This is a genomic window from Micromonospora sp. WMMC264 (genome assembly GCF_027497275.1).
GTDB lineage: Bacteria > Actinomycetota > Actinomycetes > Mycobacteriales > Micromonosporaceae > Micromonospora > Micromonospora chalcea.
Genome location: NZ_CP114907.1, coordinates 3,140,083 through 3,197,753, shown reverse-complemented (window position 1 = coordinate 3,197,753; position 57,671 = coordinate 3,140,083). Strand labels below are relative to the sequence as shown.

Genomic DNA, 57,671 nt, shown 5'->3' with positions numbered 1-57,671 from the left:
GGCGTCGCACCCAGAGGCCGCGACGTGATGCGGCTGACGCTAGCCGGCATCCAACGCTGTGACGGAGGCCGGGACGACGTCGAACTGTTCCTCCGTACTCTCCGCTGGTTGGCGCGCTACGAGGACACGCACGACCCTGAGCCGGGTGAGACCACGGTGACCGTCAACCGGACCATGGTTTCCAAAGCTCTCCGCGTGCCTCTTCGTGACACCGGCCGACTTCGTCGGCTCTCCGAGATGCTCTACTGGGAGAGATGGGGTGGAGAGGGTAGCTGGCGAGCACCCGACGGCGACGATTGGAGCGTCAAGGTCGGTCGGGATGTCAGGCACTTCGCACGGGTGAAGAGCGTTGAGGACTTCGCGAAGGCGACGACAGGCTGGCTCGAACCTCCTTCGCCCCCGGCCATTGAGTTCCCCTCCGAGAAGCCCAACGCCACTCCTAACGAGCCGGGCAGCTACATCGATGAGCGGATCTTCGACCTCGTCAAGCAGGCCCAAGGAACGCGATGGGACACGACGAAGCTCCTCGAACTCCTACGAGAGCTCAACGACAACTACCGCGCCGGCAATGCGTACGCTGCACACGCACTGCTACGCGCCCTTCTGGACCACGTGCCACCGCTGTTCGGACAAGCGTCATTCGCCCAGGTCGCTAACAACCACCAGTGGGGCCGAACCGATAGCCGGTACGTCAGGCGTCTCGTAGCATTCCGCGACCAGGCCGACGATGCGATGCACCGGCAGATCAGTAAGCTGCCCTGCCTGCTGTCCATGGAGGACATGCCGGCCCGCGCTGCGGTCAACCGCTTGCTGGCAGGCTGTGCACATCAACTGGCCTGAGGTCGAGTCGAGGCCGCCCGGCAGCGCCGCGGCGACCAGCAGTGGAGGCTGCTGTTCTCCGGCATCGCGGCCGGCAACGGCCACGGCCACCCCATGTACCCGACGGAAGCCTCACGTGACGCCGCCGCCTTCACCTAGCCATACCGATACACGCTGGTCAGGGCCGAACGCTACGACGACGCTGACTTCTGCGGCCCCTGCGACGCGCCCCGCTGCTGTCATATGGAACGTTTCCAGCACTGGATACGGCACATGGCCCCGCGGCAACGGCGAAGCCTGGACCCCTTCGGATAGCCCGACGGCCTCTACCCACGGACGCGGCCAAGCTTGCCATGAACCGGCGACCGTTCGGTCGTCTTCGCGGTCGACCTTCGCGATTTCCCCGAAGGTCGCATCAGGGCTTCGGCCCGTCCAGCATTGTCAGACGGCGGTGAGACGATCGAACCGTGACGTTGATCGATGAGATTCGTAACCCGTCGTCCTCGTTGTCGACGTTCCTGCGTCACCGGCTGCCCGGACGAGAGCGCGTAGTGAACCGCTGGGCGCGAGAGCTGGCGTCGGCCGCACCGGTGCCGGCCCCCGTGACTCTCGATCCATCTGACCGCCCGCGACTGGGGGCGGCCTTCGAGATGCGGGTCGGCTTCGACCTGGCAGACGAGGCTCCGTATCCGGAGCTGCTGCCGATGCTGCCACCGGGGGAAGCGACGCGCGTCTTGACCGCAGCCGGACTTCACAAGGTCGACGTTCCACCGTCAGCCAACGAAGAGTTCAGCAGCTGGGGGAGACGTGCCCACTGGGATCCCCGTGAGGCGGGCAGGCAGCTGCACCGGGACGCGTGGAACCTGTCCGAGTTCGCCGGCTTGCTCCGTAGGACGCGCCAGCCCGACCGGCAGCAGTGGCAGGGCCTGTACCGCATCATGCAGGAGAAGGTATGGCCGAACGCCTTTCCCGCCAGCGTGGCCGAAGCGATGGCCGCTCTCTGGCACGCCTACCTCGACGATGGCCGTCAGGGGTTGGTGCGACTCGGGACCCCGCGTACGACCCAGCCTGTGTTCGACGATGCCTTCGCGGTCGGAGACCTCGTCCTCGGCGGCTGCCTAGTCGACATCAAGGTGTATGCCGATCCCGCACCGGGACTGCAGGAATTCATGGATCAGCTACTGGGTTACGTCCTGTCCGACTCAGCTGACTCCTTTGCGATCCGGTCGGTAGGGTTGTACCTCGGCTGGCACGCCCACCTGCTGACGGCTGAACTTCCCGAGATCATTGGCTGCGAGCCAAGGTGTTTGGTGCAATCGTTGATCGGGCTCCGCAGCGAATTCCGAACCACAATCCGCCATGAGGTGCAGCGCGCGCACTTCTTCAAGCACGGCACACCCCAGGAGGGTGGACTCGGCAATGCCGTAATGCTGTAACCGGCCGCGAAGGGAGCAGCAGCTCTGGTTGAACCTTCCTCCGGTGAAGCCCCGCCGGCCTGCTTTGAGCAGCCGGGATACCGCGAGCCGGACGGCGGCAACCGGCTGCTGAGAACGGACGATCTGGGTGGGTGGACCGTTCGGCACATCTGGTCGCGGCGTCGACCGCTGTGGTCGTAGCGGGGAAGGATTCGCCACCCGCTTCGGAGGTTTGTGCTACTGGTGCGTCGGAGCCTCCCGCTGGGCAAGCACCTCTTGATCACGATGCGCCAGTGGAATTCGACCTGGACAACTGGATACGCCGCGAGCGAGACGGCTGGTCGTCCGGGTGGACCGGTGAGTGGTCGTCGTCGCCGGTGCGGAACCGGGTCTCGGCGGCTCGACCTGTCCAAAATCCGACAGCCATTCCTAGCGGTGGCGCTCGATACGATGAGTGGCTGTGCTTCCGACGGCGGGTGAGGAGAGACCGTGGACGACGCCCTTGACGAGCTGGTGAAGTCTTCTGCGAACTTCGGGTACCTGGTCAAGCACGAGCCCGTGCTGGCGTTCGACGGGGCTAGCGCCGAGTCGTACATCTACACCGATCCTGATGCGGCGATGTTCAAGGCGCGGCGGTTCCTGGAGGCGTTGTCGAAGAAAGCCGTCTCTGTCTTCGGCGTCAGCTCTGAGGCGAAGCGGCTCTACGACCGCATCCTTGACCTGCAGAGGGCAGGTGCCATCGATAAAGACATCCAGCACCTGTGCGATCTGATCAGAAAGGCCGGCAACCAGGCGGTGCACGGGCACATGAGGGATGTGCAGGTCGCCCTACAGGTCGTGCGGCATTGCTTTGACCTTGGCCTGTGGCTGCACAACACGATCGTCGGCGCCCAGGAGACAAAGGTGTTCGTCCCGCCCCGGGCGCCTGACCTGGTGCCATCGCCGCGCGACGCGGACGGCCCGGCAGCCCTGCAAGAAATCCGGGGCATGCTGGCGACGTACGAGCGCCGTCTCGTGCTCCTCGAGTCGGAACGCGAGGGCAGCCCCGCACAACCTGCTAGCAGCCTCGCCCCGATTGCAGCGGCATCTATGAAGCGGCAGGCCTCGCTTGGTGAGGCCTTGCGGTCGGCAGAGGACCGGCTTGAGAGCCGGCGAAACGAACTGCACGCCCGGCTCGACCAGCGGGTCGGCGAGGAGATCGGTGCAGAGTCACGACATGACGAGCTTCGCCAGAACGCTCAAGCTGCGGCCGATCTACTGAGGGAGGAGGCTGAACGTCTCGACGGCATCGCTCAAGAGCTGGCGGAAAGCAAGGATGGCCCGGGAGACTCGATCTCCGTCCTCAACATTGCCGGTGATAACTCCAACAACTTCGTGGTCGGCAAGACCTACGGGAGCACGGTGAACACCACCTTCGGTCCGGGCTGGAGGCGCTGATGGCCATGGAACCGAGCGTGGCCGCCGTTGGCGGCGACAAGTCGAACAACATGGCCGTGGGGGTGCTTTACCACACCACTCTCATGAGCAGCGGGCGAGTGGGATGGCGGCTGGTTGACCAGATGCTGGTGACAAAGGCCAGGTTCACGTCCTACATCCCGGCCAAGCCGATGGATGAGTTCATCAAGGCTGAGGCAGCACTGGACGAGTACGGCCTCGCGATCCTGGAAAACCACCGGGGTACCGGGAAGGAGACCGATGCGATCCGGCTGCTGTCGGCCACCTCGCCGGTATCGAGGTCCGTGGTGGATGTATACGAACTGCTTCCGGACTGGGAAGGAGCGCCAAGCACTAGGGACTTCCCGCTGAGTTCTGATACGAGGCTCCTGCTCGACCTCAGCGACGTGACCGAAGAGATTCCGGAAGCCTTCGCGGATGAGCTCATGGCGTACGCGCGGAACCTGAGGGAGCTGAATTCACAGATTGTTGTCACTGTGGCCGACAAGGTGTGGCAGCGATGTCGGTCAAAGCTTCGCGGCCAAACCGCGACCATCCCTCGGCGCCGGGCAAGCTCAGTAATCCGCGCGCACTTGACTTTCCATGATCATCGGGAGGCGCTTGGCCTGCTAGAGCAGGATGCCGTCCGGGCGTTCGTCGCGGAGTTGGATGAAGGCCGAACAAGCCCGGACTATGCGGTGAAGGTGGCCGATCGGCTCCGGCTGGTGCGGACGGTGGCCGACATCGACCGGACGATTGGTGAGCTCCGCAAGTGGCGGCCATACATCGACCAACAACTCGACAGCAGGAAGCCCGATTGGGCCGACCGCCGGATGCTGTTGATTGCCGCGGCAGTGCTCAACGGATGTCCTTCGACCGCTGTCGCCGCCGCGTCCCGGGCATTGGCGACGGCGTTGGGGCACGAGAGCGTGCCGCTGTTCAAGGCGCTTGAGTCGGAGGGTTGGTCAAGGCGGCTGCGGGAGATCGGGGCGACCGTCGCCGACGACTGCACGTGGATCGACCGGGACAAACCCGGTGTCGACTACGCAATCTTCGAATGGCTATGGAACGAGCACCCAGAGCTCCGGGTACCGGTCCTAAAGTGGACCCGGGAGCTCGTCACCGACCCGAAGACGAAGAAGCATGCTCGTCGTGTCATCGGCGTCATTGCCTACGTTGCGGGCGAATGCCGCAGCGTTGATCTGCTGGAGGCGCTTTACGCGCAGCTGAAGAGCCCGCGAGCGGAGGCATACCGCGGGCTGGTAGAAGAGGCTGTCGAAGGCCTCCTCTTCCACCCGGCGGCCGCAGCGCTGACTCAGGAGCGGCTCTGGCGATGGGCGTACCGCGGTGATCGAGGTGCATTCCCTTCGCTTGCATTACTGTGCGGTGGCCGTCTAGGGCGAGAGCATCCGTTCGTAGCGCTGGCCCGGCTACGCCATCTGATAGCTCGCGCCGAGCTTCCGGAGCATCGCGCTGCGGTCGCCGCCGCCCTGCGAGGACTGGCTCGCGAGCCCCGACTGAGGCAACCGGTGCTGGCAAAGGTCGTGTCTTGGGCCGAAGACAACTTTGCTTCTGGCCTGATCATGCTGCTCGACGCGCGATGCGACGGCGGCGTGGCCGACCTGCTCGTTCGAGACGCCGGAGATAATGTGGCCGCGTTCGATCTCCTGGTGAGAGCATGGGATCTCCTGAGTTCCGACGATGACCAAGACCGAGTCGCCGAGCTCACGGCGGGCTGGAGCGTCGAGCGGGATCTGGGGCGTATCGATGCCCTCACACTGGCGCGCGTGTGGGAGCCCATCGTGCACAAGGTGTTTTCCGGATCGCCGGAGGCCGTGTTCATTTCGGCGATGACGCCCGAGACGAGGGCCGACACTTTGCAGTACGTGATGAGTCGGAGTGCGGCGCCACACGTCAACGGATTCGCCTTCGGTGCAGCGGCATTTCCGGTCGAGGAGACCCACCCGCGTGAGAACCTGCATCGAGACACCTGAGACCGATGGCGGGTCGAGTGCCCCAGCGAAAAAGACTGCCACATTCGTGAGAGAAGCGGGATCTTCTTGAGGCCAACAACGGCGCCGGGCGGGAACATCGCCCGCTCCTCTCGGCGCGGGTAGGTTCTGGGCGGCGGGGCCCCGGCGCGGCGGAACCTGTGTTTCGGCCCCCGTTTACCCCCCGAAAACCCGAGCTAGTGGTTGACAATCAGTGACAAACGTCGGCTGCCGAGCGGTCGTGTCGGTGCAGCTCAGCGCCCATCTCTGATAACCAACGGCAAGGCTGTGACCGCTACGGACCGTAACAAGGGGTCTTGACAACCAATAATAAGTCCTGAGGGGACTCGACAAGAGGCTGTCGTGGGTTCAAGTCCCTCGTGTTGGTGGTCTTTGCGGTCAGACGCCGGCGAGGGTGAGTAGTCGCTCCATCTCGGCCACGGGGAGCGTCGCCGCCGCAGCCGCCGCGTGCGCCACCCATTCGCTCGAATCCGCGAGCAAGACGCGACGCACGTGGACCGTTAGGTTCGGGTGGCCGGCGACTTCATGGCGAACCGTGCTGTCCGGGTCGGTGGCCAGACGTCCGGCCAACTCGACGGGCAGATCCGGATCTCGGGGTGCTAGGCATCGCATGCGCGGGTCCGGGTCGGTGGCGAAGCGGCGTAGGGTCTGCGGCGGGAAGGTGAACACGTCGGCCGGACGCCAGCGCGTCTTGTTGTCCGGCCCGAACTCACGGTCGATGCGTTCGGCTGTGGCTGGGTCCACCAGGTGCGGGGCGTGCGTGGCCATGCTGGTGCGTACGCCCCTGTCGTCGTCGTTGAGCAACCGGATCACCGCGTCGGCCGGCAGTGTTCGGCCGCGTGCAGCGGAGCGCCGGAAGCAGATGTATGGCGAGGACAGGTGCGGCAGTGGGTCTGCGGTGATCCAGTCCAGCCGAAGGTGCTGCAGCTCGGCGACGGCCATGTGGTCTTCGACCAGCTGCAACAGCGCAGTGTCGTCGAGTTCGTCGTCGAGCAGGTAGGCCAGCGGGCGGTCGCCCTGCTGGATCTGCGTATAGATCCGGTGGCGTACCGGCTCGGGTGTGTCCCGGCGGCTGAAGACACCCACGCGGACGTTCGCGCTGGGATCCTCGGCGAGCACGTCCCGTACTCCTGAGGGAAGCTGTGGGTGTTCGGCGACCTGCCGGCGAACATGGTGGTCGGGGTCACCAGCCAACCGTTTGGCCAGTTCCGGGGTCAGGTCTGCGTGGCGTACGGCTCCGGCGCGGGTGACCGGATCGGCAAGCAGTCCCGCCACGAGGTCGGGCGGCGGTACCGGATGCGGTAGCCGGGCGTAGTAGGTCGAGCAGGCAGCCGCACGAACCTCGTCGACGGAGTCGGTGAGCAGGAGCCGCCGGACCGGTCCGGGGGCCTGCGTCCACCACCGTGCGAGGGTGGCCCGGACCGGCGGGTCAGGGTCCGTGGCGAGCCGGGCGAGCAAATCGGCCGGTACGTCGTCGCGTTCGGCGAGGTGTCCCCGTACCAGCCTGTCCGGATCGTCGATGAGTCGCTCGTACAACTCGCGGGGCGCGCCACGGGCGCCGACAACCAGGGCAGCCCGGACGGCGGGATCGGCGTGGGCAGCCAGCCGCATCCGGACGGCGTTCGGCAACTGGCGGTTGAGCGCAAGCGAGTGCAGCAGCCAGTCATGACCCGAGGCGAGGACCTCCTCGATCATGTCCGGGGTCAGGTCGCGCTTGGCCACGTGGCCGAAACCGCGCCGGTAGCGCACCAGCCGGCGGACCAGCCCGGTCGGCAGCGCCGGGTTCTCGGCAAGACCGTCGAGCACCTTCGTCAGGTGGACCGGCGTTGGCTCGTCTTCAGCCATCCGCCGCCCCTTCCAGATCCGTTGCGCCCCGTAACGAGTCTCGCAGGTGCAGTACAGGCGGGACCGCCCCGGGCTCCGTGTCGTTTTCGTTGTCGAACCGTCCGCTGTGCCAGGTCCCCATGAAGCCTCCCAAGATCGGTTGCGCCGCATTTCCGCACCGGCCATCGACAGGACTCCACCGAACACGAAGGCGGCTATGGTGCCCGCATGGCGATCGACAGGTCGAGGCAGCGGCGGCCGGAGACGGCATCGTCCGACCTCGACGCGTACCTGAGTGAGTTCCGGGCGGGCGGCAATTCGATCGCTCGGGTCTTTCATGCCGTGTGTGCGGTGCGGCGGTCGGAGTTCGGCATGAAGTAACCCCTAATGGCCGGACACAGTGTCCGGTCGCAGGGGGTCACCTCAGTCCTCAAGACTGCGCGGTGCGACGCGCAGATGGGTTGTGCCCGTAACTCAGCCACCGTCATCCAATCCGATGGCGAGGTCGGGCGTACACCTGACACTCACTGGTCCGACAAGATGTCGATCTCTGCGGTGAGTCGCGCTGACATCACCGATGCGACCCTCGTGCCTGGCGCGAAGCCGACTGGCTCGCACGGGGTCCGCGACAAGCGGCGCACGGCGCTCCGTGATCGTTACGGACGAAGGCATGGCCACCCCAATCCTTACCAGGCTGGCAAATCGACAACTGGCGCCGCCCCGGACATGGTGGAGGATCGATCGACGACAGGTTACGGGTCATGAAGGCACGGTCACTTCTCTCCGTTACCACGGCAACGACCCTCCTTGCCGGCTGCGGCACCAGCGACGGCACGCCAACACCCCGGGAACCCATCTCGCAGGCCAGTTCGGGCGCGCCTGCCACAGAAACCCCGACCGCTGCGGACAGCTCGCCATCCCCGACTGAGGGCCAGGGAGCGGCTCGGCTGAAGATCGGCCAGACATTCGCCGGTGCTGGATGGAAAATCACCGTTTACTCCGCGAAATATGGCGGAAAGGCCGACTCTGAGCCCGACAAGGGCAAAGTGTGGGTGCCGGCCGATGTGAAGCTCTGCAACGTCACTACGGGGGAGAGCCTGCCAACGCCGAGTTGGAGTTCCTGGCAGCTCAAAACCACCGACGACCACCAACTGCAGCCCGCCGACATCACTCCCAAACCCCGGGAACCTGCCCTGCCCTACTCCGCCGCAGTCCTGCCAAAAGACTGCGTGCGTGGCTGGCTCACCTTCGAGCTGGATAAGGGAAGCAGGATCAAGGAGATCCGTCTCATCGAGGACCAACTGCTCGGCCCAGGGCCGACCGTAGCGATCTGGGGCTAAGGGGTCGGGCGACGGACAGCCAGGCGTGGACGGCCATGGACAAGGTGATGTGGGCGTACCAGGTTCGCCAGTCGCGGACCTGGTACTCGTCGAGGCTGGCTTCGTTCTTGGCCTCTTGGAAGCATTCCTCAATCGCCCACCGGGCCGTAGCGATGCGGCAAGCCAATCAGGCGGGTGCGGCGGAGCCGTAGTAGACGTAGCAGGCTATCTCGCCGGTGGTGATGCTGTGTCGGACGAGTAGCCAGTACCCGCGGCCGGGCCGCCAGCCGATCCGCTGCAGGCTCGGCGGCCTCGGACGCCGAGGCCGCGAAACTCCGATGACGTACACACCTTCCTCGACCGGGTCGCCGGCGACATGACCGCCCTTTACGGCGCCATTGCCGCCAGCCACCGGAAGACCGCCGTCATCAAGGACGCGCTGCGCCACTGGCACTCGGACCAGGCCGGCGACCGGGACGCCCGGGGACAGGAGTGGTGACCCAGCGGCACGTCATCCACCTGCTGATCGTAGCCAACGACCTGCCCACCGCGCAGCGCCTAGTCCGGGTGGTCGACCGCCGGTCTTGCCGCTGACTGAGACAGGCGGACCACGTTCTCTATATAGGACATCCAGAACCTGCGCTAATCGTTTTCGGTGACCCGCTGATGCCCAGTGACCGGCGCTGCCTGCTCCCTGCCGACCACGACGACCCCTTGCTCGCGACAGCTGCGCCGGTGAGCGGCTCTACGTCGGGCGTGGCATCGGGCGGCCGGCGGGCAGGTTCTGCTAGGCGGTGTCTTCAAAGGATCTTGGTGTCGGATGATGTAGCGCGTGGGTCGTCGCTACGAGTTGTCTGACGTCGAGTGGGAAGCGCTGTCGCGGTATCTGCCGTCGGCGCTGACCGGCGGGTGCTCAACGGGATCGTGTGGAAGATCCGGGCCGGGGCGGCGTGGCGGGATGTGCCTTCCCGCTACGGATCCTGGCAATCGATCTACACCCGTTTCCGCAGGTGGGCCCTGGACGGCACGTTCGAGCGGATGCTCGCTGGGGTCCAGGCCGACGCGGACGCGTCCGGGGACATCGATTGGCTGGTGTCGGTCGACTCCACGATCGTGCGAGCTCACCAGCACGCAGCCGGCGCTAAAGGGGGCGCCGGGAATCGGACGAACCACAAGATCACGCCCGCGGTCGAAGTCGAGGTGGACTGACCACCAAGATTCACCTCGCCTGCGACGGCCTCGGCCGGACCCTGGCGTTCGTGCTCTCTGGTGGCAACGTCAACGACTGCACCCGCTTCGCCCACGTCATGGCTGCCATCCGTGTCGAACGGGTAGGAACCGGCCGGCCACGGGTCCGCCCGGACCACGTCATCGCCGACAAGGGCTACAGCTCCAAGGCCATCCGGTCCGACCTGCGCCGACGAGGCATCGGACACACCATTCCCGAGCGCGCTGACCAGCGGGCCAACCGCCGCCGACGAGGCAGTCGGGGCGGCCGGCCGCCGGCCTTCGACAAGCAGCTCTACAAACGGCGCAACGTCGTCGAGCGCTGCTTCAACCGGCTCAAGCAGTGCCGCAGCGTCGCGACCCGTTACGACTGTGAGGATGATCGGGTGCCGCCCGGGGCTCGGGTCTGACCCGCGTTACGACCGGCCCTTTGGTGCCTTGAGTTTGATCTGTCGACTCGGGTCCCGGGTGGTGCTTGCTGCCGCCGGACCGGCGGGACGTGTCCCGATAGGGGCCTTGCCGCTAACAAGGCGCCTTCACAGTCCTGACCGCCCCTGCCGGCCCGGCGACGGCCATCCGTTCCCGAGCCATCAGGAGCCGAACAACCGTGACCAGCATGTCGCACCCGCCAGTGGCCCAACAGCATGACACCGCCGTAGAGATGGTCCTCGGCGTCGACACGCACAAGGACGTCCACGTCGCGGCGGCCGTCAACATCCACGGCGTTCTGCTCGACAGCCGTAGTTTCCCCACCACCGCCGAGGGCTACCAGGCGATGTTGGACTGGGCTCTGGCGCTCGGCCCGATTCGGCGAGCCGGGGTGGAGGGCACGCATTCCTACGGTGCGGCGTTGACTCGCCACCTACTGACCGCAGGAATCGGCGTCATCGAGGTCAACCAGCCGGACAAGGCCCACCGGCGTCGCCGCGGCAAGACCGACGCCATCGACGCCGAAGCGGCAGCTCGAGCGGTCCTTTCCGGAAGGGCTACCGCCCTCGCCAAGGCAGGCGACGGCCATGTCGAGCGGGTACGGCTCTTCAAGCTGGCCAAAGCCTCGGCCACCAAGTCGCGAGTGCAGGCGATCAACCAGCTCAAAGCCGTCCTCGTCGGCGCCGACCCGGCGCTGCGCGACTCGATGACCGGACTCAGCAACCCCAAGCTCATCCGCCGATGCGCCGACCTCGAGCCGGGCCAGCCAGACACCCCCGCAGCAGCCGCCGCCTACACCCTGCGCCTGCTGGCTCGCCGGATCATCGAACTCACCCGCGAAGTCGAGGACCTCAACCAGCGGATCACCGAGGCCATCAACGCCCACACACCCGAGCTGCTCCAGCGTTACGGCGTCGGCCCCGACACCGCAGCAGCTCTGCTCCTGGCCGCAGGCGACAACCCGCAACGGCTCACCAGCGAAGCGTCCTTCGCGGCCCTCTGCGGAGTCAGCCCGATCGAGATGTCCTCCGGCAAGACCCAGCGACGCCGGCTCAACCGCGGCGGCGACCGCCAAGCCAACTCAGCCCTCTACATGATCGTCATCGCGCGACTTCGCTGGGACCTGCGCACCCGCGCCTACATCGACCGACGCGTCAGCGAGGGCAAGACCAGACGCGAAGCGATCCGGTGTCTGAAACGCTACGTCGCGCGCGAGCTCTACGACCTCATCGCCCGGACACCTCAGCCCGCCAGCCGGACATCGACCGCTTGACATCCATAGGGGCATCAAGACCGCGACGTCGTACCAGGCCACCGTCACCATCGCCGCGCTACTGCAATGGTTGTAACTCTTTGAAGACACGGCCTAGCTCAACCCGTTGCCGAGACTACACACCCTCGTGTGGCCGAATGCTGGTGCTTCGTGGGACGGCGCAGGTGAGCATCTTCGGTAGTCTCACCAGCAAGCCGATCGATCTTGTGGGGAGCATCGTGGGGTTCCAGACGCCGCAATACAAGCTATCCAAGCTTCTGGACCAGGCTGGCATCGGGATCATTCAGCTACCGGACTTTCAGCGTGGATACAAGTGGGACGAGGAACGGATCCGATCCCTGCTCGTCACCGTCACACTCGGTCACCCGCTCGGCGTCCTCATGCTGCTGCAGACTGGCAACGACCAGGTGAGGTTCAAGCCGAAGGCCCTGGAGGGGACGGCGCCCGCGACCGGAAAGGCCGAGCCGGACCTACTCCTGCTCGACGGTCAGCAGCGGCTGACGTCGCTCTATCAGTCGCTGACCGGGACCGGGGTGGTCGACACCGAGGACGTCCGGAAGAAGCAGGTCAAGCGGCGGTTCTACATCGACATCGTGCGCGCGCTCGGGGATCCGGCTCGTCGGGATGACGCCGTGGTCGCGCTGCCTGGTGACGGCATCGAGCGGACCAACTTCGGTAAGGACATCAAGCTCGATGTGTCGACGCCGGAGAAGGAACGGGAGCAAGGCTACTTCCCGTTCCGCCTGGTGTACGACCAGCCGGGCCAGCTCGACTGGCTGTGGCAGTTCCCGGGTGCCACCGGGGATGCGGCCGAGCGAATCGCTCTCATTCAGCGTTTCCAGGCCGAGATCCTCACGCCGATGCAGAGCTACGAGATTCCTGCTATCGAGCTCGACAGACTTACGACCAAGGGCGCGGTTGCCACAGTCTTCGAAAAGGTGAACACCGGGGGTCTACCGCTCAACGTCTTCGAGCTGTTGACCGCGACGTTCGCCGGCGACGCAGCCTACTTCGCAGAGCACGGCGACGACTTCCGCCTCAACGACGACTGGCAACTCACCGAGCAGGTCATCGCTGCGCATCCGGTGCTGCAAGGAATCCGCAACACCGACTTCCTCCAAGCTGTCACCCTTCTCGTGACCGCAAACGGTACCTCCTTCACCTCCGCCCGCAAGGAGGACGTACTCCGCCTGGAGCTACGCCAGTACCTGCCGTGGGCCGAGAAGATCCGGGCGGCGCTTGTGTGGGTGGCGCAGTTCCTCAGGGACGAGCACATTCACCGGGCGCGCGATATCCCGTACCCGACCCAGCTGGTGCCGCTGGCCGTGATCCGGGTGATCCTCGGTGAGGACGCGGACGTGCACGGCGTCCGGAATCGGCTGCGCCAGTGGTTTTGGTGCGGGATCCTGGGTGAGCTCTACGGCGGCGCCACCGAGACCAGATTCGCCCGTGACGTCGACCAGGTTCCGGCCTGGGCCCGGGCAGCAGTGTCCGGTGACGCGGCGGAACTGCCGGTCACGGTGTCGGCAGCCACCTTCGCAGAGTCGCGGCTGCTCTCACTGCGCACTCGTCAGTCAGCCGCCTACAAGGGCCTGCATGCCCTCCTCATGGCCCGCGGAGCGAAGGACTGGCGCTTCAACCAGACCTTCGACCACACCCACTACGTGGCCCTCGATGTTGACATTCACCACGTCTTTCCTAAGAAGTGGTGCGACGACAACAAGATCGACCCGAACTTGCGCGAGAGCATCGTCAACAAGACGCCGTTGGCGGCGAAGACCAACCGCCTCATCGGGGGCGCATCGCCGGCGAGCTACGTTCCGAAACTGGAAGCAGCCGCCGGCATCACCACCGAAGAGTTAGACGGCATCATCGGCGCCCATCTGATCGACACGGCGGCCCTCCGAGCCGCCAACTTCCAGCGCTTCTTCCTCGCCCGCCGACGGGCGCTGCTCGAACTGGTGGAGCTGGCCATGGGCAAGCGGGCGCAGCGGGACGTCGATGCCGGGGAACTGAGTGGCGGCGACGAGGCTCCCGAGGCGTTCGCCCCAGAGCGCGAGGACCCCGAAACCAGCGACGAAGCCCCAAAGGACGAGACTGACTGAACGCTCAGACGCCAGGGGCAGCCCAGCGACGTTCACGCAACGAGCGAGGCAAGGACCGACGACTCGCTGCAAGGCCATCCATCTGCCGATTGCAGCCGACCTGCCTGCCGCGCAACGCCCAGCGTTGGCAGGGGGCCCGGCTGCTCGCCCTGCCGAAGATCGAACCCGGATCGCCGTCTCCACGCAGGACGATCAGAACTGGTGTGGTTGCGTTTCCGTGGGGCACTGATGCCCAGGGGGCGGCGCTGTCTGCTCCGCCCCGGGCACGATGGCCCCTGCGTCCGTCGCCTCTACAGGTGAGCGCTCGAGTGCTGGTCCTCGGCGACAGCGGCACTTGGCGACTGTTGACGTGCTCGCCTTTCCGCCTTCTGCGAGACCGTGATGGGTGACCGTCACAGCCAGATAGGAACCGCTGCGGTGCCCGCATCCCTCGATCGCCCTGTAGGCCGATTCAGGTCCAGCCGGCCACGCACTATAAGGGCTTTACGTTCACGCTGGTCGTGACGCATGCGACAACGGCATGGTAATGCTCGACGGAATTCCGATCAACGCCGCGCCCGACTACGACCAGGCGGATGGATGGTTGGTGACAGCCGAGGTTCGCGTTGCCACCGTCAACGAGTCCCGGCTCCAGGTGTCGAAGCGCCAGGCTGCGCTGTGCCGTGAGCCGGCTTTAGGCCGACGGCCAACATATGAGCCGCCGGCACTAGGAACAGTTGGCGGAGACCAGCCTTCGATCTAGCGAGGGGTGTTGCCCTGCCGTCGACGATGCGAGCATCACCTGATGCTGACCAATGGTGGACACCTGTTTGGCGCCTTTGGCATGTTCTGGAACGCCGATGAGGTCTCCTGGAGCCCCGGCTCAGGTCCGAGCGCCTGGCAGTTGCTCGGTCGCCAGTACCGGAACGCGGGGAGCATCCGCCTGTGCGATTTCCGGCGAGCCCGCGGTGTCTACATTCTCTTTGACGATTTCGGCCCAGTTTATGTCGGCTTGGCTCGCGGACGCGGGGGACTCGGAGGGCGCCTCAAGGACCACCGCTCAGATCATCTCGGTGGCACATGGTCTCGCTTCTGCTGGTTCCCTTCGACGACGTGATGGAGGGAGAGCTGGAGGGTTGGAAGGTCATGAACCATCGTGATCGTCCGGTCCCAAGCACGGACGAGACCGTTATCCGCGAAGTCGAGGCGCTCCTCATCACCGTGCTGGGTGCCCGCCGTCAAAACCAGATGAGGTTCCATGCGGCACAGCGGTGGCTGCAGGTGACCGAGAGCGAGGCAGCGACGATAGCGGAGCGGGGTGTTGTAGATCCCAAGGGGTTCACCTTCCGGCCGACGTACAGCTATTGACGCCCTCGTCAACCCATGTGACCGGCGCGTCCGGCTGCCGGCCTGGGATGCCAGCGGCCTATCGCTCAGTTGGACGTGGCGAACGGCCAACCTTGGCCCCCGTTTACCCCCCGAAAACCCGAGCCAAGTCTTGGCAAACCGGGGGAACCCCACGTCTTCGGGATACGCGCTGTCAGGTAGGCGTCAAATCGCTGGTTCAGAATCACGCCGATCCCGATGGTGGCCACATGGAGTCCGCAGCCGATTGCGCAAGCCACGGCTGGAGCATCGTCACCTCGGCCTCCACGAACTCACAGTTCGCCGGGGCTCTTGCCGGATTTGTCTTCACTGGCATCGTCGTGCTGTTCGCGATGCGTGGGGCCCGCTACACCCACACGCTGGCAGTCCTGGCCCCGACCTTCGTCATGCTGGGATTCGACAGCTACATCTTCAGCCACGTCACAGGCAGCGCAGGCGACGATCTATGTGCGCGTGTGTGGACAGACGGCATGTTCGCCAGCGGCATGCTTGGCGTCGGTGCCGCAGGCGTCGTGACGGGCGCATGCTGGCTGCTCGCAGCACACCTGGACAATCCCGAGCAGCCATCTGGCAGCAACACGGGCCAGGAGTCCGCAGCAGCAGAGGCCGGCAGCATTAATCTGCCGTGGCTAGCGGCCATCATCATGTACGGCGTCACGGTTGCCATCGTCCTTCTTTTGGCGATGACCGCCGACCACTACCTGCGCGTCGTCACGCGTGAGGACGACAGCGCATGGCTGCTGGCGATCTGGTCCGTGCCGGCCCTGGTCCTGATGGCCATGATCGTCCTTGCGCTCATTCGCCGCCGGCGTGGACAACTACCCGAATGGCGAGAGGGGAAGGGCAAGGTCTTCTGGCAGCGGTCCCTGCGTTTCGCGGTATACGGGATGCTCCTCTACGCGGTTATCACACCAGTTGTAGCTGGGCTCTTTGCAAGCGCTTCGGATGCCTGGTGGGGAAGCCCCGGGCCAGGGACGATAGTGCCGACCATCGGTATCGAACTCGTCGTGGCCTCGGTCCTGCTGGTAGCTCTCGTGCTCGCGGCACCACCCATGCCCGTGTCGCGAACTTCTACAGGACAGCAACCGTCGGCCGTCCCCACCCAGCCACCTCGTTCTCAGGCACCCGACCGGCCGCACCCATCGGGCCAACCTGCCTCGACAGCAGCAGGACCGGTGCTCGAAGATGAAGGTGCGGACGCGGTCCCTACGGAAGCGGGAAGCGGCTAGCGCTAGGCAGGGGCGGCTGATCAAATCGCGCACGAGTTTCGTGGTCAGGATGCGGAGTCGGCTAGCGCGGTGACCTCATGCTTCAAGGCGGTACGAAGGTTGTCCGCAGCGCTGTCGCTGATGACGGTGATGTTGGCCGCCGTGGCGCTTCCGCCGATGGTGACGAACCGCACCTTGGGATAGGTGGGCGCGGCGGCCACAACGGCGTCGATCTGGGCGGGGCCGGTGGCTATGACGAGGCCGCATTTGCTGCCGGCCAGCGACGCCACGTGGTTTCGGGCGTTGTCGACCGTTTGCGGGCCGTTGACCGCCAGGTACTGAACCTTGACGAGGCTGGAGACCGAGGCTTCCTGCATGGCGGCCCAGACCGGCTTGGCCGCATCGTCGCTGACGCCCGCGTGGTCGGTGAGCAGGCATGCGGTGGCGTTGAGGTATTCCCGCTGGCGGGGCTCGGGATCGGGCCACAGCATCCAGGTCGTTGCGACGGCTGCGAGGAAGAGGCCCAGTGCGGCCAAGGCGATCCGCCTCGGCCACCCGTCCGGCAGCAGCGCAGCCGGGCGCCGTCGGGATGACAGCTCCTGAAGCCGCCGTCGCCGGTTTGCTGCTGCGGGGCGCGGCCGTAAGCGGTTGGACACCGGCGCACGCTAAGGCACCTGAGGTTCGAAAACAAGATCTTGCGCCGACGTCATCGGCAGGCGAGACTTCCCGAGCTGTTTGATCATCTTCAATAGTGGAGGGCCCATGAGGCGCCGGATCGCTGTCGTCACCACGCTGGCGCTGGCGCTGTCGTTGGGTGTGCCGCAGGGAGCGGTGCCCGAGCAGGGCGGCTTTCCACTTCCGTCACTGTCGTCGTGGTTCCGGCAGTTGCCGGCATGGGCGGCCGTCACCGGCGTGCCGGTGCAGAAGTCGGCTGGTGGCGCCAAGAACCGCGACCACTACGTGTCGGCGGAGCAGACTCGGGCCGACGGCGGACAGGGCCGGGCGCCTGGTCGAGGGCGCGGCGCAGTCGACGCCGAGGTTCCCGCACCGGATCCGAAGAAGCCGTGGACGGCGCCGGTGCTGTCCGGCGAGAACAGCTTCAACGAGCAGACCAGTAAGCGGGTGCCGCAGCGGTCGAGCGCGCGGTACGACGAGTTCCAGAACGCTGACGGTTCGTTCACACGTCGGCTGTACGGAGCGCGGGTCAATTTCAAGGACAAGAGCGGCACCTACCAGCCGATCGACACGCAGCTGACCCGCCGGGACGGTCGGTGGGCGATGCGTGCCAACTCCATCGCGGTGGACCTGGCCCCCCGGGGTGCCGCGGATGCCTCCGATCCGTTGGCTTCGGTGACGACCGCGTCGGGTCATTCGTTGGCCTACGGGCTGGCCGGGGCGGCGGAGGTGCCGGCGATCGTTGACGGCTCCACGGCGACGTATCCGGAGATCCTGCCGTACACCGATGTCGAGCTGGACACCTTCGGTGACGGTCTCAAGGAGACCCTGATCCTCAAATCGCCGATGGCGGGTAACCAGTGGGTCTTCCCGCTTCGGCTGAAAGGGCTGACCCCGCAGCTGCGGGCTGACGGTTCGATCGCGTTGCTGAACGCGAGCGGCGATGTCGCGTTGCGGGTGCCGCAGGGCTACATGGAAGACTCCAACGTCCACCCCAGGTCCGGTGCGCCGGCCCAGTCGTCCGCTGTCGCCTACGAGCTGATCACGGTCGACGGTCAGCCGGCGCTGCGGGTGACGGCGGACGCGGCGTGGCTGGCCGACCCGGCTCGCCGGTATCCGGTGCGGGTCGATCCGTCGACGTGGGACACCATCGACACCGGTGACGTCTTCGTCGACAACGATTCGAGCACGACCAACCACAACACCAACGATCTACCGGTCGGGACCTGGAACAACGGGACGTCGGTCTCCCGCTCGTTCATTCACTTCGACGAGTTCGACAACGACGGGTTGGTGGGTACCCAGATCAGGGCTGCGAAGCTGTTCCTCTACCACACCTGGTCATGGAGCTGCGGCGACAACACCCCGTTCTTCGTGCGGCAGATTCACGAGCCGTGGACCGTCGATTCGCTGACCAACAACGCAGGCCTCGCCGCAGGTCCAACCTTCGGCACCGCGATCGGAACGTTGACGATCACGAACAACTCGCCGGCGTGCGGGAACACGTCGGGGGACCGCAGCGTAGGCAGATGGTGGTCGGTTCCGCTCGCGGTGACGACCTTCAACGCCTGGTCGACCCGGGACATCGGCAACAACGGCCTGGCGATCACCGCGTCGGAGACCAGCTCCACCGGCTTCAAGCGGTTCACCTCCGCCAACTACGGCGCGGCGTACAAGCCCTACCTGCAGCTGACCTACGACTACAACGAGTACCCTCAGGTCAACGAGCAGTATCCGGGCTACGGGCAGGCCACGCAGACCTTGACGCCGGAACTGCTGGCCGACGCGCACGACCCGGACAAGTTCCCGAAGTCCCTGCAGTACAAGTTCATCGTCTATGGCAGCGACGGTAAAACTCAGATCGCCACCTCGAACTGGCTTACCAAGAAGTCGTGGACCGTGCCTTCCGGCGTACTCAGCTGGGGTGAGTCGTACTACTGGACGGTGCAGGTCTCTGACGGCCTGCTCACCAACGCCGACGCCTTGACGAAGCACCTGCTGGTCACCCCAGTGCCACAGCCGTCGATCACCTCCGGGCTGTCGCAGAACTCGGGCCGCGGGTTCGACCCGAGCATCGGCAACTACACCACCGCGACCCGGGACGCGATGGTGAACACGGTCGGCCCACCGCTGGAAATCGTGCGGTCGTACAACAGCATCGACCCGCGCAGTGGTCACGCGTTCGGTGCCGGCTGGTCGACCATGGCCGACGCCCATGCGATTGAGCGGTACGCCAACGGGACCACCACCGTCAACACCGTCGTGGTGACCTACCCGAACGGCCGCCAGATGGCCTTCGGCCGCAACGGCAACGGCACGTTCTCGTCACCAGCCGGACGTACGACCACGCTCTCGACAGTCACCGGCGGCTACAAACTGGTGGAGAAGGACGGCACCAGCTACGAGTTACTGAGCTCCCAGGGCTCAGGCCGGTACGCGGTGACCAAGGTCAAGGATGTCTCCGGGCGAGCCCTGACGTTCACCTACACCAACGGCCGGATGACCAAGATGACCGCCGCGTCGGGACGGACCTTGACGCTGAACTGGGCCACCCCACCGGGAGCCAGCGCGCCGCACGTGGCATCGGTCAGCAGCGATCCCGTCACGGTCAACGGTCAAACCGCGCAGAACACGTGGACCTACAGCTATTCCGGCGACGCGCTGACCCAGGCCTGCCCGCCGACGTCCAGCACGCAGTGCCACACCTACAGCTACACCGGCGGCTCTCTCTACCAGACCGCGGTGAGCAACGCCCTGCCCCATTCCTACTGGCGGCTGACCGAGACCAGCGGCACGACCGCCGCGAGTTCCGTGCTGGAGAACGCCGGCGCCGACAACGGCGTCTACAGCAATGTGACCCTCGGGCAGCCCGGTCCGCTGGCGGCCTCAACGGCGACGGCGGCCGGTTTCAACGGCTCCTCGTCGCGGGTGTCGGTGCCGGCCAAGCTCGTCGGCGACGCCTCCGCGCAGGCGATCAGCATGTGGGTGAAGACCTCCGGCGGCGACGGTGTCCTTTACGGCCAGTCCTGGGAACCTGCCACGGCGAGCGCCGCCAAGGGGGCTTACAACCCGACGTTGTACATCGGCTCGAACGGGAAGCTCGTGGGCGGGTTCCCCACCGCGCCGACGCCGGGCACCGCCATCGGCAGTCTGCTCGCGTACGGGCAGGGGCAATGCCTGGAGGTGCCCGGGAACTCGTCGGCGAGCAATGTTGTGCTGGCGCTGGGCCCCTGCACCGGCGCGGCGAACCAGCAGTGGACCTGGACCGCGGACCGGGAGCTGCGCGTGACCAGCGGCGGCTCGGTCAAGTGCGCGGGCGTGTCCGGCGGCGCCACCGGTAACGGCGCGGACCTCGTGACCTGGGCCTGCACCGGCGCGGTCGACCAGAAGTGGGACGTGCGGGCCAACGGCCAAATCATCAACGACAACTCCTACAAGTGTCTGGACTCGGTGGGAGACGGAACGCAGAACGGCGCCGAGATGCAGATCTGGGCCTGCGGCCGGTTCAACCAGGCGGACCAGTCGTTCGTGGCGCGGACGCACAACCCGATGCAGTCACCGGCCACCGTCGCGGACAACCAGTGGCACCACGTGGTGCTGTCAGCATCGGGCAACAAGCAGCAGATGTTCGTCGACGGCGTCCAGGTGGCGCAGCAGACCGGCATCGCCGTCCAGGACATGAGCCCGGTCTACTCGTATGTCGGTACGGGGTTCCTCGGCGGCGGCTGGCCGAACCAGTCACGCGGCAGTACGGTCAGCAATCTCGGCACGGCGGACTATTTCACCGGGTCGGTGGCGGAGGTGGCGCTGTTCGACACGCCGGTCACCGAACAGATGGTCGGTGAAATCTACCGGGCCAGGACGCCGGTGACCCCTCTGACGGAGGTGCGGCGTCCGTCGGGCAACGCGACCGCGCAGGTCTCCTACGATGGCGTGACCGGCCGGGTCAGCCAGATGACCGACGGCAACGGTGGCGTGTGGCGTCCGCTCCCGGCGTCCGTGGCCGGCACCACGAAGATCTACGAGAGCGCAGTGCTGGGTGGCGTCCCGTCGAACTACTGGCGTTTGGCGGAGACCGGCACGGTCGACGCGGTCAATGAGATCAACGGAGACGTCGCCAGCTACAGCTCGGTCACGCTCGGCAGCGCGCCCGGGCCATTCGGGTCGTCTGCCCCGGCGGCATCCTTCAACGGCACATCCTCGTACCTGAGCTTGCCGGGCGCGGAGATCCCACCGGCGACCGCCGATGACCGTTCGATCGGGTTGTGGTTCAAGACCAGCAGCTCCGCCGGTGGCGTCCTGGCCGGATTCCAGACCAACGCGCTCGGGCAGAGCGGGGACGCCCAATGGCTTCCCGCGCTGTACGTCGGGGTCGACGGAAAGCTGCGCGGCACCTTCTGCTACTGCAATGGTGCCGGCGCGATGACCTCGACCACCACGGTCAACGACGGCAAGTGGCACTCGGCGGTGCTGACCCGCACGGCGACCGGGCAGGCCCTGTACCTCGACGGCAAACAGATCGCCACCAAGACGACGACATCGACGGAGACCCGCACCCTGGGCTACGGCTACATCGGCGCCGGAAAGATCAGCACCCATTGGCCGTCCACCCCGACGAACCTCAACGGCCACTTCAACGGACAGATCGCCGAGGTCGCGTTCTACCGCTCCTCACTCGACACCAAGCACGTCGAGACGCAGTTCAAGGCCCGGGACGCGGTGAAGGCCGCCGCCGTACCGGGAGTCACCTACACGGTGGTGCACCCGGACGACGCCCAAAGCAAGGACGTGCACGACCTGCAAGCCGGGCGCAAGGTCGCCGAGGTCGACACACGCGGCTTCGCAACCCGATTCGGCTACAGCAGCAAGGGCTACCTACGCACGGTCACCGATCCCAACGGCAACATGACGATCAACGAGCACGACGTGCGCGGCAACGTCGTCTCCACCACCACCTGCCAGGACCGGTCGGCGAACAAGTGCTCGACGAGCTATTCCACCTACTACCCGGATGCGACCACGCAGAGCCCTCCGGCGAACGTGCTCAACGACCGGTTGCTCGAGAAGCGGGAAGCAGGGTCGACTTCCGCGTCCGACAACACCTACCTGACCACCTACACATACGACCCCGTCACCGGCAACCGCACCGCCACGACCGACCCGCTGGGGCGCAGGACAACCGTCGTCTACACCGACGGCACCACCGTCGCGGCGTTCGGGGGCGGATTCGCTCCGCCCGGCCTGCCGTCAACGATCACCAAACCGGGCGGTGGCGTGGTGCGCATCGTCTACTACACCAACGGCGACATCGCCGAGGTGACCGACCCGGCAGGCCTGGTCACCCGGTACGAGTACGACCAGCTGGGGCGCACCACCAAGGAAATCGACATCGTCGGGGGCGTTCCCCGCTCAACGACCGCCTTCAAGCACGACGCGCTGGACCGGGTGGTCGAGCGGACGGATCCAGCGACCACCAACCAGGTCACCGGCGCGACGCACACACCGGTCACCACCGTCACCTACAACGAGGACGGTTTACCCGTATCGGAGACCGTGTCGGACAGCACCGGCGGGGACGCACCGCGAACCGTGACGTACGGCTACGACAGCCACGGGAGGCGGGTGACCGAGACCGACGCCAACGGTAAGACGCTGACCCTCGGCTACGACCCGTACGGCCGGGTGCACCGGCAGACCCACGCCGACGGCAGCATCCTGCGCACCGACTACGACGCCATCGGTAACGAACTCGCCGTCGTGGTGGAGAACTACACCGGAGACCCGAACGATCCCTCGCCGCCGGCAGACCTGATCGTCAAGTCGATGGCGTACGACCCGGCCGGCCGCCTGGCGTCGGTGACCGACGCGATGGGCTGGAGGACCGACTACACCTACACCGACAACAACCTGCTCGCCACGGTGACCCGGAGCGACCCCGGCACCGGCGCGTCGTTCACCCAGGAGAACAACAGCTACGACGCCGCCGGCAACCTGGTCTCGCAGATCACCAACAACGGGCTCACCAGGACCGATCGTACGTATGACGCGGCCGGCCGGGGCCTGACCGTGACTCTGAATCCGGGTGGACTCAACCGCACCACCACCCACACCTACTCGGCCAACGACGACGTGCTGTCCACGACCCTGACCCAGGGCGGCACCTTGGTCGGCGCCTCGGAGGCCCTGTACGACCCGCTAGGCCGGGTGCTGTCGAACACGACGTACACCGGCAACGCGGTAACGCCGGTCGGCCGGTGGATGCTTGACGAGACGACCGGCGGCAAGGCCGCCGACTCGACCGGCAACAACGCCGGCATGCTGCCGGCCAGCGGAGTCGGCTGGTCCACCGACCACGGCGGCTCGGCGCAGTTCGACGGCACCAGCGCCATCGAGACGGCGGGCCCGGCCGTGGACGCCACCGCGGGGTTCACCGTCGCGGCATGGGTCTACTTGACCGACGGCACCGCCAAGCACAAGGTCGTCGCCGCGCGGGGCGTGATGCAGGACGCCTTCTCGCTCGGCTTCGACGACGCCACCGTCGAGTGGCGGTTCAACATGAAGGACTCCGACACCACCAGTTCGCCGGGCAAGGCCGCCAAGACCTCAGCGGCCGGGCAGCTGAACACCTGGACTCACCTCGTAGGTACTTACGATCCCGCCTCCGGCACGATGAGCCTGTACGTCAACGGGGTGCTCAAGCACACCACCACCGCCACCACGACGTTCACACCCCGCAAGTCGATGCTCATCGGCGCCGGCACCTGGAACGGCGCCTTGGAGAACTTCTGGCAGGGCCGCGTTGACGACGTGCAGGTCTACTCGCGGCCGCTGAGCGGCAGCGAGGTGGGACAGGTGCGCTCCGGCGCCCTGCCGGCGGCGGACGCCCGGGTGATCCGCACGAGCTACACCCTGGACACCGACGGGTCGATCACGTCGACAACCAACCCGAACGGCGACACCACATACGTGACGAACGACGAGGTGGGCCGCGCCGTGGTCACCACCTCGCCAGCGGCAAGCACCGTGACGGGAGAGCAGGCGCCCGTCACCGCGGTGTCGACGGTTCGACTCGGCTACAACACCTTCGACGAGCTGACCGAACAGCAGGACCCCAACGGCAACGTGACAGTTGTCCGCTATGACGCCGCGGGCCAGCCGGTGGAGACACAACTGCCTGCCTACACCCCGCCGGGCTCGTCCACCCCGATCGTGGCCAAGACAACCAACGTCTACAACGCCGTCGGACAGGTGGTGTCCACCTCCGACCCCCTCGGCGCGGAGACCTCGATCGTCTACGACCAGCTCGGTCGCACCGCAAAGGTCACCGCACCCGACGGCGGCGTGAGCCGCTTCGAGTACAACCTCAACGGCGATCTGCTGTCACAGACCGACCCGACCGGGGCCAAGGGCACCGCCACATACGACTACCTGGGACGCACCGTCACCTCCACCGAGGTGGTGCGCCAGACCGGAAAGGCCCACACGACCACCTTCGGGTACGGGACCGGACCGTGGCCGACGTCGATCACCTCGCCGACCGGCGTGGTCACGACGCAGTCCTACAACACCGCCGGTGAGCAGATCAGCGTCACCGACGGGGCCAGCAACACCACGACCACCCAGTACGACGGCGCCGGCCGCCCGATCAGGGTCACCGCCCCCGACCAGACCTACCAGACCATGGCGTACGACCTGGCCGGGCGTGCGATCAACGCCAAGTCGTACTCGCCTGGCCCGACCAGCGCGGCGGCCGACGACGTGCTGTTGCGGACGGTGTCCAGCCAGTACGACGCCGCCGGCAACCTGGTAGCGGCCACCGACGCGCGGGGCACGACGAAGACGTTCGCCTTCGACGCGCTCGGACAGATGGTGTCCCAGACCGAGCCGATCAGCGGATCCGACCAGATCGTCTCGACGTTCGGCTACGACCTGGCCGGCCGGCAGACCCGGTTCACCGACGGCCGGGGCAACAAATTCATCACCACCTACAACCCGTGGGGCCTGGTCGAATCGCAGATCGAGCCCGCCACGACCGCCCATCCGGCACTCGCCGACCGCACATTCACCATGTCGTACGACGCGGCCGGCCAGCTGGTGCGACTGGACTCACCGGGCGGGGTGAGCGTCACCTCGGAGTACGACGACCTGGGCCGGCTGGTACGCAGCTCCGGCGCCGGCGCGCAGACGACGACGGTGGACCGCACGTTCGACTACGACGCGGCAGGCCGGATGACGTCGTTCGTCGGTTCAGCGGGCCAGACCACCGTCGAGTACGACGACCGCAGTCTGCCCGTGACCATCGGTGGGGTGTCGGGTGCCTCGTCCTACACCTACAACGGCGACGGGGCGCTGACCTCCCGCACGGACGCGGCCGGAACGACGTCGTACACCTATGACACGGCCGGCCGCCCCGCCACGGTGGTCAACCCGACCGCGGGGACGAACCTGACCTACGGGTACAACACCCTGTCGCAGGTGTCGTCGATCACGCACGGAACCGGCGGCAACGTCCGGTCGTTCAGCTACGACGAGCTGCACCGCATGACAGCCGACGAGCTGAAGACCAGCGCCGGCACCAGCATCGCCAAGATCCAGTACGGGTGGGACCTCAACGACAACGTCACCTCGAAGACGACCATCGGACTCACCGGCGCGGCAGCCAACACCTACACCTACGACCTGGCCGACCGGCTAATCGGCTGGAACAACGGCACGAACCCCGTGGTGTACGCGTACGACAAGTCCGGCAACCGTGTTCAAGCGGGCAGCAAGACGTTCACCTACGACGCGCGCAACCAGTTGCAGTCGTCGTCGGACGGGACGAGCTACGAGTACACGCCGCGGGGCACGCTCACACGCACCAGGTCTGGCGGCCAGGACACGACCACCGTCACCGACGCGTTCAACCAGGTGTGGTCGCAGGGCGCGCCTGGCGGTGCGGCCTCCACCTACACCTACGACGGCCTGGGCCGGCTCATCCAGCCGAACCTGACGTACACCGGTCTGAGTAACACGGTGGCCGGCGACGGCGGCGCGGTGTACGTGCGCGACGCCGCGGACGGGCTCGTAGGTGTCGCATCCGGCGGTACGCAGCGTTACGCCTGGACCGATCTGCACACCGACGTGGTGGGCGAGTTCACCGGGACGGGCACGGCCCTGACCGCGTCGGTCGCGTACGACCCCTGGGGCAAGGTCCTGTCCAGCACCGGGATGCTCGGCAAGCTCGGCTACCAGTCAGAGTGGACCGACCAGGGCACCGGCCGAGTCAACATGTGGGCGAGGTGGTACAACCCAGAAACCGGCGCTTTCGACACCCGCGACGATGTCACGCTCAACCCCACTCCCAGCTCCGGGGCGGCGAACAGGTTCGCGTACGCGGAGGCGGACCCGCTGGGCAACACCGATACCACCGGGCATGCGGTGGACGGCAAGTGCGGCCAATACGACTACGCGTGCGAGCTGAAGAAGTACGACGCCGCGATCGCCCAATACACCCGTGACCTCACGCAACACCAGCGAGACGTCAAGTTCGCCGGCGAGGAGATCGCCCGGCAGGAAGCCGACTACCAGCGGGCAGAGCGGGAGAGCCAAACCTCACTGTTCGACATCCTGCTCCAGGTCGGTGTCGGGATGCTCCTCGACATGATCGGCTGGACATCGCTGATGGGGTGCCTCGACGGAGGCGTCTGGGACTGCATCGACCTCGCCACCAACTTCCTCGGACCGATCAAGGCATTCAAGATCGGTAAGTCGCTGTTCCGGGCGGTCGACCGTGCCTTCAGCGGATACCGGATGTGGAAACGCATCGTCGAGGGCGCACGCACGATGATGCGCCGCGCCCAGGACCTGATGAATCAGGCCCGAAAGCACCTCAACGACCTCATGCAGAAGGTGCCCAAGAAACCCAAGCCTCCCAAGAAGAAGCCCAAGCCACCGGTCAAGCCGAAGCCCAAGCCGAAGCCCAAGCCGAAGCCGAAACCCAAGCCGTCCAAGCCGGCCACGCCGCCGAAGGCGAAGCAGGCGCCGAAGCGGCAGGAGAAGCCCGAACGGTCCTCGTCAAAGCAGAACCGGCCCGAGCACCAGCGTGATCGAGATCGTGTTCAGGACAACGAGCCGAAGGCCGCCGCATGCGCTGTGCACAGCTTCGACCCGGACACCCTGGTCCTGATGGCCGACGGCACCGCACGACCGATCGCTGAGGTCAACATCGGTGACACGGTAGCCACAACCGACCCCGCCACCGGTGAACACAGCGACCAGCAGGTGACCCTGCTACACGCCAACCGGGACACCGAGCTGACCGACGTGACCGTGTCGGCAAAGCCTGCGGACCAGGCGACGAGGTCCACCGGTGAGGGTGAAGGGGAACGCAGTACCCGCGGACCGACCGGATCGGTTCTGCACACCACCGCGCACCACCCCTTCTGGGACGCCACCACCGGCGACTGGATCGACGCTGCCGACCTGATCCCGGGCGAGTCGACCCTGGTCGGGCCCGAGGGACAGATCCAGTACGTCACCGACGTCCGCAACTTCACCGGCGCCAAGGTGATGCGGGACCTCACCGTCGCCGTCACCCACACGTACTATGTAATCGCCGGCAACACGTCAGTCCTCGTACACAACAACGACGGCTGTCTTGAGGTCACGGCCAATGAGAAGAGCTACTCCATTTCTCATGGCGAGAGTGGGAGTGGCGTCATCGCAGACCTGGACGACGATGGGATTCTCACGCTGATGATGCAGCGCAATCAGGGATCGCCGATCTCAGGCCGCGAAATGTTCGACCGCGTAATGGAACACTTTGGTGATCGTGTGAATGGAGTGCAGGGCTACTGGGTGTACGGCGACAACCTGGCGGCCTTTAACGCCGCGGTAAGAGGGGGGGATCCACTGCGCTCAGCCGCTCGTGGCACATGGACTGGCCGTCAAGCAGCGAGATATGGGTTTACGCGAGTGAAGATCCTGGTGGCTGACGAGAACCTGGACGGCTTCACGAGGGTCTCTGCAATGTTCAGGAGAGAACGAGGATAAGGTGGCCGAGCCCCAAGGTCGACTGAGCGAATTAGTAAATAAGATGCGAGGGGAAGGTGTAGACCCGCTAGGTGCCGTACTCCATCTGAAAGAAGAAGGGCTTGTGTCGCCTGGTCAAGAGTTTAGTGCGGCGTATGCCCTACGAATGGGATATGGACTTTCGGTAATCCAGCTGCATGAAGTTGTCGGATGGCTGAAAGGCGAGCGCGTTCTGGAGGACCTGAGAAAGGCGCTGTGCGCCAGTGGCGAGTAACTCTCTTCCGCGATGAATTCGGATTGGTGCTCCGCTGAGAGTGGTTGCGGTGTCCGATGGTTTGCCATGGTGTATCAGGTTTTCAGTCACGGCTGTGGTCAAATCGCCGGTCCGTAGGATATGCGTATGAGGCGCTCGCCGGCCATAGCGCGGAGGCAAGCGATGAGGCCTTGGCCGTGGCGGCGGCGATGTGTCTATATCGAATCAGCCCCATTTTCGGCGGGGGTGACAGCGATCTCGACCTGGCTGCTCTGGAAAGAGTCGATAAATGGGGGTCGACCCATTTTTTGGAAACTGTCCGGAATGTATTTGACGGGTTGCGTGACGGTCGGGGCGATGACATCGACGAGGAAGAGCCCGAAGCTGTAGCCGAACTTCAGCGCATGGCAGCTGCAGTGGTGCGGGGCTTGTTTGCCGAGGAATCGAGTATTGCGGAGCTGGCCGATCTCGTCTCGACAGTGAGTCTCGATATCGGTCAGGAGTTCGATGGTCGTATCAGCGAGGTGGATGAGGAGTCCGGGCCGAGATTCTTCCCCGCCAGGAACTTTCCTGATCTCACGCCTCTGGAGGCTGCGGAGATCGTTGATCAGATCGAAGTGTTGGTGAATCTCTCCGCTGGGCAGCCCGCGAACAGTCGGAGGGTGCTGGAGATCGCGAAGAATGGTCGCAAACGAAACGGCGAAATCCTTGAAACGATTCGGCGGCGGAAGGCTAGTTGAATCAGCGCGGGTAAGGCCCGATGGCATGCGGCGGCGGGCCGCGACCTAGAGCTCCTAACGAAATGATGAGCCATTTTCATCGTGATCAAGGGGCCTGAGCAGGTAGGCAGGGGCGTGTCGATGCTCCAGATAGGACGAAGCTCCCGGTAGGACAGCAGTCGACCAAGACGCACTGCCCAGCACAGGAGCTTCGTTGCTGACCTATCCTGCCAGCATCCCGCTGTCCACGCGTAGCCTGACCCGCCTGACCGAGCTGATCCGTGGTCGGCGCCGCACGCTCGGCGGCCGCTGGCGCCGGCTGCCTGCGCAGCAGCAGGCGCTGATGGCTCTGGCCCACCTGCGCAACGGCGACACCCTCACCCGGCTGGCCGCCGGCTTCGCCGTGTCGGTGGCCACCGTATGGCGCTACCTGCGCGAGGCCGTCGACCTGCTCGCCGGCTGCGCCGACGACCTCACCGCGGCGATGCGTCGAGTCACCCGGTTGGCGTACGCGATCCTCGACGGCACGCTGATCCCGATCGACCGGGTCGCCGACCAGCGGCCCTACTACTCCGGCAAGCACAAGCGACACGGCGTGAACGTGCAGGTCCTGGCCGACCCGGCCGGGCGGCTGGTCTGGGCCTCACCCGCCCTGCCCGGCGCCGTCCACGACCTGACCGCCGCCCGCACGCACGGCCTGATCGACGCCCTGACCAGCACCAACGTGCTGACCTTCGCGGACAAGGGCTATCAAGGCGCCCGCGGCGCCATCTGGACCCCGTTCAAACGCCGCCGCACCCGACTGTCCCGCCGGCAGAAGTCCGTCAACCGGCACCACGCCAAGATCCGAGCCCTCGGCGAACGCGCCGTCTCCACGCTCAAGACGTGGAAGATCCTGACCAAACTCCGCTGCTGCCCACGCCGCGCCACCCCAATCGTCCAGGCCATCCTCGTCCTCCAAGCCGCCGAGGAGGCCCGCTACCCACGATGAAAATGGCTCAATGTTGGGCGTGTCCTCGGGACGTGAGGATCGTTCTGTCTGAACGTGAGGAGGGGTGAGCAGCCGCCGTGGATCGTCTCGGACGAACTCTGGGCCGAGGTCGCACCGCTGCTGCCACCCCGCCCGGCCCGACGTCATCGGTTCCCGGGCCGCAAGCCTCTCGATGATCGCAAGGTGTTGTGCGGGAGCTTGTTCGTGCTCTACACCGCGATCCCGTGGGAGTACCTGCCTCAGGAGCTTGGGTTCGGGTCGGGCATGACCTGCTGGCGCAGGTTGCGGGACTGGAATGACGCCGGCGTGTGGCAACGACTGCATGAGGTGCTGCTCGGCAGACTCCGGGCCGCCGGGCAGTTGGACATGTCCTGGGAGGTGATCGACGGCTCCCACGTCCGGGCGCTCAAGGGTGGCCCAAAACCGGTCCGAGCCTGGTCGACCGCCGCAAGCCAGGCTCGAAACACCACATCATCACCGACGCGGGCGGCATCCCCCTCGCCACGGCACTGACCGGCGGCAACCGTCACGACGTCACCCAGCTCATGCCCCTGGTCGACAAGGTCCCCCGCATCAAGGGCATCCGCGGCCGGCCCCGGCAGCGACCCGACCGCATCTACGCCGATCGCGGCTACGACTACGACTGCTACCGACGCGACCTCAGGGCCGAAGGCATCACCCCGGTCATCGCCCGACGCGGCACCGGCCACGGCTCCGGACTCGGCACCCGCCGGTGGATCGTCGAGCAGACTATCGCCCTACTGCACTGGTTCCGCCGCCTGCGCATCCGCTGGGAGATCCGCGACGACATCCACGAAGCGTTCCTCACCCTCGCCGGCGCCATCATCTGCTGGCACCGACTCCAACACTCGAAGCGTTAGGAGCTCTTAGGGTGGTGGGAGCCGCCCCCGCAGCGGGCCGGCCGTCCGTCCCTCGTTCACACCACGGGAGAGACACCTTGACCTCCACGTTTGCCCGACGGTTGACGGGCGCGGTCGGCCAGGTCGCGTTGGGCGCGATGCTGCTCGTTGCCGGCATCGCCCACCTGACAGTCGCGCGCCAGGAGTTCTTGGCGCAGGTGCCCTCCTGGCTTCCGCTCGACGCCGATCTCGTCGTCGTCGCCTCCGGAGTGGTCGAGATCTGTCTCGGGTTGGCCCTGCTCGCGGCTTGGAGACAGCCCGTACGTGGCCTCACGGGAGCGGTCGTAGCGGCCTTCTTCGTCGCGGTCTTCCCGGGCAACATCGCTCAGTTCACCGAAGGGCGTGACGGATTCGGCCTGGATACCGACGCGGCACGGGCGGTCCGCCTGCTCTTCCAGCCGCTGCTCGTGGTCTGGGCGCTTGCCGCCACCGACGGGGTTTCAACGCTGCGCTCACTGCGCCGTCGTCCCTGACACACGAGTCGAATCCAACGACGTCGTCAGCCCGTGTGCCGATCGCTCCCTGGGTGCCAGTTCCAGATCGTCTCTGATGACGACCATGTATGCCCAGATGCCGTCGCCGCACCGACACGAACCCCCATGCCTGCGAGCAGAGTGTCACGATGAACGGGGTGGGCCGTTCTCGACGGTCGCGACTGCGGCGACCGGGTGGACGCCCCGGACTTTGACGGGTGCGCTGTTGATGGGGGACCGGGGTGCCGTGGACCTGGTGATGACCTGTCGTCGCCCCTCGTTTACCCCCCGAAAACCTCCACTCATGATTGACAATCAGTGACAAGTGGCGATCACCGCATGATTGCATCTGTGCAGCTCATCGACCAAATGCGACAACCGATAGCGACGTTGCGGTGGTTACTTTCGGTAACAAGGGGTCGTCGGTTCGAATCCGGCCGTCCCGACAGGATGAAGTGGCAGGTCAGAGGGCTCGTCCGAAATATCGGGCTGGCCTTTCCGGCTTTCTGGGGACCACTTCGGTCAAGTGCGCCTTCTAGTAGCGCTCCTTGACCGCCGGTCAAGTCTCAAGCGTCCAGCCGGCATGCCTGCCGAGTCGTTCGCTAACTGGATCAAGGAGCGGCGCGAGCGCGGTGCCGCTCGCGGTCTGCCCTGCAGGCGGCCTTCGGCCGTCCTCGGCGCCCGCAGCGCTACATGCTGTCGTCCCGAAGTCGGTAAGCGGCGGCGAGGTTGTTCCGCGACGTCAGCGTGTTCGGGTGCTCGTCACCCAGCACCCGCTCACGCGCGGCCAGCGTCGCCTCGTACAACGGGATCGCCTCACCCAACCGTCCCGCCGCTTGATAGGCGTAGGCGAGGTTGTTCCGCGACGTCAGCGTGTTCGGGTGCTCGTCACCCAGCACCCGCTCACGCGCGGCCAGCGTCGCCTCGTACAACGGGATCGCCTCACCCAACCGTCCCGCCGATTGATAGGCGTAGGCGAGGTTGTTCCGCGACGTCAGCGTGTCCGGATGCTCGTCACCCAGCACCCGCTCACGCACGGCCAGCGTCGCCTCGTACAACGGGATCGCCTCACCCAACCGTCCCGCCGCTTGATAGGCGTAGGCGAGGTTGTTCCGCGACATCAGCGGGTCCGGATGCTCGTCACCCAGCACCCGCTCACGCACGGCCAGCGTCGCCTCGTACAACGGGATCGCCTCACCCAACCGCCCCGCCGCGTCGTAGGCGACGGCCAGGTTGTTCCGCGACATCAGCGTGTCCGGATGCTCGTCACCCAGCACCCGCTCACGCACGGCCAGCGTCGCCTCGTACAACGGGATCGCCTCACCCAACCGCCCCGCCGCTCGATAGGCGACGGCCAGGTTGTTCCGCGACGTCAGCGTGTTCGGGTGCTCGGCACCCAGCACCCGCTCATACGCGGCCAGCGTCGCCTCGTACAACGGGATCGCCTCACCCAACCGTCCCGCCGCTTGATAGGCGGCGGCGAGGTTGTTCCGCGACGTCAGCGTGTCCGGATGCTCGTCACCCAGCACCCGCTCACGCACGGCCAGCGTCGCCTCGTACAACGGGATCGCCTCACCCAACCGTCCCGCCGATTGATAGGCGTAGGCGAGGTTGTTCCGCGACATCAGCGTGTCCGGATGCTCGTCACCCAGCACCCGCTCACACGCGGCCAGCGTCGCCTCGTACAACGGGATCGCCTCACCCAACCGTCCCGCCGCTCGATAGGCGGCGGCGAGGTTGTTCCGCGACGTCAGCGTGTCCGGATGCTCGGCACCCAGTCCTGCGACGGCAGCGGCGATGACGTCTTCGCCTTGGTCGATAGCCCCCGGATACGACCCTTGAGCGGTGTAGTGGTACGTCACGCCATTGTTGACACCGACCACGCGAGCGCCCAGGTCCTCGCTCATCTCGGCGATCACACCGAGCACTACTCTCGCGTGCGGGGCGAGCACCTGCCACCCCTTCCAGTCGGCAGGATCAGCCGGATTCAACCGCGCGCTCGTGGCCGCGACCAGGCTGGCCGCCGCGGCGATCAGCGTCGGTCGTTGCCCGTCGCGCGCCGCCCGCCAGCGGCACACCTCGGCCACCAGCGGATGCACCATCAGCCCATCACCAGAATCGTCCACTCCGACCGGCGCACCGTCGACAAGGCCCACCGCCCGCAGTCCAGCCAGCCCGGCCGCCATCTCCGCACGACCCTCATCCCCATCGGGAAGCAGCCCTGCTTCCGACAACACGGACGGGTCCAGCATCGGCACCGGCACCACCGAGCCCGGCCCCAGAAACGACAACACGCGCAACAGAGCGCGCGCCCTTACCCGACCCTGCCGCTCTAGGGCGTCCAACGAGATCTCCCACGTCGACATGATCAGCCGACGCGGATCCTGCTCCCCCCACCCCGGCGCACCCTCATCCACCACTCTCAGCGAGCGATCCGTCAACAGACGCAGGTAGTCCTCCAGCCCTACCTCGGCCATGCCCGAACCCAGATATGACCCTGCCAGGTGCACTGCCAACGGCAGCCGGCCCAACCGATTCGCCACCGTCGTCGCCGCCTCAATCAGGTTCGGCTCGTCCGTACGGCCTATCCGGTCCAGCAGCATCAACGCCGCCGCGCGCTGGTCCAACTCACTCAGCGGAAACCACCCTGCCCGATGCCCCCACACCGCCCGATCAGTCACTCGGGTGGTCACCACGACGACGCCGGTGCCGGCAGACCTCAACCAACCGCTACCACCGGCCACACTCGTACCGCCCGGGGCCAACACTTCAGGCGCGTCGGCATTGTCAATGACCAACAACCACCGGCCGGACAGTCGACTCAGCCGACCCCACACCACCCCCGCTAACGCCAGATCCGAATCGGCGTCCTTTATCTCATCTGCCGGCGCCCCCGCCTCCCGCGCCAAGGCCGACATGCCGGCCACCAATGTCGCCCTGTCCATCGCAGACACCCACCACACCCGCCAGCCAGACGCCTGGGCCTCCCGCGCGGCCGCCAACGCCACCGTGGTCTTCCCGCAACCACCCATCCCCACCAAGACCCGAACCTGCGGCGAATAGACAGCAGTCGGCGCCAGGAGGTCACTGACTACACTGTCGCGTCCCCGGACGACCACCGGCAGCTCCCCCAGCGGCGCATCCACCACACCAGCACCGCTAGGTAGGCCAACATCATCTGGGGCCGGCGATACGTCGACAACGGAATCGGCCACAAGTGAAGAGCCAGCGCTACGAGCATCGCGCTCGCGCTGCACCAACACCACCATGACGCTCAACATCGCCAGTACCACCGTCAGGACCAACACCGAAGGGAACGGATAGTCCTGGATCACGTACAGGCCCCACGGCCAGCGCCGCTCATCACTGCTCGCCGCGTTGACTGCCAACGCCACCACTGTGGTCACGACCGCCACCAAAACCAGCACCAGAACGAACAACAGGGCCACAAACCACCGCGACCACGGCTGACCCCGAAAGCTCACTGTCACTCCCCGACACGACCAAATCACCAAAAGCCGACCGCTCATTGAACCGCATCTCTGAGCAACGACCCATCCGCCAGCAGACCCAGCGAAACCCGCCCAACGGCCGACCACCACAAGCCAGACGTTGCCACGCCGCATCGCGGCTTGCCGCTGTCTACTGGAGTGCGTGCGCGGAGAGCCGGCGACACGGCTTACCGCCCTCAGCCCGAGAAGCCGGGGGCGGTCAGCCGCTCAGCGTCCAGGGACCAGGCGGGGACCACACGGCCTGCGCGATGGCGCGCGGCACGACGTTGACCGCACGCCCTGATCTTGGGGTTAGCGTGCGTGACGTGCGTGGACGTGTGGCGAATCGTCCTGGGGGTCAAGGGGTCGTCGGTTCGAATCCGGCCGTCCCGACAGTAAACAAGCAGGTCAGGGCCTTGATTCACTTTGGTGGGTCGAGGCCTTCTTGCTGTTTCGTCTCACAATTCATCACGTACGCGCGTACTGCTGAATTTCGTGTCACGGGAGTCGGCCGAACAGGCCCGATTCCAGGTGCTCAGCGGCGACCTTGAGGTGGCTGTTGTCCGGGTGGACGTAGACTCGCTTGGCCAGCGTGCCGCCGTCCGCGTGGCCCGGCCTGGTCGTCGCCGCGTTGAACAAGGCCGCCGTCACCCGCGGCGGCGATGTCACCGGAGTGATCTTCCACAGCGACAGGGACAGCGAATACTGCTCGGCCGACTTCGCCCGGGTGTGCGCCCGCTGGAAGGTACGCCAGTCGATGGGCCGGGTCGGCTCGTGCTTCGACAACGCCGTCGCCGAGGCCACCTTCTCCACCATCAAGGTCGAGTACGTCCACCGTCACCAGTTCCGCACCCGTACGGAAGCCCGGCTGAAGATCGCCACCTGGATCACCGACCTCTACAACTGGCGCCGCCGCCACTCCGTCTGCGGCGGACACTCGCCCATCGACTACGAACGCCCAGAGACCCTCGCCCTGCAGGCCCAGGCCGCATAACGGAGCCCTCCACGGTTCCAGCTAGAGGGCGGAGATTGAGCTGGGAGCTCGTTCTTGCCGAGCTAGCGCGCGTATCACGTTCAAGGAGCCGTGTCGCCAGGCCGCGAGGCTGATCAGCAGCTGGATTGTCGCTTCAGTCGCTGTCTGCCGAGGGCGGCCCGTCTACTGCCCCTGGTCGACGAGATCCCGCCGATCAAAGGCATCCGCGGCCGACCCGGACAGCGACCGAAACGCATCTACGCCGACCCTGGCTAACGGCGACCGCGGCGGACGGGCTCGGCCTGAGCTGGCGCCAGGTTGATGCCCGGGCGCGGTGGTGGCGGGTCGCCGGCTGAGCGCGATAGACGCTCACCTCGAGCTCTCGCCCGATATACGGCCGGGCGGTGGCTTGCCGCGCACAGGACCTGAGCGAGAATGGGCCAGTTCGAACTCTGCGCAACCCTGGAAGGACCCTCCCTTGGCCGGTGGACTCGTAGCCCTGCTGGATGACGTGGCGGTGCTGGCCCGAGCCGCTGCCGCGTCGATCGATGACATCGGGGCGGGCGCCGCGAAGGCCGGCGCCAAGGCTGCGGGCGTCGTCGTCGACGATGCTGCCGTCACGCCGCAGTACGTGCGGAGCCTGGCGGCCGAGCGCGAGTTGCCGATTATCAAGCGCATTGCCCTGGGGTCGCTGCGCAACAAGTTCTTCATCATCCTGCCGGCCATGCTGCTGCTCAGTCAGTTCGTGCCCTGGCTGCTCACTCCGATCCTCATGCTCGGCGGCGCCTACCTCTGTTACGAAGGCGCGGAGAAGGTGTGGGCCAAGATCGCCCATCACGATGCCCACGGCGCGGGCGAGGAAAAGGTGCAGGACGAGACGATACTGGTGTCCGGGGCGGTACGAACCGACCTGATCCTCTCGGCGGAGATCATGGTCATCAGCCTCAACGAGGTGATCAATGAGGCGTTCTGGTCCCGCCTGGCGATCCTGGCGGTCGTCGCCGTCGTCATTACCGTCATGGTGTACGGCGTGGTGGCCCTGATCGTAAAGATGGACGACGCCGGGCTGCGCCTGTCGCAACGTTCCGGCGCCGTCGCCACGTTCGGCCGCGGTCTGGTGAGGGCGATGCCGGTAGTCCTCACCGTGCTGACGGTGGTCGGCACCGCGGCGATGCTGTGGGTGGGCGGGCACATCCTGCTGCTAGGCACGAACGAGCTGAACCTGCACTTCCTGTACGAGGCCGTGCACCACGTGGAGGTCGCCGCCCACGACTCCACGGGTGCGCTCGGCGGGCTCGTCGGCTGGCTCGTCAACACGGTGGCCAGCGCGATCCTCGGGCTGATCGTCGGAGCGCTGGTCGTGCTGGTCATGACTCTCACGCTCCACCGCCGCAAATCCAAGCCTGCGGCTGCGACCGCGGCGGCCACGACTCGTACTGACGGCACCATCCCCGCCCAGCCGAGCCGTGCAGCTCAGCGTCGCGACGACCCTGCGGACCGAGCGCCGCGCGGTTGACGCACATCATCGCCACTCGACTGCGGGGTCAGGCGTTCTGGTGCTGAACCGCGCTTGGTACTCCAGCCGCACCTGGTGGGGTCGGAGTCTTCGCTGCTAGTGGGCCGTTTTGGCGCGGTACTGGTGTCGTCGTCGCCATCGTGAACTACCGAATCGGCATCCGGTTCGACCGGATGCTGGAAGCGGCCCAACGTCGGCGGAGCCGGGCGTTGAGAGCTGGGCGAATAGATCGCAGGCACTCCCGGAGTCGGGATGTGCCGTTCCGGAGTCAGCGCTCGACGCCGAACTGGATGCCGTCTCGGCCATCAGCGTACGGCGATCAGAACGGGCGAACCGCGGGCGGCATACCTGGGAAGTCCGCCGACTCGCTCACCGACGCCCACTTCTCGACGTCGTCGAGCGCTGCACGGTAGGCGCGGGTGAGGTTGCGAACCGCCTCGGCGCCGAGCGGGAGCCGGAGCGGCGCGTCGGGTGTGTCGAGCATGTTCCGGATCACCCGGGCGGCTCGTGCCGGGTCGCCCTCCTGGATGCCGTCGGCTCCCTCCATGTTCGCGCGCACGGCACCCGTGACCCCCTCGTAGATCGAGCTCTGCCGCGCTGTGTTGAGCACGTCCGCGGCGTTGAACGCGGTGCGGAATCGACTGGGCTCGACGATGAGGACGCGGATGCCGAACGGTGCGACCTCGCCCGCCAGCGCCTCCGACCAGCCCTCGAGCGCGAACTTGCCGGCTGAGTAGCTGCCGACGGCGGGAAACGACATCCGCCCGCCCTGGCTGCTCATCTGCACGACCGCACCAGAGCGACGTTCCCTCATGTGGGGCAGCACGGCACGCACGTAGGCGGCCGGGCCGAACAGGTGCTGCTCGAGCATGGCCCGCAGAGCAGCGTCCGTGATCTCTTCGGCGGCGCCGACCTGTCCGGCGCCCGCATTGTTGACGAGCACGTCGACGCGCCCGAACACCTCCAGCGCCCGCTGCACGACCCCGGCAGCTCCGGCCGTGTCGCGCACATCGTGCGCGACGGCGAGGAGCCTATCCCCGTACCGCGCCTTGAGCCCGTCGAAGCGGTCGGCCCTTCGCGCGGTCCCGATCACATGCTCGCCAGCCTGGAGTGCCGCCTCGGCGAGCCCCAGACCGAGGCCGGAACTCGCGCCCGTGATGATCCATGTTCTCGTCTCGGCTGTCGTGGTCACGGCCCCGACACTAGAGCTTCGAGCGCGCTTGAAAGCAAGCCGCGCTCAGGCTCCGGAGGCGACGAGTGGTCCCGCCCGCTTGATCCTCTGCGCGACGATCTCGGTTTCGACGCTGTGCACGCCGGGGAGCGCACCGCGCACCGTTTGCGTTTCAGGCTGGAAACCGAGTTGTCGGTAGACCTCGGCCTTGTCGGCTGGGTCGGCACAGTGAGACTGAACTGGTTGCCGTAGAAGGCGCGGTGGGGTTCGCCGGCCACGACGGCGCAGGGTAGGCCCGCGAGCCGTGGCTCGGACCGCTATCTGGTCCGGCGAAGCCGGCCCGAGCTACGGCTTGCGATCAGGCCGTGGCCCGGGGGGCGTGGTCAGGCACCTGAATTCGGAAGCGGGCTGTGCTGTGCGGGTTCCTGCGGTGTCACCGTGAACCCGGTCATGGCCAGCGAGAGCAGGCGGGTCGCTGTGGTACCGGGGTCGCGGTCGTTCTCGGTCGCCAGGGCGATCCCGGTGACCAGCGTCGACAGGTCGCCGAAGGTGACGTCGGGCGCCAGCACTCCGGCCTCGGCGGCCCGGCGTACCAGTGGCTCACCCGCCTCGGACAGTTGGTCGGACGCGCAGTAGACGCTTTCGACGCGGCCGCGGTTGAGCGCCTCGGCCAGGCCCCGGATCGTGGCGGCGGCCCGCGTCATCTCGATCAGGAATTCGACGAGCGCGGCCCCGGGGTCCGGGTTGCCCACTAGTTCGCCCGCGCGGGCGCAGAGGGCGTCGATGCGCTCCCGGAAGACGGCTTCGAGCAGGGCGTGGCGGGTCGGGAAGTGGCGGCGGACCGTGCCGGAGCCCACCCCGGCGGTCCGGGCGATCTGTTCCAGCGACGCGTCGGCCCCGTGCTCGGCAACCGCCTCCGCTGCCACCGCGAGCAGAAGTTCGTAGTTGCGGCGTGCATCTGCGCGCATGTCTCACCTCGGCGTTGCTAAGCGGCGGGGTCCGCCGTATCTTAGCAAGCATAAACGGCGGGCCCCGCCGTTTCTTGGGTCGAGGAGTGTCCATGTCTGATCGAGCACCAGTACTGGTCACCGGCGCTACCGGCCAGCAGGGCGGGGCAACCGCCCGCGCCCTGCTCGCCGCCGGCGTCCCGGTGCGCGCCCTGGTCCGTAACCCTGCTGCCGCCAAGGCCGCCGCAGTCGCCGCCCTCGGCGCCGAGCTGGTCACCGGCGATCTCCGCGACCCCGCATCGCTGGTCCCGGCCGCCCGGGGAGCCCGCGCCGTCTTCTCCGTACAGATGCCGGAGCTGCGCGGCGACACCTGGGACTTCGAGAGCGAACTCGCCCAGGGCGTCAACCTGATCGAGGCCGCGCTGGCCGCGGAGGTCCCGCAGTTCGTGCACACCTCGGTGTCCGGCGCCGGGCGGCACGAGGACGCCCCCGGCTGGACCGACGGACGCTGGGCCGCGATGGAGCGCGTCTTCCTGCCCAAGGCCGGCATGCAGGAACGCGTCCGGGCCGCCGGCTTCGACCGGTGGACGCTGATCAAGCCGGGCTTCTTCATGGAGAACTTCCTGCCCGACCTGGCCTACCTGCTGCCGCGGGGCATCGCGGGCGGGCTCGCGACGGTCCTCCGGCCGCAGACCCACCTGTCGCTGGTCGCCGTCGACGACATCGGTCGCGCGGCCGCAGCTGCCGTCGCCGACCCCGACCGCTTCCACCGCGTCGAACTCGAACTGGCCGGCGACCACCTGCCGATGACGGAAATCGCGAAGATCATCGGTGAGTCGCTCGGCATCGACGGCACCGCTCCCGACATGACCGAGGCGGAAGCGCTTGCCGCCGGCATGCCGCCGTGGGCCACCACCTCCCACGAGTTCTTGAACGTCGCCGGGCAGCCGGCCCGGCCGGAGTTCGCGCGCGCCCTCGGCATCCCCCTGACCCCGTTCGCTGAGTGGGCCGACCGCCACCTGCGCCCCCTCCGTCAGGGCTGACGCCAAGGCTTGGTCATTGTCACGCCCATGGACACGCCGTCCGGTCCAAGTCGGCGAGTTTGTCGGCCGCGACGTGAGCGATCGGTCGAGTTCGACATCGTCGACGAGCCGCCGACGGCCGTCGACGTTGCGCGGAGCATTCGCATGAGTCACCGGACGACCTCCCCACTCCGGTTCCGTGGCGCGATCAGCCCCACCGATGGAAGCAGCATGAGCAGGGCAAGCCCAGTCAGGAGAGAAGCCACCCACACGGGGCCGAGGTCACTGGAATCCGACAGCGTCAGGGCCGCAAGTGCCGGGCCGGCGGCGGCTCCTATGTTGAGCGCGGCGGTTGCGTAGGAACCTCCCATGGTGGGCGCTTCGGATGCTGCGTAGAGCACCCGCGCGATGAGCGTGCTACCCACCGCGAAAGCCAGGATGCCCTGGACGAAGACGAGGATCAGCAGCAGTACGGGGTGTGTGGCGACGAGTGCGAGTGCCAGCCACCCCAGGAACAGGAGGGGAGCGGCCACTCCGAGAATCGGACGAGGGCGCCGGTCGGAGAGCCGCCCGGCGGCAGTGACGCCGATGAACGATCCGATGCCGAACACGACCAGGGCCAGCGGTACCCACACCTCGTCCAGTCCTGCGGTCTCGGTGACGACGGGTGCAAGAAAGGTGAACGCCGCGAAGGTCCCGCCGTTGACAAACGCTCCGAGCAGCATTGCCACGAGCAGTCGGGGCTTTCGGAGTTGCGCGAGTTCGAAGGCCAGAGACGCGCCGGCGGCGGGCCCTTCCGCTGTCGGCTCCGAGCGGGGCCGGATCCCCGCGAGGATGCCGACAGCGGCGGGGACACACAGCAGCGCGACTGCCCAGAAGGTCGCTCGCCACCCCATCGCGGTGCCGAGCAGCGCGCCCGCCGGCACGCCTGCGACGACAGCGATCGTCGTACCGGAAAGGAGGGCCGCCAAGGCACGCCCCTTCTGGTTCGGGGCCACGAGACCGGTCGCGGTGGTGAGGGCGACGGCCAGGAAGCCGGCGTTGGCAACCGCAGCCAGGACACGGGTTGCGAACAGCACGGAGAAGGACGGGGTTGTCGCGGCGACGACGTGGCAGAGAGTGAAGATCGCCACGAATCCAAGGAGCGTGGTCCGTGCCGGCCACCGACGTGCGAAGGCAGCCATGAGGGGTGAGCCGACGATCATCCCGACCGCGAAGGCGGAGGTGAGCAGCCCGGCGGACCCGACGGAGACATCGAGGCTCGTGGCGATGTCGGGCACAAGGCCCGCGAGCATGAATTCAGAGGTGCCCATGGCGAAGACGGCGAGGGCAAGAAGATGGAGAGCGAAAGGCATCGAGTTGCTCCGAGGCATGAAACGGACAGAAGGCGTCTCGTCACCACGGCCAACCCGGGGGTCGAACAACCGCCCACACGTATGCGGTAGTGGGCGGGAGGCTGGAACCTCAGTGGTTCAGGGGCTGACGGCGTGGCCGAAAGCCCCCGAAGTGTCCGACTCGGGGCTCGACATGGACGCCACTTTACCGATGGCTGCCCGGCTCCCGCACATCCATTTTCGATGAGGCAGGCCGCGCGACAGCTGCCTGGTTCGGCCCATTCCGGTAGACGTTGCGATGGCCACGCGATGCTGAGTGGCTCCGGGGCTTGAAATCCTACTTGCTCAGTAGGAAAATTGATCCATGCTGCTTGTTCGGCTGTTCACCTCCCGCCGGGTCGTCGACCTGATGCGGGTCGCCGCGCAGCTCTGTCGCGTGGCGACCCTTCCGGCCTGAGCGGGCGCTCGCTGCCTCTCGGTCCTCGTCCCGCCGGCTCGCGTCCGGCACCTCCGCGCCCGTTTCCGAGCGGCCGCACGTCAACGAGAGGGATCCGTCATGAACAGTGAACCCGCACCGTCCGCACCCCCCGACGCCGCACGACCCACCCGCGCGTTCGCCGACGACTGGCAGGAGTGGCACCGCCGGCACGAGGAGGCGCGGGCGGACCGCCACGGCTTCCTCGCCGTGGCCGGACTGCACTGGCTCACCGCGGAGCCGCAGCGGTTCCCCGGTGTGCCCGGGGAGTGGCGCACCGGGACGGACGGGCCGGTGGTGACCCTCGCCGACGACGAGGAGATCGTCGTCGACGGCCGGCGCATCCGGGAGAGGCATCAGTTCGGGGTGATCGCCGAGCGCGCCGGGATCACCGTGGAGATCGACGGTGGTGTCCTCGAGGTGGCCCGGCGGGGTGGGCGCGACATCCTCCGACCCCGACGCCCCGACCACCCGCTGCGGACGCGCTACCGGGGTACCGCCACCTTCCCGCCCGCCGAGCGGTGGGTGCTCCAGGGGCGGTTCGTGCCGTTCGAGCGTCCCCGGCCCACCACGGTCGGCGCTGCCGTGGAGGGGCTCCAGCACATCTACGACGCGCCCGGCCGGATCGAGTTCTGCGTCGACGGGCTGCCGCTGAGCCTGACCGCGTTCAACGGTGTGACGCCCGGCAGCCTGTCGGTGCTGTTCACCGACACCACCTCCGGCATCACCACCTATGGGGCCAACCGGTCGCTGGCCGTCGGTACGCCGGACGAGCAGGGCCGGGTGACGCTGGACTTCAACCGGGCCGTCAACCTGCCATGCGCGTACACCGACTTCGCGACGTGCCCGCTGCCACCGACGGAGAACCGGCTGCCGGTCGCCGTCGAGGCCGGGGAGAAGATTCCGTACGAGCGGCTGGCGGCCGACCCCGCCGCCCGTTCCTAGCGCTCCGCGCCCACACCACTCGGGAGGAACGCCCATGACCTCGTCCGCCGACGACCCGATGGACGCCGACGCCGACGCGCTACGCAGGTTGCTGCGCCACCAGGCCAGCACCGTCACTGTGGTCACCGCCCCCGGTGCGCCGCCGGTGGGCTTCACCGCGACATCGTTCACGTCGGTGTCGCTGACGCCGCCGATCGTCTCGTTCTGCCTGAACCTCGGCTCGTCCACGTGGCCGACGCTGGCGCAGGCCCGGCACGTGGCGGTGCACCTGCTCGCACACGGCCAGCACAAGTTGGCCCATACCTTCGCCACGAGCGGCATCGACCGCTTCGCCGCTCCGACCCGCTGGCGGCCCGGGCCGAACGGACTGCCGATCCTCGACGGCGCCCTGGCCTGGCTGGCGTGCCGGGTCGTCGACCGGGTGGTCGTCGGCGATCACGCGGTCGTGCTGGCCGAGCCGGAGTTGCTCCGGCACGCCGATGTCGGCTCCCCGCTGCTCTACCACCGGGGTCGCTACGCCGGTCTCGCGGACGCTCCGGACGGCACGGCCCGTCGCGCCGCCGCCTGACCATCGGGCCGGCGTCTTGCGCCGGTCGTCGTCGACAGGGTCGCCACTGTGGGCCACCTGTCGGGAACCCGGCGAGGACCGAAGGAGGTCGTATGCGTGCGATCGTCGCCGCTCCGGGCACCGTCGACGGGTTCCGGGTGACCGATGTCCCCGAGCCCGAATGCGGGCCGGGGCAGGTGCTGGTCGAGGTGCGGCATGCCGCCGTCAACAACGGCGAGATCCGTCACCTCGACCTCTGGCCGGCCGGACAGGTGCTCGGGCACGACGCCGCCGGAGAGGTGCTGCGCGCCGCCGAAAGCGGCACCGGTCCCCGGGTGGGCGACCGGGTGCTCGCCTTCGGACCGGGCGCGTGGGCCCAACTCGCGGTGTTCGACCTGGACAGCGTCGCGGTGGTGCCCCCCGATGTCGACCTGTCCGAGGTTGCCGCGCTGCCGATGGTCGGCCTCACCGCGCTGCGGACGCTGCGTGAGTCCGGTCCGCTGCCCGGGCGTCGCGTACTGATCACCGGGGCGTCCGGGGGAGTGGGCCGAGTTGCCGTCCAGTTGGCTCGGCACGGGGGCGCGTACGTGATCGCCGCGGTCGGGTCGGCGTCCCGGGGCGACGGGCTGGCGGCGCTGGGGGCCGACGAGGTGGTGGTCGGCCTGAAGGCTGTCGGCGACCCGGTCGACGTGGTGCTGGACACCGTGGGAGGCGCCCAGCTGGTGGCTGCGTGGGGTCTGCTCGCGCCGGGCGGGGTGCTGCACAGCATTGGCTGGGCCTCCGGTGAGCCGGCCGTCTTTCCGGTGAACTCGACCTTCGCCCCGGGCGCGTCCCGGACGCTGCGGTCCTTCGGCGACACCACCGCCCCGGCCGCCGATCTGGCGCTGCTGGTGGACCTCGTGGCTCAGGGGGCGCTGCGGGCGCCGATCGGCTGGCGCGGATCGTGGCGTCACCTCGGGGGCGCGATCGAGGCGCTGCGGGAACGACGGGTGCCGGGCAAGGTCCTGCTCGATCTGGACTGACTGTGACGCGCAGCGGTGAGTGCCCGGCGGATCGGTCCCGGCCCGGAGCGGGTCTAGGTCGACCCGCCGGACACATTCGGATCGGGCAAGTGGGAGATCGACGGGTGGGAGAGCAGACGGCGCTCCCGGCGGGGACCGTCCGCCTCCACGAGCGGCCTGTCGGACACATGTCAGCGGGGAACCGACGGAATCGCCGACTGCGGGTCGACCCCGGCGAACGCCAGCCCGATGACGAAGCCGGCGACCTCCTCCAACTGTCGTACCCGGTCGAGCGTTCCGAGGACCGCGGGAACTCCACCGACGTCTCGCACGAGCGACCCGACGACATCGAGTGCGCGCTCGTCGTCACCGCACATGGCGACCGTGACCGGTCCGGCATCGGGCGTCACCCACCGCTCGGCCGGGAAGAGATGGAAAGCCTTGACCACGTGCGCGCCGGGTGCGAGGGCGGCGATGTGGCCGGCGGCCGACCGGGCGGGTTCCGTCCGGAGGGTGCCGACACCGTGCTCGACGGCGTTCGTCGGGTCGATCAGGGCGAGGCCGGCCAATGCGCCGGCGGGCCCGCCGGCCGCTGTCAGCATCTCGGTGATGCCGTCCCAGTGGACCGCGAGCAGAACCGCGTCGGCGCCGGCGGCGACCGTCGGTACGGGCCGCGCGGTGCCGCCGATCCGGTTCGCGATCGCTTCGGCGGCGGCCGTCGAGCGACCCCCGATGATGATGTCGTGTCCGGCCCGGGCCCAGCCGGTGGCCAGTGCCGTGGCGAGGTTGCCGGTGCCGAGGATTCCGATCCGCATACCGTCACGCTAGGCAGGCCGACGCGCACCGGATGGTGCATGTCGGGCGTGCCAGGATGGGCGTATGGGTGACGGCGACCTCTGCGAGGAACTCGTGGCTGACTGCCGGATGCGGATGGCGACGGACCTGTTCGCGCACACTTGGGATGCGGTCGTGCTGGCCGCGCTGGCCGAGGGCGCCCTCCGCCGCCGCTCACTGCGGGCACGCATCGGAGGAATCAGCGACAAGGCGCTCACCGAGGCCGTACACAGGCTGGTCGGCAACGGCCTGGTCGAGCGGCGGTTCTTCCCCCAGGCGCCGCCCCGGGTCGATTACGCGCTCACCGATCTCGGCCGCAGCTTCGCCGACGGCCCGATGCGGGCGCTGGGCGTCTGGGTCACCGAGCATGGCGACGAACTGTTCGAGGCGCAGGAGCGGCTCAGCGCGTCGTAGCACCGCGAACGGCCCGGGCCGTTCGCGTACCCCACCCACTGAACCGCCCGGAGTCGTCGGGGTCGGCGATGACCTCAACCGGCGGTTCAATGCGCTCTTTGGTGACGTGGGCCAGGACTCAACGGGAAGCCCGTCACTGTGACGGGGCCGTGAGGTTTCCATACGCCCATTGGCGTGGACGCTACGTGCCTCGCGCCGGGTCGTGCTCACTCCAGCCCTGATCGAGGATCCGGAATCCCGCGTCGAGCATCGGATCGGTGTCACTCGTCACGAGTAGCTGGATCTGGAGGGCGAACCGGGCGTAGATCCGGATGTCGTCGCTCGGCTGGGACAGGCCGAGATCCTCGGTGATGGCTGCGACGAGTGCGTCCTCATGGCGGAGCCACATCCGGGAGGCGTACTCCTGGAGGGCCGGTGTGGCTTCCATCAGCGACATGACCCGGCGGCGGAGCGGCGCTTCCTCGCCGGACCACATGGCGACGAATTCGGAGCGGTAGTGGGCCTTCAGCGCTTCCGAGATCGAGAGGCCGGCCGGCCGCTCGCGCACGGCGGCGACGAGTCGCTCGCGTTGCGCGTCTTCCTCGTGGAAGAGGAGTGCCTCCTTCTGGGGGAAGTGGGCGAAGACAGTGGTGGGGGAGACGTCCGCCTGGTCGGCGATCTCCCGCACGCTCACCGCGTCGAAGCCGCGCTCGAGGAACAGCTCCTGCGCAGCTCGCAGGATCGCGGCCCTGGTCATGGCCTTCTTGCGCTCGCGCCGCCCAGTTCGATTCGGCTCCCTTGCCATGCCGTCATCGTACAACTCTGACCATGATGGTATTGACACCAAAACTGGTATCACTACACTTCCGTAGTGATACCAGGCTCCTCTGCCCCTGCCGACCTCGCCGAAGGGCTCCCGGCCATGACACAACTGGTGAAGGCAACGCCGAAGGCAACCGTCTCTGCGGCGTACCGGAGCGGCCAGCGCCAGCCCGCCGGGGCAGCGCTCGCCGCCGCAGCAGCGATCTTTCTGCTGCTCGAGTTCGTCGCCGCCGCGGCCTGGCGGAGCCCGCCCTACAGCTACACCTACCACTACATCAGCGACCTCGGAGTCCACGGCCCGTTGACCGCGTTCGGCCAGTACATGTATTCGCCCCTCTGGTGGGTCATGAACACCGGCTTCTTCCTCTTCGGAGTCCTGGTGTTCATCGGTGTCGCCCTGCTCAACGGCCTGCGAGGCTGGCGCCGGGGGGTCCTGCTCGGCATGGCCACCCTGGTCGGTGCCGGCGGCGTCGTGCTGGCGCTCTTCCCCGGCGACGGCGAAGCCGACCGGCAGGGCACTGTCGACTTCCACGGTTTGGGCGCCATGGCCGCCATCGTCGGCGGCAACATTCTGATCATCGTGCTCGGGCGCATGTACCGAGACCTCCGCATCGGCAGGAAGCCCGGGAAGGCCATGGTCATGCTCGGCGCCTTCGGACTCGTCTCCACGGCGGCTTTCCTCGCCGTCGCCGGCTCAGGGGCCAACGTCTTGGTCGGCCTCGTCGAGCGCTGCGCCGTCTACCCGATCCTCATCGGCCTCATCTCCGCAGGGGTGTCCATCTGTCGCCGCAGCTACCGGGACACTGCCGCGCTCTAGTTCGCGGCCGAGAGGGAAGAGCACCTGCCGTGGTCGCCGGCGACCACGGCAACGGGAGTGGACATCATGCACCTGCTGACGGTCTGGCATGCCTTCCACCAGGCTCGGGCAACCCGCCGGGCCATTGACTGGTTGCTCGACAGATGCCTGATCGATGACGCTGCCGCGAGCCGCTGTCGGACCGAGCACCCTGACCCGGACGTGCCGTGAGTCGAACAGGCCAAGAAGACGGGGGCAGCAGAGCAGGGTGATCGAGCCTATTCGACTTCTCGGAGCAGGGCGGTCCGCCATGCAGAGACGCGAGCCCGCATGTCGGCGACCTCATGCGATGCCAGACCGTAGTCGGTGAAGTCTTCGTCGTCGAAGCGGTCGACGTGGCGAAGCATCGCGGCGAACACGCTCCGGTCGAATCCGTCGTCGGCGGCGTGCGCGAGGTCGCAGAGCTGGTCGAGGGTGTACCGGCCGCTGATGGCGGCATCGATGTCGAGGAAGTCGCGGGCGGCTGAGTCGCAGGTCGATGTCGGCGCGGCGACGCCTGGCGCGGCGGGCGCCTGCTCGTGCTAACCTACCAATCGCTTGGTTGGTTGATACGGAAGTCATGCCGGCTCCCAGACGCACGCCGGGGGAGCCGCCTCACTACGCAAGGAGACCTCGCGATGGAGGTACTCGTGGTCGGTGGAACCGGCATGATCGGGGTCCACACCGCCCTTCACCTGCGCGACCGGGGAGACAACGTCACCGTCGCCGCCCGAGGGACGGTCGACGCGGACTCACCCGTCGCCGGCCTGCCCGTCCTCCGCGGGGACTACACCCGCCAGACCTTCACCCGCCAGGACCTGGCCCCCTTCGACGCGGTCGTCTTCGCCGCCGGGCAGGACGTACGCCACCTGCCCCGGGACGCAGACGAGGCCACGTTCTGGAAGGAGACCCAGAGCGAGGGGGTGCCGGCCTTCGCCGCCCTCGCCAAGAGCGCGGGCGTCTCCCGTTTCGTCCAGGTCGGCAGCTACTACCACCACCTGCGACCCGACCTGGCCGACTCCAGCGCCTACGTCGCCGCCCGCCGCGACGCCGACGAGGGTGCCCGGGCGCTGGCTGACGACTCCTTCACTGTCTGCACTCTCAACCCGCCCTCGATCATCGGTGCCATCCCCGGCGTCACGGCAAAGCGCTACCGCCGCATGGTGTCCTGGGCGGCCGGCAACGAGCCGCAGATCCCCGACCACGCGCCGGCCGGCGGCACGAACTACATGTCGGCCCGGTCCCTGGCCGAGGCGATCGGCGGCGCGCTCGACCGTGGCGCGGCGGGCGCGGCCTACCTCGTCGGTGACGCCAACCTGACGTTCACGCAGTTCTTCCAGCTGCTGGTCGACGCGGCCGGGGGCAACCGCACCATCGCCGAGCGCGACGAGCCGCACCCCTTCATGCCCGACTCGATGATCGTCCAGGGTCGCGGAAACGTCCTCGCCTATGAGCCGGATTCGGCCGAGACCGCGCTGCTCGGCTACACCCGCGGCGACTGCGAGCGCGCCGTCGCCGAGCTCGTCCAGGTCGTGCGCGCGGCGACCGCTCGCGCGGCGTGACCGGCCTCGGCGCGGCCGACCTCACCGCGCTGCGCGCGCTCTCCGAGACGTACGCCGCAGCGGCCGACGACCGCGACGCGGCAGCGATCGGCGCGCTGTTCGTCCCGGACGGCGTCCTGGTGGTTCCCGAGCCGCCGGCGCACCTCGGCCCGCACGTGCCCCACGTCGGCCGCGCCGCTGTCGTGGCCGCGTTAGGGGCGCTCGCCGGCACCCTGGCGACGACTCACGTCGTGGCCGGGGCGCGCTACCTGCCGACGCCGACCGGGGCCCGTGGCCGGGTTCGCGGCACGGCCCACCACCTGGTCCCCGGTCGCGACGGGCCCTCGGACGTGGTCTGGTTCCTGCACTACGACGACGAGTACGCGCGTACCGGCGAAGGATGGGCCTTCACCCGTCGCGCGGTGACCGTCAACTGGATCGAACGCCACCGCGTCTCCGTGACCCGGGCCGACGAGGAAGGAACCGGCAGATGAGCGCCACCCGCAGGCTCGAGGGCCGGATCGCTGTCGTCACCGGCGGCGCCCTCGGGATCGGCGGCGGCATCTCCCGCCGTCTCGCCGCCGCTGGCGCCCACGTCGTCCTCGTCGACATCGACGGGGAGGCGGCGGCCGGCACCGCCGCCGACATCCGGAGTGCCGGCGGCGAGGTCGAGGTCGTCCTCGCCGACGTACGCACCGCCGACGGTGTCGCCGCCGCGGTCGCCGCCGCTGCGGCCGTCGACTCGGGGCGGGTCGACGTGCTCGTCAACAACGTCGGCGACTTCCGCCCGGCCGCCAAGACCTTCCTGCACTCGACCCCGCAGCAGTGGCAGGCGCTCTACGAGATCAACCTGTGGCACGTGCTCGCGATGACGCATGCGCTGCTGCCCGGCATGGTCGATCGGGGCCATGGCGCCATCGTCAACAACTCGACAGTCGAGGCCTTCCGGGGCATCCCGGCGTGCGCCCCGTACTCCGCCTACAACGCCGGGGTCAGCGCCTTCACCAGGAGCCTCGCCGTCGAGGTCGCCGGTCACGGGGTACGGGTCAACGCGATCGCGCCCGACCTCGCCGACACGCCCCAGACACCGGCCGCGGCGATGCTGCGCGGACGCGACCCGGAGCTGATCCGTACGTGGATCCCCGTCGGCCGCTTCGGCGAGCCCGACGACTATGCCGCCGTGGTCGAGTTCCTCGCCAGCGACGACGCTCGCTTCGTCACCGGGCACACGATCCCCGTGGACGGAGGAACCCTGGCGGCCTCGGGCTGGTACGCGCGGACCGACCGCAAGGGCTGGTCGAACATGCCCAACGAGGCCTGACCGTGGACGCCGGGGCTCGTCGCCGGGTCCCGGCGTCCACGGCAGTGCTCAGTCGCGGCGGTCGAGACCGAAGAGCTCCGCTGCCGCGGCGAGCTGGTCGAGGTACTCGGCCAGGTCACGGTGCCGGACGACGAGGTTGACCACGGTGGCGCCCGCCTCGCCGATCCGGCCGACGAGGTCCAGCGCGGCCTCGGGGGCGCCGGTCGGGTCGAGGCGGGCCGGAGGCGTGATGACGACGTCGAACCCCTCCGGCAGGTCGTGCTCGGCGAGCATCCGCGGCAGCGTCTCCAGGTCCGGCCCGCGATACGTGACGGGGGCCGGCGCCCATCCGTCGCCCAGGGTGACAGCGCGCCGCAGGGCACGCCTGCTGTGGCCACCGACCCAGATCGGGACCTTCTGCTGAACCGCGTGCGGGCTGATCACCTGCTCGGTGAAGTGGTAGTACTCCCCGTGGTAGGTCGCGAGCTGTACCGACAGGGACGCCCGCAGCGCCCGCAGGGCGTCGTCGGCCCGTGGGCCACGGTCGGCGAACGGACGCCCGAGCAGCGCGAACTCCTCCTCCAGGTTGCCGACGCCGACGCCGAGGACGACCCGCCCGCCGCTGAGGTGGTCGAGGGTGCCGTACCGCTTGGCCAACTCGAGCGGATGGTGCAGCCCGAGCACGAGCACGTACGGCAGGAAGCGGATCCGCTCGGTGATCGCCGCGAGGTACGAGAACGTCGCGACCGGGTCGTAGAAGCGTTCACCCCGGGCCAGCCCCGGTGACACGCTGACGTGCTCCGGGCAGGTGAAGAACTCGTACCCGAGCCGGTCGGCGGTGGTGAAGACGGTGCGCAACTCGGCGACCCCGGCCTCGGCCTCCCACGGGGGCCGGGGCCCGGAGTCGGCCAGGACCGGGGAACTGAGGCCGATGCGCACGGCCTCAGGCCTCGGATTCGACGGCGCGGGCGAGGAGATCGCGGCCCTCGTCGGTGCCGTCGAGCTGGCGGTTCCAGCGGTGGGTCACCTTCCAGCCCTCGTCAGTGCGGGTGAACTCCCACCGGTTGGAGCCGGTACGCCAGATCCGGTAACCGTTCTGGTCGGGGGCGCTGAGCACGAGCTGCGAGTAGTTCGTCACGACGGCCCGGTCGCCGTCGACGACGATGTGCGGCAGCCCCATGAGGTGGGCGGCGCCGTTGTTGATCAGGGCCTGGTGCCGCTCACCGTTGACCATGCCGCGCAGCGCGTCCCGGCCGTTGAGCACGACCGGGAAGGTGTCGTACACGCCCTCCTCGGTCCACAACTGGGCGGTGATCTCGGCCGAGCCGCTGTCCACGGCGGGGCCGTAGCTGGCCACGATCCGCCAGAGGGCGAGCTGGTCCTCGGCTGCGGCGAGGCGCCGTTCGGCCTGTTCGAGGCGAGCCTCGAGCAGGGCGAGCCGGTCGGGCTGCGAGTCGCTCATGGTGGGTTCCTTTCGATCGGGTCTCGTCGGATGAACCGGTCGGCGGCCGGTCAGGCCGGGTTCGTCTCGAAGCGTTCCGGGGCGAGCTCGCGCAGCGCTGCCATCTGCTCGAGGTGGTGGGCGGCCGAGGTGGCCACGAGGCTCGCGTTGACAGCGGTCGCCCCGACGGTGTCGGCCGTGCGCAGGTGCGCGCGGGAGCCGTCCGGGTCGCCGAGCGGGTCCAGCGGCGGGATCTGCAGCACGAGGTCGAAGCCGTCCGGGCGTTCCACGGATTCCCAGATGCGGGTCAGCTCCCGCGGTCCGAGGCCGAACGGTGCCCATCCGGTGCCGTACGTCACGGCGCGGCGCAGCGAGCGGCGGGTGCGCCCGCCGATCCACATCGGCACCGTGGTGCGCGGCGCGTGCGGTTCGACGACGAAGTCGGTGAACGTGAACCGGGGCCCCTCGTGGTGCGGCACGGCCCTGCCCCACGCCGCGCGCAGGGCGGTGATCGCCTCGTCGGCGATCGCGCCGCGCCCGGCGAACTCGGCGCCGAGCAGGTCGAACTCCTCTTCGAGGCTGCCGACCCCGATCCCGAGGACGACGCGGCCGCCGCTGAGCAGGTCGAGGGTGCCGTAGGTCTTGGCGAGGGCGAGCGGATGGTGGTAGCCGATGACGACGACGTTCGTCGCGAGCCGGACGCGGCGCGTCGCCGAGGCGAGGAACGACAGCGTGGCCACGGGGTCGAAGTACGTCGCGCCCCGCTCGGCGGCGATCGGGGCGGGCACGGCGACGTGCTCGCTGCAGGTCAGGTGGTGGTAGCCCAGGTCGTCGGCGGCGCGGGCGACGGCCAGCAGCGCGCCGCCGACGTCGGGGCCGGACAGGACGTCCCGTTCCCAGGCGGCCGCGGTGCGCGGATGCTGGACGACGACCGGGGTGAGCAGCCCGATGCGTGCGGTCATGACAGGGTCTCCGATCCGGCGACGCCGCGCGTCGCGCTTGTGGGGCCGGCGTTCGCGGGCGGGATGGTGGCCGCGGCACTGGTCGGGATGAGCCGGAGGCGTTCGAGCAACGCGCCGAAGTCCTCGTCGTCGTCCGGGTCGAGCGGCAGCCCGAGCCCGAGCCCGTCGGCGATGCCGCCGTACGCCTGCCCGAGCACGTCCGGCAGCTCGGCGTAGGTGCCGTGCGGGATGAGGGCGGCCAGGGTCTCGTCGTCGAGGACGGTGGCGAGTCCGGTCCAGCGCCCGGAGGCGGCCATCGCGGCGAGTCGTTCGCCGACCCGGCCCAGGCCGAGCCGGTCCAGGGTGGTGCGGTAGGCGGGAGTGGAGAAGAGGAACGCCAGCTCCTGGCGGGCGGAGTCGCGGCTCGCGGCGAGCGCGGCCGGCGTCGGACCGGTGATCGACTTGGACACCACGACGACCCGCGGGATCCCGGCGCGTCCGGCCCGTTCGGCCCCGGCGCGCAGCGCGGGGAGCACGACCGTGCGCAGGTGACTCGGGTGCGAGTTGGTGGCGTGGGTGACGAAGCCGTCGGCGAGCTCGCCGGCCACCTCGCAGACGCGCCGGTTGACCCCGCCGGTGTACAGCGCCGGGGCCGCGGTCGGCAGCGGGCCGGGGTTGAAGTACGGCTGCAGCCGGGTGAAGCGGTAGTGGCTGCCCTCGTGCTCCAGGGGCTCACCGGTGCTGAACGCGGCGAAGATCGCCCGGATCGAGGCGAGGTAGTCGCGCAGGTTCTCCACCGGCCGCTCCCACGGCACCGAGAAGCGCCCGACGATGTTGCCGCGCACCTGGGTGGCCAGACCGAGCTGGAAGCGGCCCTCGGAGAACCGCGCGAGGTCCCACGCGGCGTACGCGGTCACCATCGGGCTGCGGGGGAAGGCCAGCGTCATGCTGGTGCGTACGGTGATCCGGCTGGTGTGCTCGGCCGCGAGCAGCGCGACCGCCAGGGAGTCGTGCGTCGTCTCGGGGATGTGCACGGTGTCGAAGCCGAGCCGTTCGATGCGCGCCACGACCGCGGGCACCTCGCGCAGCGCCGTCGTCGGCGGCAGCGTCGTGGTCAGCTCCATCCGGGTGGCGGGTGTCTGTGGCGCCGTCATGGGATGCGGCCCGCCAGGGTGGCGTCGACGACCTCGTCGCCGTTGACGATCCGGGCGAGCTTCTCCAGCCGGGGCGCGCGCCGCAGGTGTGCCCCGCCTTCGACGGGCAGGCACGCGCCGGTGATCCAGGAGGAGCCGGGACCGCAGAGGAAGCGGACCGCGGCGGCGACGTCCTCGGCGCGCCCGATCCGCGACAGGGGCTTCTCGGCGACCGTCGCGGCGGCCAGTTCGGGGTCGGCCAGCAGCCGGCCCGGGTTCTCGCCGTCGGTGGCGACGATGCCGGGGCGTACCACGTTGACCCGTACCGCGAGGTGGCCGAGTTCGTCGGCGGCGACCCGGACGAGCGCTTCGAGCGCGGCCTTGCTCACCGAGTACGACGGCATGAACGGGAAGGAGTGCCCGCCCGCGCTCGACGAGGTGCACACGATCGCACCCCCGCCGCGCGCGGCCAGGGCCTGCCCGCCGTACCGGATGGCGTGCAGCGCCGTGGTGACGTTGCGCCGGAAGTCGTGTTCGAGGGTCTCGGCGTCGAGGGCGAGCAGGGGACGGAAGGTGCCGCCGCCGACTGTGGTGACGACCGCGGCCAGCGGGGTCTCGTCGGCGGCGCGTACCGCTGCTGCCACGTCCTGTTCGTGGGTGGAGTCGCCGGCGCTGATCCGTACCGGTGGTGCTCCGGGGGCGGCTGCGGCGATCGTCCCGGCCGCCGCCCGCAGCGTCGCCTCGGTCCGTCCCATGATCGTCACGGCGGCGCCGTCGGCGGCCAGCGCGGCGGCGATGGCGCGGCCGAAGCCGCCGCCCCCGCCGATGACGAGCGCGCCGCGGCCGGCGAGCGGGCCGGGTGCGGCGCTGCTCGGATGGGGATCGGTGCTCATGCCTGCTCCCGCGACGCTCGGCGGAACTTCTCCCGCGTGGACGGGTCGTCCATGAGGACGAAGGTGCCGGTGGCCGTGACGCACGTCAGGTCCCCGACGCGCAGTTCGCCGGAGCTGCGCACCTTGCGTCCGTCGCGCCCGTCGTGCCGGGCCAGGATCGTGATCGTCGAGCCGATCGGGATGGCCGCGCGGAACGAGATGTCGAGCCCGACGGTCACCGCGGCGTATCCGGCGCGGGCGTTGGCGATGCCGAGGGCGTGGTCCATCAGCATGGCCGAGGTGCCGCCGTGCACGTGCCCGGGTGGCCCTTGGAAGGCAAGTCTCAGGGTGACCTCCCCGCGTAAGGAACCGTCCGGCTCGACCCAGAGGGACACCGGCGGCGACAGCGGGTTCTCGGTGCCGCCGGCGGGGTCGAAGCGGCCCGGGCCGGGCTGGCGCCACATCGTCGCGATCCGCTCGGCGAGGTCCGGGGCGTGGGCGTCGATCCGGGCGGTGAGCGCGTCGAGGTCGGCCACTATCGCGTCGGCGTCGGGGTCGACGGCGCCGCCCGCGCGGGTGATCGCGTCGATGAGCCGGCGGGTGGCCGAGGCGACCGCGTCGATGCCGGTGTCGCGGGGCTGTGCCGTGGCGAGGGGGGCTTCCACCGTGCGGACTCCTTTGGCCGGCCGGACATCAAGCAACCAAGCGCTTGCTTGATGCGCACCTTAGCGACCTGATCGCGTGCTGGCAACGGTTGCCCGCTACGCGCCGCCCCCTTGTCGATCATGCTGCCGATCGCCTATTGACGTGCCCGCACGCTGCCACCTACGGTTCCCAATCGAGCGCTTGTTTGGATCGCGAACGGCCGCAACACCGCCAGTCTCGGGCGCGGATGCCGATCAGCTCCGGGCAGGCGCTCCACACCAGCGCCGCCATCCATCACCTCCATGACCATCGCGCCCGCACGGCCGCCGCCGAACGGCCCGGCCGCCCCCGGGAACCCGCCGGGTGACCCGCGGAGCCGCTCCCGCTCTCGGGCCGAAGGTCAGGAAAGGACCATTGTGTCTCGCCTCCCGCGTCGCCGACGCCTCGCCGTCGCCGCGAGCCTGCTCGCCGCCACCCTCGTCGTCGGAGCCTGCTCCGCCACCGGAACCGGCGACCCCGGTGCCACCACGGGTGAGATCGACCCCGACGCCGTCCTGCGGGTGAGCGCCTCGTCGCCGTTCCAGAACCTCGACCCGGCGCAGCCGGCCCCCGGCGGCTACCCCTACCTCACGCTGATCTACGACCGGCTCACCATGGTCGACTCCACCGACCAGGTCGTCCCCGGCCTGGCCAAGAAGTGGACCTACGCCCAGGACGGCTCCTACCTCGAACTCGCCCTGCGCGACGACGTCAAGTTCCACGACGGGACGCCGTTCGACGCCAACGCCGTCAAGGTCAACATCGAGCGCGGCCAGACGCTGCCCACGAGCACCATCAAGCAGGACCTCGCCAGCATCACCGGCGTCACGGTCGTCGACGCGCACACCGTGCGCCTCAACCTCAAGCCGGGCACCGGCGCCGTGCTCCCCTCGGCCCTGGCCACCGCCGCCGGGATGATGGTCTCGCCCAAGGCGATCGCCGACGGCGTCGACCTCAAGCGCGCCCCCGGCAAGGCCGGCTCGGGCCCGTACGTCGTCACCGAGTTCATCCCGAACGAGAAGTACGTCGTCAAGCGCGCCGAGGGCACCTACTGGGACCCCAACGCCGGGCGCCTCGCCGGCATGGAGATCACCCGGGTCCCCGAGGGCGCCACCCGGCTCAACGGCGTCATCAGCGGTCAGACCGACCTCAGCTTCGTCTCCTCGGCCAACGAGATCACCCAGGCCCGCCAGCTCGGCGAGGACGGCCAGCTCAAGGTGACCACCCGCCCGTTCCGCAACGTCCTCGGCATCCTGCTGCGCGCCAACATGGGCGACCTCAAGGACAAGCGGGTCCGTGAGGCAATCGCGCGCTCGGTCGACCCGGCCGCCATCCGCGCGCTCTTCGCCGACACCTGCACGCCCACCCGCAGCATCTACCCGGACAGCCCGTGGGAGGACCCGGCGGCGACCTACCCGTACGAGTTCGACCTGGCCAAGGCCAAGGCGCTGATCTCAGAGGTCGGCGGGGCGAAGGTGTCGATCAGCTTCTCCGCCGGCACCAACACCGAGCAGCCCGCCACCGCCATCCAGGCCGCCATGTCCCAGGCCGGCATCGACGCGAAGCTCAACCCGACGCCGAACTCCGAGACCGAGGCCCGCTTCATCGCCGGCGACTTCGAGCTCGAGGTGTCCAACACGTTCAACCCGCGTCTCGACCCGGCGGGCACTGTGGACAACTACCTCCTCGGCAACTACAAGCTCGCCACCGACCCGGAGGTCATCGGCCCGATCGCGGCCAAGGCCGCCGACCCCCGCTCCAGCGTCGAGGAGCGCGCCAAGCAGTACCACCAGTTGTGGGAGCGGCTGTTCAGCGAGGCGTGGTTCATCCCGATCTGCAACCTCACCAGCGCCACCATCGCCTCCCCGAAGGTCGTCGGGGCCGAGCAGCTGCCGTGGACCAACCTCGGCCTGTTCGACCTGCGGACCGTCGCGATGACGAAGGGCTGAGCGTCAGGTCCCCGCCGTCCGCCACCGCGC

The 57,671-nt window shown here is 68.1% G+C and carries 43 protein-coding genes and 3 pseudogenes (1 of these 46 running past the window's edge); 31 read left to right on the top strand and 15 right to left on the bottom strand.

Going from position 1 to position 57,671, the window contains the following annotated elements:
* The 4 genes from O7542_RS13655 to O7542_RS13640 all read left to right on the top strand — a co-directional run.
* Nucleotides 1-840 carry the 3' portion of a hypothetical protein gene (locus O7542_RS13655; protein ID WP_281606347.1) on the top strand. The gene continues 195 nt to the left of window position 1, outside the view, so the window shows 840 of its 1,035 coding nt (coding positions 196-1,035); its start codon lies beyond the left edge, outside the window; its stop codon occupies nt 838-840.
* 446 nt (nt 841-1,286) lie between these two features.
* The gene (locus tag O7542_RS13650; protein ID WP_281606346.1) at nt 1,287-2,255 is read left to right on the top strand and encodes a hypothetical protein; all 969 of its coding nucleotides are present in this window, start codon (nt 1,287-1,289) and stop codon (nt 2,253-2,255) included.
* 468 nt (nt 2,256-2,723) lie between these two features.
* Nucleotides 2,724-3,671 carry a DUF4145 domain-containing protein gene (locus O7542_RS13645; protein ID WP_281606345.1) on the top strand — a complete coding sequence of 316 codons (948 nt, stop codon included), beginning with the start codon at nt 2,724-2,726 and terminating at the stop codon, nt 3,669-3,671.
* Nucleotides 3,671-5,662: a hypothetical protein gene (locus O7542_RS13640; protein WP_281606344.1), complete on the top strand. Its 1,992-nt coding sequence runs from the start codon at nt 3,671-3,673 to the stop codon at nt 5,660-5,662. Before O7542_RS13645 ends, O7542_RS13640 begins: the two co-directional genes overlap by 1 nt.
* Before the next feature lie 396 nt (nt 5,663-6,058).
* On the opposite strand, the gene O7542_RS13635 is transcribed toward O7542_RS13640, so the two are convergent.
* Nucleotides 6,059-7,525 (bottom strand): hypothetical protein, encoded by a 1,467-nt coding sequence (locus O7542_RS13635; protein WP_281606343.1) that lies wholly within the window; start codon nt 7,523-7,525, stop codon nt 6,059-6,061.
* 207 nt (nt 7,526-7,732) lie between these two features.
* On the opposite strand from O7542_RS13635, the gene O7542_RS13630 reads away from it, so the two are divergent.
* Complete coding sequence (locus O7542_RS13630) at nt 7,733-7,885, top strand: hypothetical protein (protein ID WP_281606342.1); 153 nt, start codon at nt 7,733-7,735, stop codon at nt 7,883-7,885.
* Nucleotides 7,886-8,265: 380 nt separating this feature from the next.
* Nucleotides 8,266-8,844 (top strand): hypothetical protein, encoded by a 579-nt coding sequence (locus tag O7542_RS13625; protein WP_281606341.1) that lies wholly within the window; start codon nt 8,266-8,268, stop codon nt 8,842-8,844.
* Here O7542_RS13625 and O7542_RS13620 read toward each other — a convergent pair.
* Nucleotides 8,792-8,986: pseudogene (locus O7542_RS13620) on the bottom strand (IS701 family transposase); the annotation flags it as partial. The gene O7542_RS13625 and the pseudogene O7542_RS13620 sit on opposite strands and share 53 nt — an antisense overlap.
* A gap of 213 nt (nt 8,987-9,199) precedes the next feature.
* Here O7542_RS13620 and O7542_RS13615 point away from each other — a divergent pair.
* From O7542_RS13615 to O7542_RS13590, 6 genes and pseudogenes are all read left to right on the top strand, one after another.
* Nucleotides 9,200-9,322 carry a hypothetical protein gene (locus O7542_RS13615; RefSeq protein WP_281606340.1) on the top strand — a complete coding sequence of 41 codons (123 nt, stop codon included), beginning with the start codon at nt 9,200-9,202 and terminating at the stop codon, nt 9,320-9,322.
* Between the two features lie 404 nt (nt 9,323-9,726).
* Nucleotides 9,727-10,460 (top strand): annotated as a pseudogene (locus O7542_RS13610) (IS5 family transposase); the annotation flags it as partial.
* A gap of 206 nt (nt 10,461-10,666) precedes the next feature.
* A complete protein-coding gene (locus O7542_RS13605; protein ID WP_281606468.1) occupies nt 10,667-11,752 on the top strand; it encodes an IS110 family transposase in 1,086 nt (361 codons plus the stop codon).
* Between the two features lie 164 nt (nt 11,753-11,916).
* Nucleotides 11,917-13,857 (top strand): DUF262 domain-containing protein, encoded by a 1,941-nt coding sequence (locus O7542_RS13600; protein ID WP_281606339.1) that lies wholly within the window; start codon nt 11,917-11,919, stop codon nt 13,855-13,857.
* 1,059 nt (nt 13,858-14,916) lie between these two features.
* Nucleotides 14,917-15,204: a hypothetical protein gene (locus O7542_RS13595; RefSeq protein WP_281606338.1), complete on the top strand. Its 288-nt coding sequence runs from the start codon at nt 14,917-14,919 to the stop codon at nt 15,202-15,204.
* A gap of 227 nt (nt 15,205-15,431) precedes the next feature.
* A complete protein-coding gene (locus tag O7542_RS13590) occupies nt 15,432-16,451 on the top strand; it encodes a hypothetical protein (RefSeq protein WP_281606337.1) in 1,020 nt (339 codons plus the stop codon).
* Between the two features lie 44 nt (nt 16,452-16,495).
* Here the strand turns inward: O7542_RS13590 and O7542_RS13585 are convergent, their stop codons facing one another.
* On the bottom strand, nt 16,496-16,966 hold the full coding sequence (locus tag O7542_RS13585; RefSeq protein WP_281606336.1) for a hypothetical protein: 471 nt from the start codon (nt 16,964-16,966) through the stop codon (nt 16,496-16,498).
* A gap of 226 nt (nt 16,967-17,192) precedes the next feature.
* Between O7542_RS13585 and O7542_RS13580 the strand changes: the two genes are divergently transcribed.
* The 5 genes from O7542_RS13580 to O7542_RS13560 all read left to right on the top strand — a co-directional run bounded on the left by O7542_RS13580 (nt 17,193) and on the right by O7542_RS13560 (nt 31,474).
* Nucleotides 17,193-28,139, top strand: coding sequence for a LamG-like jellyroll fold domain-containing protein (locus O7542_RS13580; RefSeq protein ID WP_281606335.1), 10,947 nt, complete (start codon nt 17,193-17,195; stop codon nt 28,137-28,139).
* Between the two features lie 429 nt (nt 28,140-28,568).
* On the top strand, nt 28,569-29,111 hold the full coding sequence (locus O7542_RS13575; protein ID WP_281606334.1) for a hypothetical protein: 543 nt from the start codon (nt 28,569-28,571) through the stop codon (nt 29,109-29,111).
* 193 nt (nt 29,112-29,304) lie between these two features.
* Nucleotides 29,305-30,081, top strand: coding sequence for a transposase family protein (locus tag O7542_RS13570; RefSeq protein WP_274477492.1), 777 nt, complete (start codon nt 29,305-29,307; stop codon nt 30,079-30,081).
* An 81-nt stretch (nt 30,082-30,162) separates the two neighbouring features.
* Nucleotides 30,163-30,962, top strand: a protein-coding gene (locus O7542_RS13565; RefSeq protein ID WP_281606467.1) for an IS5 family transposase whose coding sequence is annotated in 2 segments (ribosomal slippage) — nt 30,163-30,499 and nt 30,499-30,962 — 801 coding nt in all. Because the reading frame shifts where the segments join, the coding sequence is not laid out codon by codon here.
* A 77-nt stretch (nt 30,963-31,039) separates the two neighbouring features.
* A complete protein-coding gene (locus O7542_RS13560) occupies nt 31,040-31,474 on the top strand; it encodes a hypothetical protein (RefSeq protein WP_281606333.1) in 435 nt (144 codons plus the stop codon).
* Between the two features lie 689 nt (nt 31,475-32,163).
* Here O7542_RS13560 and O7542_RS13555 read toward each other — a convergent pair.
* On the bottom strand, nt 32,164-34,923 hold the full coding sequence (locus tag O7542_RS13555) for a tetratricopeptide repeat protein (protein ID WP_281606332.1): 2,760 nt from the start codon (nt 34,921-34,923) through the stop codon (nt 32,164-32,166).
* 634 nt (nt 34,924-35,557) lie between these two features.
* Here O7542_RS13555 and O7542_RS13550 point away from each other — a divergent pair.
* The 3 genes and pseudogenes from O7542_RS13550 to O7542_RS13540 all read left to right on the top strand — a co-directional run bounded on the left by O7542_RS13550 (nt 35,558) and on the right by O7542_RS13540 (nt 37,454).
* Nucleotides 35,558-35,959: an integrase core domain-containing protein gene (locus O7542_RS13550; RefSeq protein WP_166456575.1), complete on the top strand. Its 402-nt coding sequence runs from the start codon at nt 35,558-35,560 to the stop codon at nt 35,957-35,959.
* Between the two features lie 162 nt (nt 35,960-36,121).
* A pseudogene (locus O7542_RS13545) lies at nt 36,122-36,211 on the top strand (IS5/IS1182 family transposase); the annotation flags it as partial.
* Nucleotides 36,212-36,416: 205 nt separating this feature from the next.
* On the top strand, nt 36,417-37,454 hold the full coding sequence (locus O7542_RS13540) for a DUF808 domain-containing protein (RefSeq protein WP_166456574.1): 1,038 nt from the start codon (nt 36,417-36,419) through the stop codon (nt 37,452-37,454).
* A gap of 319 nt (nt 37,455-37,773) precedes the next feature.
* Here O7542_RS13540 and O7542_RS13535 read toward each other — a convergent pair whose 3' ends face one another.
* A complete protein-coding gene (locus O7542_RS13535; RefSeq protein WP_166456573.1) occupies nt 37,774-38,646 on the bottom strand; it encodes an SDR family NAD(P)-dependent oxidoreductase in 873 nt (290 codons plus the stop codon).
* A gap of 362 nt (nt 38,647-39,008) precedes the next feature.
* Nucleotides 39,009-39,593: a TetR/AcrR family transcriptional regulator gene (locus tag O7542_RS13530; protein WP_069090053.1), complete on the bottom strand. Its 585-nt coding sequence runs from the start codon at nt 39,591-39,593 to the stop codon at nt 39,009-39,011.
* Nucleotides 39,594-39,685: 92 nt separating this feature from the next.
* On the opposite strand from O7542_RS13530, the gene O7542_RS13525 reads away from it, so the two are divergent.
* The gene (locus tag O7542_RS13525; RefSeq protein ID WP_166456572.1) at nt 39,686-40,615 is read left to right on the top strand and encodes an NmrA family NAD(P)-binding protein; all 930 of its coding nucleotides are present in this window, start codon (nt 39,686-39,688) and stop codon (nt 40,613-40,615) included.
* A gap of 149 nt (nt 40,616-40,764) precedes the next feature.
* Here O7542_RS13525 and O7542_RS13520 read toward each other — a convergent pair whose 3' ends face one another.
* Nucleotides 40,765-41,949, bottom strand: coding sequence for a Cmx/CmrA family chloramphenicol efflux MFS transporter (locus O7542_RS13520; protein ID WP_043330318.1), 1,185 nt, complete (start codon nt 41,947-41,949; stop codon nt 40,765-40,767).
* A gap of 535 nt (nt 41,950-42,484) precedes the next feature.
* Between O7542_RS13520 and O7542_RS13515 the strand changes: the two genes are divergently transcribed.
* The 3 genes from O7542_RS13515 (at nt 42,485) to O7542_RS13505 (ending at nt 44,917) form a co-directional block, all read left to right on the top strand.
* Complete coding sequence (locus O7542_RS13515) at nt 42,485-43,348, top strand: DUF1684 domain-containing protein (RefSeq protein WP_166456571.1); 864 nt, start codon at nt 42,485-42,487, stop codon at nt 43,346-43,348.
* A gap of 34 nt (nt 43,349-43,382) precedes the next feature.
* Complete coding sequence (locus O7542_RS13510; RefSeq protein WP_064446364.1) at nt 43,383-43,916, top strand: flavin reductase family protein; 534 nt, start codon at nt 43,383-43,385, stop codon at nt 43,914-43,916.
* Nucleotides 43,917-44,008: 92 nt separating this feature from the next.
* The gene (locus O7542_RS13505; RefSeq protein WP_205797178.1) at nt 44,009-44,917 is read left to right on the top strand and encodes a zinc-binding dehydrogenase; all 909 of its coding nucleotides are present in this window, start codon (nt 44,009-44,011) and stop codon (nt 44,915-44,917) included.
* A gap of 170 nt (nt 44,918-45,087) precedes the next feature.
* On the opposite strand, the gene O7542_RS13500 is transcribed toward O7542_RS13505, so the two are convergent.
* Nucleotides 45,088-45,711, bottom strand: coding sequence for an NAD(P)-binding domain-containing protein (locus O7542_RS13500; RefSeq protein WP_166456570.1), 624 nt, complete (start codon nt 45,709-45,711; stop codon nt 45,088-45,090).
* 64 nt (nt 45,712-45,775) lie between these two features.
* On the opposite strand from O7542_RS13500, the gene O7542_RS13495 reads away from it, so the two are divergent.
* Nucleotides 45,776-46,144: a helix-turn-helix domain-containing protein gene (locus tag O7542_RS13495; protein WP_069090057.1), complete on the top strand. Its 369-nt coding sequence runs from the start codon at nt 45,776-45,778 to the stop codon at nt 46,142-46,144.
* 181 nt (nt 46,145-46,325) lie between these two features.
* Here O7542_RS13495 and O7542_RS13490 read toward each other — a convergent pair whose 3' ends face one another.
* On the bottom strand, nt 46,326-46,928 hold the full coding sequence (locus tag O7542_RS13490; protein ID WP_082930948.1) for a TetR/AcrR family transcriptional regulator: 603 nt from the start codon (nt 46,926-46,928) through the stop codon (nt 46,326-46,328).
* A gap of 117 nt (nt 46,929-47,045) precedes the next feature.
* Here O7542_RS13490 and O7542_RS13485 point away from each other — a divergent pair, with 117 nt between their 5' ends.
* From O7542_RS13485 to O7542_RS13465, 5 genes are all read left to right on the top strand, one after another.
* Nucleotides 47,046-47,762 carry a DUF998 domain-containing protein gene (locus tag O7542_RS13485; protein ID WP_166456569.1) on the top strand — a complete coding sequence of 239 codons (717 nt, stop codon included), beginning with the start codon at nt 47,046-47,048 and terminating at the stop codon, nt 47,760-47,762.
* 323 nt (nt 47,763-48,085) lie between these two features.
* On the top strand, nt 48,086-48,268 hold the full coding sequence (locus O7542_RS13480; protein ID WP_166456568.1) for a hypothetical protein: 183 nt from the start codon (nt 48,086-48,088) through the stop codon (nt 48,266-48,268).
* A gap of 150 nt (nt 48,269-48,418) precedes the next feature.
* Nucleotides 48,419-49,342, top strand: a complete 924-nt coding sequence (locus O7542_RS13475; protein WP_166456567.1) for an NAD(P)-dependent oxidoreductase — start codon at nt 48,419-48,421, stop codon at nt 49,340-49,342.
* On the top strand, nt 49,339-49,815 hold the full coding sequence (locus O7542_RS13470; RefSeq protein WP_158560012.1) for a nuclear transport factor 2 family protein: 477 nt from the start codon (nt 49,339-49,341) through the stop codon (nt 49,813-49,815). Before O7542_RS13475 ends, O7542_RS13470 begins: the two co-directional genes overlap by 4 nt.
* Complete coding sequence (locus tag O7542_RS13465; RefSeq protein ID WP_166456566.1) at nt 49,812-50,642, top strand: SDR family oxidoreductase; 831 nt, start codon at nt 49,812-49,814, stop codon at nt 50,640-50,642. The genes O7542_RS13470 and O7542_RS13465 overlap by 4 nt, the downstream gene beginning before the upstream one ends.
* A gap of 48 nt (nt 50,643-50,690) precedes the next feature.
* Here the strand turns inward: O7542_RS13465 and O7542_RS13460 are convergent, their stop codons facing one another.
* The 6 genes from O7542_RS13460 to O7542_RS13435 are packed head-to-tail and all read right to left on the bottom strand — an operon-like array spanning nt 50,691 to nt 55,673.
* Nucleotides 50,691-51,560: a TIGR03619 family F420-dependent LLM class oxidoreductase gene (locus O7542_RS13460; RefSeq protein ID WP_166456565.1), complete on the bottom strand. Its 870-nt coding sequence runs from the start codon at nt 51,558-51,560 to the stop codon at nt 50,691-50,693.
* Between the two features lie 4 nt (nt 51,561-51,564).
* A complete protein-coding gene (locus tag O7542_RS13455) occupies nt 51,565-52,083 on the bottom strand; it encodes a nuclear transport factor 2 family protein (RefSeq protein ID WP_082930946.1) in 519 nt (172 codons plus the stop codon).
* Nucleotides 52,084-52,133: 50 nt separating this feature from the next.
* Nucleotides 52,134-53,024, bottom strand: coding sequence for a TIGR03619 family F420-dependent LLM class oxidoreductase (locus O7542_RS13450; RefSeq protein WP_166456564.1), 891 nt, complete (start codon nt 53,022-53,024; stop codon nt 52,134-52,136).
* Nucleotides 53,021-54,157 carry a TIGR03617 family F420-dependent LLM class oxidoreductase gene (locus O7542_RS13445; RefSeq protein WP_199496108.1) on the bottom strand — a complete coding sequence of 379 codons (1,137 nt, stop codon included), beginning with the start codon at nt 54,155-54,157 and terminating at the stop codon, nt 53,021-53,023. The genes O7542_RS13450 and O7542_RS13445 overlap by 4 nt, the downstream gene beginning before the upstream one ends.
* The gene (locus O7542_RS13440; protein ID WP_104113345.1) at nt 54,154-55,029 is read right to left on the bottom strand and encodes an SDR family oxidoreductase; all 876 of its coding nucleotides are present in this window, start codon (nt 55,027-55,029) and stop codon (nt 54,154-54,156) included. The genes O7542_RS13445 and O7542_RS13440 overlap by 4 nt, the downstream gene beginning before the upstream one ends.
* On the bottom strand, nt 55,026-55,673 hold the full coding sequence (locus tag O7542_RS13435; protein WP_051611058.1) for a PaaI family thioesterase: 648 nt from the start codon (nt 55,671-55,673) through the stop codon (nt 55,026-55,028). The genes O7542_RS13440 and O7542_RS13435 overlap by 4 nt, the downstream gene beginning before the upstream one ends.
* A 396-nt stretch (nt 55,674-56,069) precedes the next feature.
* Here O7542_RS13435 and O7542_RS13430 point away from each other — a divergent pair, with 396 nt between their 5' ends.
* A complete protein-coding gene (locus tag O7542_RS13430; protein WP_281606331.1) occupies nt 56,070-57,641 on the top strand; it encodes an ABC transporter substrate-binding protein in 1,572 nt (523 codons plus the stop codon).
* The last annotated feature ends 30 nt before the right edge of the window (nt 57,642-57,671 follow it).

What these genes read in the sequence shown, in the direction of transcription:
- O7542_RS13640 (WP_281606344.1), top strand. Translation starts at nt 3,671, where the DNA reads ATGGCCATGGAACCGAGCGTGGCCGCCGTTGGCGGCGACAAGTCGAAC.
- O7542_RS13635 (WP_281606343.1), bottom strand. Translation starts at nt 7,525, where the DNA reads ATGGCTGAAGACGAGCCAACGCCGGTCCACCTGACGAAGGTGCTCGAC.
- O7542_RS13630 (WP_281606342.1), top strand. Translation starts at nt 7,733, where the DNA reads ATGGCGATCGACAGGTCGAGGCAGCGGCGGCCGGAGACGGCATCGTCC.
- O7542_RS13625 (WP_281606341.1), top strand. Translation starts at nt 8,266, where the DNA reads ATGAAGGCACGGTCACTTCTCTCCGTTACCACGGCAACGACCCTCCTT.
- O7542_RS13615 (WP_281606340.1), top strand. Translation starts at nt 9,200, where the DNA reads ATGACCGCCCTTTACGGCGCCATTGCCGCCAGCCACCGGAAGACCGCC.
- O7542_RS13605 (WP_281606468.1), top strand. Translation starts at nt 10,667, where the DNA reads ATGTCGCACCCGCCAGTGGCCCAACAGCATGACACCGCCGTAGAGATG.
- O7542_RS13595 (WP_281606338.1), top strand. Translation starts at nt 14,917, where the DNA reads ATGGTCTCGCTTCTGCTGGTTCCCTTCGACGACGTGATGGAGGGAGAG.
- O7542_RS13590 (WP_281606337.1), top strand. Translation starts at nt 15,432, where the DNA reads ATGGAGTCCGCAGCCGATTGCGCAAGCCACGGCTGGAGCATCGTCACC.
- O7542_RS13580 (WP_281606335.1), top strand. Translation starts at nt 17,193, where the DNA reads ATGAGGCGCCGGATCGCTGTCGTCACCACGCTGGCGCTGGCGCTGTCG.
- O7542_RS13530 (WP_069090053.1), bottom strand. Translation starts at nt 39,593, where the DNA reads ATGCGCGCAGATGCACGCCGCAACTACGAACTTCTGCTCGCGGTGGCA.
- O7542_RS13525 (WP_166456572.1), top strand. Translation starts at nt 39,686, where the DNA reads ATGTCTGATCGAGCACCAGTACTGGTCACCGGCGCTACCGGCCAGCAG.
- O7542_RS13520 (WP_043330318.1), bottom strand. Translation starts at nt 41,949, where the DNA reads ATGCCTTTCGCTCTCCATCTTCTTGCCCTCGCCGTCTTCGCCATGGGC.
- O7542_RS13515 (WP_166456571.1), top strand. Translation starts at nt 42,485, where the DNA reads ATGAACAGTGAACCCGCACCGTCCGCACCCCCCGACGCCGCACGACCC.
- O7542_RS13510 (WP_064446364.1), top strand. Translation starts at nt 43,383, where the DNA reads ATGACCTCGTCCGCCGACGACCCGATGGACGCCGACGCCGACGCGCTA.
- O7542_RS13505 (WP_205797178.1), top strand. Translation starts at nt 44,009, where the DNA reads ATGCGTGCGATCGTCGCCGCTCCGGGCACCGTCGACGGGTTCCGGGTG.
- O7542_RS13500 (WP_166456570.1), bottom strand. Translation starts at nt 45,711, where the DNA reads ATGCGGATCGGAATCCTCGGCACCGGCAACCTCGCCACGGCACTGGCC.
- O7542_RS13495 (WP_069090057.1), top strand. Translation starts at nt 45,776, where the DNA reads ATGGGTGACGGCGACCTCTGCGAGGAACTCGTGGCTGACTGCCGGATG.
- O7542_RS13490 (WP_082930948.1), bottom strand. Translation starts at nt 46,928, where the DNA reads ATGGCAAGGGAGCCGAATCGAACTGGGCGGCGCGAGCGCAAGAAGGCC.
- O7542_RS13485 (WP_166456569.1), top strand. Translation starts at nt 47,046, where the DNA reads ATGACACAACTGGTGAAGGCAACGCCGAAGGCAACCGTCTCTGCGGCG.
- O7542_RS13480 (WP_166456568.1), top strand. Translation starts at nt 48,086, where the DNA reads ATGCGATGCCAGACCGTAGTCGGTGAAGTCTTCGTCGTCGAAGCGGTC.
- O7542_RS13475 (WP_166456567.1), top strand. Translation starts at nt 48,419, where the DNA reads ATGGAGGTACTCGTGGTCGGTGGAACCGGCATGATCGGGGTCCACACC.
- O7542_RS13465 (WP_166456566.1), top strand. Translation starts at nt 49,812, where the DNA reads ATGAGCGCCACCCGCAGGCTCGAGGGCCGGATCGCTGTCGTCACCGGC.
- O7542_RS13455 (WP_082930946.1), bottom strand. Translation starts at nt 52,083, where the DNA reads ATGAGCGACTCGCAGCCCGACCGGCTCGCCCTGCTCGAGGCTCGCCTC.
- O7542_RS13450 (WP_166456564.1), bottom strand. Translation starts at nt 53,024, where the DNA reads ATGACCGCACGCATCGGGCTGCTCACCCCGGTCGTCGTCCAGCATCCG.
- O7542_RS13445 (WP_199496108.1), bottom strand. Translation starts at nt 54,157, where the DNA reads ATGACGGCGCCACAGACACCCGCCACCCGGATGGAGCTGACCACGACG.
- O7542_RS13440 (WP_104113345.1), bottom strand. Translation starts at nt 55,029, where the DNA reads ATGAGCACCGATCCCCATCCGAGCAGCGCCGCACCCGGCCCGCTCGCC.